Annotated in this window: 44 protein-coding genes, 1 tRNA gene and 2 pseudogenes; 36 read left to right on the top strand and 11 right to left on the bottom strand. The window is 58.3% G+C overall.

The annotated features are described in order from the left end of the window. Positions 1-866 precede the first annotated feature (866 nt). Positions 867-941 (bottom strand) — tRNA-Gln (locus NKJ84_RS25960). A gap of 1,317 nt (positions 942-2,258) precedes the next feature. On the opposite strand from NKJ84_RS25960, the gene ppdK reads away from it, so the two are divergent. The 3 genes from ppdK (at position 2,259) to NKJ84_RS25945 (ending at position 7,054) form a co-directional block, all read left to right on the top strand. Then, a complete protein-coding gene (gene ppdK / locus NKJ84_RS25955; RefSeq protein ID WP_352508809.1) occupies positions 2,259-4,937 on the top strand; it encodes a pyruvate, phosphate dikinase in 2,679 nt (892 codons plus the stop codon). A gap of 135 nt (positions 4,938-5,072) precedes the next feature. Continuing rightward, the gene (locus tag NKJ84_RS25950; RefSeq protein WP_352508808.1) at positions 5,073-6,176 is read left to right on the top strand and encodes a glycosyltransferase family 9 protein; all 1,104 of its coding nucleotides are present in this window, start codon (positions 5,073-5,075) and stop codon (positions 6,174-6,176) included. A gap of 140 nt (positions 6,177-6,316) precedes the next feature. After that, on the top strand, positions 6,317-7,054 hold the full coding sequence (locus NKJ84_RS25945; protein WP_352508807.1) for a polysaccharide deacetylase family protein: 738 nt from the start codon (positions 6,317-6,319) through the stop codon (positions 7,052-7,054). Here the strand turns inward: NKJ84_RS25945 and NKJ84_RS25940 are convergent, their stop codons facing one another. Both NKJ84_RS25940 and NKJ84_RS25935 read right to left on the bottom strand, forming a co-directional pair. Further along, a complete protein-coding gene (locus NKJ84_RS25940; RefSeq protein WP_352508806.1) occupies positions 7,055-7,444 on the bottom strand; it encodes a DUF427 domain-containing protein in 390 nt (129 codons plus the stop codon). Between the two features lie 121 nt (positions 7,445-7,565). Beyond that, positions 7,566-7,952, bottom strand: a complete 387-nt coding sequence (locus NKJ84_RS25935) for a hypothetical protein (protein ID WP_352508805.1) — start codon at positions 7,950-7,952, stop codon at positions 7,566-7,568. 178 nt (positions 7,953-8,130) lie between these two features. Between NKJ84_RS25935 and NKJ84_RS25930 the strand changes: the two genes are divergently transcribed. Then, a complete protein-coding gene (locus NKJ84_RS25930) occupies positions 8,131-9,759 on the top strand; it encodes a fatty-acid--CoA ligase (protein ID WP_352508804.1) in 1,629 nt (542 codons plus the stop codon). 83 nt (positions 9,760-9,842) lie between these two features. After that, positions 9,843-10,628: a DUF1499 domain-containing protein gene (locus tag NKJ84_RS25925; RefSeq protein WP_352508803.1), complete on the top strand. Its 786-nt coding sequence runs from the start codon at positions 9,843-9,845 to the stop codon at positions 10,626-10,628. Positions 10,629-10,639: 11 nt separating this feature from the next. Here NKJ84_RS25925 and NKJ84_RS25920 read toward each other — a convergent pair. Continuing rightward, a pseudogene (locus NKJ84_RS25920) lies at positions 10,640-11,547 on the bottom strand (MBL fold metallo-hydrolase). A 114-nt stretch (positions 11,548-11,661) separates the two neighbouring features. Between NKJ84_RS25920 and NKJ84_RS25915 the strand changes: the two are divergent. From NKJ84_RS25915 to NKJ84_RS25800, 24 genes are all read left to right on the top strand, one after another. Further along, positions 11,662-12,252 (top strand): biotin transporter BioY, encoded by a 591-nt coding sequence (locus tag NKJ84_RS25915; RefSeq protein ID WP_352508802.1) that lies wholly within the window; start codon positions 11,662-11,664, stop codon positions 12,250-12,252. Between the two features lie 452 nt (positions 12,253-12,704). Next, on the top strand, positions 12,705-13,295 hold the full coding sequence (gene nusG, locus NKJ84_RS25910) for a transcription termination/antitermination protein NusG (RefSeq protein WP_352508801.1): 591 nt from the start codon (positions 12,705-12,707) through the stop codon (positions 13,293-13,295). Positions 13,296-13,442: 147 nt separating this feature from the next. Next, complete coding sequence (locus NKJ84_RS25905) at positions 13,443-14,762, top strand: UDP-glucose dehydrogenase family protein (protein ID WP_352508800.1); 1,320 nt, start codon at positions 13,443-13,445, stop codon at positions 14,760-14,762. A gap of 40 nt (positions 14,763-14,802) precedes the next feature. After that, positions 14,803-16,080, top strand: a complete 1,278-nt coding sequence (locus NKJ84_RS25900; protein ID WP_352508799.1) for a sugar transferase — start codon at positions 14,803-14,805, stop codon at positions 16,078-16,080. Positions 16,081-16,226: 146 nt separating this feature from the next. Further along, positions 16,227-17,321 carry a GDP-mannose 4,6-dehydratase gene (gene gmd / locus NKJ84_RS25895; protein ID WP_352508798.1) on the top strand — a complete coding sequence of 365 codons (1,095 nt, stop codon included), beginning with the start codon at positions 16,227-16,229 and terminating at the stop codon, positions 17,319-17,321. 21 nt (positions 17,322-17,342) lie between these two features. After that, entirely contained in the window at positions 17,343-18,110 is a 768-nt protein-coding gene (locus tag NKJ84_RS25890; protein ID WP_352508797.1) for a glycosyltransferase family 2 protein, read from the top strand. Positions 18,111-18,207: 97 nt separating this feature from the next. After that, positions 18,208-18,825 carry a class I SAM-dependent methyltransferase gene (locus NKJ84_RS25885; protein ID WP_352508796.1) on the top strand — a complete coding sequence of 206 codons (618 nt, stop codon included), beginning with the start codon at positions 18,208-18,210 and terminating at the stop codon, positions 18,823-18,825. A gap of 169 nt (positions 18,826-18,994) precedes the next feature. After that, on the top strand, positions 18,995-20,263 hold the full coding sequence (locus NKJ84_RS25880) for a lipopolysaccharide biosynthesis protein (RefSeq protein WP_352508795.1): 1,269 nt from the start codon (positions 18,995-18,997) through the stop codon (positions 20,261-20,263). A gap of 156 nt (positions 20,264-20,419) precedes the next feature. Next, a complete protein-coding gene (locus NKJ84_RS25875) occupies positions 20,420-21,328 on the top strand; it encodes a hypothetical protein (RefSeq protein WP_352508794.1) in 909 nt (302 codons plus the stop codon). A 93-nt stretch (positions 21,329-21,421) separates the two neighbouring features. Next, positions 21,422-22,174, top strand: a complete 753-nt coding sequence (locus tag NKJ84_RS25870) for a methyltransferase domain-containing protein (RefSeq protein ID WP_352508793.1) — start codon at positions 21,422-21,424, stop codon at positions 22,172-22,174. A 78-nt stretch (positions 22,175-22,252) separates the two neighbouring features. Beyond that, the gene (locus NKJ84_RS25865) at positions 22,253-23,188 is read left to right on the top strand and encodes a glycosyltransferase family protein (RefSeq protein WP_352508792.1); all 936 of its coding nucleotides are present in this window, start codon (positions 22,253-22,255) and stop codon (positions 23,186-23,188) included. Continuing rightward, positions 23,185-23,751: an acyltransferase gene (locus NKJ84_RS25860; RefSeq protein WP_352508791.1), complete on the top strand. Its 567-nt coding sequence runs from the start codon at positions 23,185-23,187 to the stop codon at positions 23,749-23,751. Before NKJ84_RS25865 ends, NKJ84_RS25860 begins: the two co-directional genes overlap by 4 nt. 436 nt (positions 23,752-24,187) lie before the next feature. Beyond that, complete coding sequence (locus NKJ84_RS25855) at positions 24,188-24,670, top strand: hypothetical protein (RefSeq protein WP_352508790.1); 483 nt, start codon at positions 24,188-24,190, stop codon at positions 24,668-24,670. 280 nt (positions 24,671-24,950) lie between these two features. Then, complete coding sequence (locus NKJ84_RS25850) at positions 24,951-25,076, top strand: hypothetical protein (protein ID WP_352508789.1); 126 nt, start codon at positions 24,951-24,953, stop codon at positions 25,074-25,076. A gap of 126 nt (positions 25,077-25,202) precedes the next feature. Further along, positions 25,203-26,012 carry a tyrosine-protein phosphatase gene (locus NKJ84_RS25845; protein WP_352508788.1) on the top strand — a complete coding sequence of 270 codons (810 nt, stop codon included), beginning with the start codon at positions 25,203-25,205 and terminating at the stop codon, positions 26,010-26,012. Continuing rightward, positions 26,009-26,800, top strand: coding sequence for a polysaccharide biosynthesis/export family protein (locus tag NKJ84_RS25840; protein WP_352508787.1), 792 nt, complete (start codon positions 26,009-26,011; stop codon positions 26,798-26,800). The genes NKJ84_RS25845 and NKJ84_RS25840 overlap by 4 nt, the downstream gene beginning before the upstream one ends. 57 nt (positions 26,801-26,857) lie before the next feature. Then, a complete protein-coding gene (locus NKJ84_RS25835; protein ID WP_352508786.1) occupies positions 26,858-29,236 on the top strand; it encodes a GumC family protein in 2,379 nt (792 codons plus the stop codon). After that, the gene (locus NKJ84_RS25830) at positions 29,124-30,377 is read left to right on the top strand and encodes a tetratricopeptide repeat protein (protein ID WP_352508785.1); all 1,254 of its coding nucleotides are present in this window, start codon (positions 29,124-29,126) and stop codon (positions 30,375-30,377) included. The genes NKJ84_RS25835 and NKJ84_RS25830 overlap by 113 nt, the downstream gene beginning before the upstream one ends. After that, positions 30,374-31,690 (top strand): O-antigen ligase family protein, encoded by a 1,317-nt coding sequence (locus tag NKJ84_RS25825; RefSeq protein ID WP_352508784.1) that lies wholly within the window; start codon positions 30,374-30,376, stop codon positions 31,688-31,690. The genes NKJ84_RS25830 and NKJ84_RS25825 overlap by 4 nt, the downstream gene beginning before the upstream one ends. 336 nt (positions 31,691-32,026) lie before the next feature. Then, positions 32,027-32,932, top strand: coding sequence for a sulfate adenylyltransferase subunit CysD (gene cysD, locus NKJ84_RS25820; RefSeq protein WP_352478514.1), 906 nt, complete (start codon positions 32,027-32,029; stop codon positions 32,930-32,932). Between the two features lie 2 nt (positions 32,933-32,934). Continuing rightward, entirely contained in the window at positions 32,935-34,872 is a 1,938-nt protein-coding gene (cysN, locus tag NKJ84_RS25815) for a sulfate adenylyltransferase subunit CysN (RefSeq protein ID WP_352508783.1), read from the top strand. A gap of 10 nt (positions 34,873-34,882) precedes the next feature. Then, entirely contained in the window at positions 34,883-35,677 is a 795-nt protein-coding gene (gene cysQ, locus NKJ84_RS25810; protein WP_352508810.1) for a 3'(2'),5'-bisphosphate nucleotidase CysQ, read from the top strand. A gap of 218 nt (positions 35,678-35,895) precedes the next feature. After that, positions 35,896-36,141: a type II toxin-antitoxin system VapB family antitoxin gene (locus NKJ84_RS25805; protein WP_352508782.1), complete on the top strand. Its 246-nt coding sequence runs from the start codon at positions 35,896-35,898 to the stop codon at positions 36,139-36,141. After that, positions 36,141-36,536 (top strand): type II toxin-antitoxin system VapC family toxin, encoded by a 396-nt coding sequence (locus tag NKJ84_RS25800; RefSeq protein ID WP_352508781.1) that lies wholly within the window; start codon positions 36,141-36,143, stop codon positions 36,534-36,536. The genes NKJ84_RS25805 and NKJ84_RS25800 overlap by 1 nt, the downstream gene beginning before the upstream one ends. A 142-nt stretch (positions 36,537-36,678) precedes the next feature. Here NKJ84_RS25800 and NKJ84_RS25795 read toward each other — a convergent pair whose 3' ends face one another. Continuing rightward, positions 36,679-38,265: an adenylate/guanylate cyclase domain-containing protein gene (locus NKJ84_RS25795; protein WP_352508780.1), complete on the bottom strand. Its 1,587-nt coding sequence runs from the start codon at positions 38,263-38,265 to the stop codon at positions 36,679-36,681. Between the two features lie 323 nt (positions 38,266-38,588). Between NKJ84_RS25795 and NKJ84_RS25790 the strand changes: the two are divergent. The 3 genes and pseudogenes from NKJ84_RS25790 to NKJ84_RS25780 form a co-directional block, all read left to right on the top strand. Then, positions 38,589-38,773, top strand: a pseudogene (locus tag NKJ84_RS25790) (inositol monophosphatase family protein); the annotation flags it as partial. Positions 38,774-38,937: 164 nt separating this feature from the next. After that, the gene (locus tag NKJ84_RS25785; protein WP_352508779.1) at positions 38,938-39,171 is read left to right on the top strand and encodes a DUF6429 family protein; all 234 of its coding nucleotides are present in this window, start codon (positions 38,938-38,940) and stop codon (positions 39,169-39,171) included. A 40-nt stretch (positions 39,172-39,211) separates the two neighbouring features. Further along, positions 39,212-39,370, top strand: coding sequence for a hypothetical protein (locus NKJ84_RS25780; RefSeq protein ID WP_352508778.1), 159 nt, complete (start codon positions 39,212-39,214; stop codon positions 39,368-39,370). A 135-nt stretch (positions 39,371-39,505) separates the two neighbouring features. Here NKJ84_RS25780 and NKJ84_RS25775 read toward each other — a convergent pair whose 3' ends face one another. From NKJ84_RS25775 to NKJ84_RS25765, 3 genes are all read right to left on the bottom strand, one after another. Next, entirely contained in the window at positions 39,506-40,054 is a 549-nt protein-coding gene (locus NKJ84_RS25775) for a class I SAM-dependent methyltransferase (RefSeq protein WP_156948240.1), read from the bottom strand. Between the two features lie 124 nt (positions 40,055-40,178). Beyond that, complete coding sequence (locus NKJ84_RS25770; RefSeq protein WP_352508777.1) at positions 40,179-40,985, bottom strand: PA3715 family protein; 807 nt, start codon at positions 40,983-40,985, stop codon at positions 40,179-40,181. Between the two features lie 568 nt (positions 40,986-41,553). After that, a complete protein-coding gene (locus NKJ84_RS25765) occupies positions 41,554-41,757 on the bottom strand; it encodes a CsbD family protein (RefSeq protein WP_352478587.1) in 204 nt (67 codons plus the stop codon). Positions 41,758-42,517: 760 nt separating this feature from the next. Between NKJ84_RS25765 and xth the strand changes: the two genes are divergently transcribed. The 3 genes from xth to nadE are packed head-to-tail and all read left to right on the top strand — an operon-like array spanning position 42,518 to position 45,006. Then, positions 42,518-43,294, top strand: coding sequence for an exodeoxyribonuclease III (xth, locus tag NKJ84_RS25760; RefSeq protein ID WP_352508776.1), 777 nt, complete (start codon positions 42,518-42,520; stop codon positions 43,292-43,294). 15 nt (positions 43,295-43,309) lie between these two features. Further along, the gene (locus NKJ84_RS25755) at positions 43,310-44,137 is read left to right on the top strand and encodes a cysteine hydrolase family protein (protein ID WP_352508775.1); all 828 of its coding nucleotides are present in this window, start codon (positions 43,310-43,312) and stop codon (positions 44,135-44,137) included. A gap of 20 nt (positions 44,138-44,157) precedes the next feature. Beyond that, entirely contained in the window at positions 44,158-45,006 is an 849-nt protein-coding gene (gene nadE, locus NKJ84_RS25750; RefSeq protein WP_352508774.1) for an NAD(+) synthase, read from the top strand. 123 nt (positions 45,007-45,129) lie between these two features. On the opposite strand, the gene NKJ84_RS25745 is transcribed toward nadE, so the two are convergent. From NKJ84_RS25745 to eglC, 3 genes are all read right to left on the bottom strand, one after another. Then, positions 45,130-46,440 carry an HlyD family type I secretion periplasmic adaptor subunit gene (locus NKJ84_RS25745; RefSeq protein ID WP_352508773.1) on the bottom strand — a complete coding sequence of 437 codons (1,311 nt, stop codon included), beginning with the start codon at positions 46,438-46,440 and terminating at the stop codon, positions 45,130-45,132. Next, positions 46,440-48,185 (bottom strand): type I secretion system permease/ATPase, encoded by a 1,746-nt coding sequence (locus NKJ84_RS25740; protein ID WP_352508772.1) that lies wholly within the window; start codon positions 48,183-48,185, stop codon positions 46,440-46,442. The genes NKJ84_RS25745 and NKJ84_RS25740 overlap by 1 nt, the downstream gene beginning before the upstream one ends. A 100-nt stretch (positions 48,186-48,285) precedes the next feature. Then, positions 48,286-49,677: an endo-1,3-1,4-beta-glycanase EglC gene (eglC, locus tag NKJ84_RS25735; protein ID WP_352508771.1), complete on the bottom strand. Its 1,392-nt coding sequence runs from the start codon at positions 49,675-49,677 to the stop codon at positions 48,286-48,288. Positions 49,678-50,010: 333 nt separating this feature from the next. On the opposite strand from eglC, the gene NKJ84_RS25730 reads away from it, so the two are divergent. Further along, positions 50,011-50,212 (top strand): PAS domain-containing protein (locus NKJ84_RS25730; RefSeq protein WP_352508770.1); only part of this gene is annotated, 202 nt, incomplete at its 3' end.

The raw sequence follows: 50,212 nt of genomic DNA, 5'->3' as shown, positions 1-50,212 counted from the left end.
AGGATGAGGTTACGCCCTCGTGCTCATTCAGATACACCAGGCCCTTCATGCCATCCGGCAATGCGTTGACCTGGCTAACATATTGAACGTCGGCCAGATTGAAGCCGGCGGTTGCGATTTCGGTGGCAGAGCCACCCGAGGCGTAGTGCAGAGTTGCCATCCATAATCCCTCATTTTGATTCGATAGCGCCCCGCGGACGTGTGCCTACTAGAAGGTGTATATTAGCGCCAAATCACATACCTGCAGCCTCTGATAGAATGATTGATCGGTGGCGGAATTTTCACATTACGGCGAAAAACATACTTATAGGGCAATCGGAGTTGCAGGTAAAAATAAAGTTTAAGTTTTAAGTATCTTCATAGATATTCTGGTAGATATTATAGATTTTTTCAAAAATTCTCGTTCTCAAAAAAATACAAAGTGATACGCGGTATATTCTATATCGCCACCGTTATTAAAGTATTTTCATTGTAAAGTTCCACCATGCGGCAGAGGCTAACAGCTGAAAAGCGTTGTGGTAGTGATACATTAAGAATAAGTGAGAAAAATAAGATACCCTGGTAACCGCAAAAAACCTAAACCAATAAGATCGAAAGCCAGATCACGGAAAAGGAAACGGCCTTATGCACTGGCTAGTCATCCAATCTACCTAATGTAAGCTAAGAATGCCGGCCGGACCGCGTTCTCTCCCAGTGGCACTAATTTGTTGTGGACAGATATCGCAGGTGCCAGTTCGCTACTAACTTTTCGGCAACTGAGACTGCCAGCACCGAAGGGAGATTGGGAGATTGTCGGGTTCGGATTCTGTTTCTTGGCCGGAATGGCAGGTTCTGCGCCGCTCGAGAGTAAGTGTGAACGAAGTGCGTGGCTGGGGCGCCAGGATTCGAACCTGGGAATGTCGGTACCAAAAACCGATGCCTTACCACTTGGCGACGCCCCAACAGCCAAGACTTACCTGCTGCGCGCGGCCTTATAGGACGAGCCGAGAGAAAGCTCAATGGCGAAGACAGGCATGTCGTAAGCAGACGACTTCTCCGGTTACGACCCCATGGTGACGGAAGCGCGAAGAGGGCAGCGTGGCTACAGGACCGCCGGATGCAGAAGTTCTGGTCGTATTGAACCACGGCAATAGTGGAACTGTCGACGCTAGACGCCGCGAGCGCTTGGGATCTGTAGTACTAGGCTCGTTACCAGGAAGGGTGCGGGCGGCCGTAATGACCGTCGGCTCGGCAAGCCACCGTCTTGACGCACGCTGGGCGAGGCCGCCACGAGATGCAGTTCTTTGCCAGGCACGGCAGGTTCCCTGAATGTGAGCACTTCCACGAGCACTGGTTCATAACGGCAGTTTCGCATGGGGACGAGACAAGACGAAGGCACAGCTTGACGCGGGATAGATCCGGCAAGCTGGCGCAAAGGCATTCAAAACGGCTGCGAAGACCACACCTCAAACAATCCAGCGAGAATGCCCAAAACTACCCAGATGAGGATCAATCCGATCCCGCCCAAAAGATAAGGAACTGCTCGACGAAACAAAATAGGACCTTGTTTTTAGATGGTGTGCACAGCGGTCCGTGAATCTAGCATGGGCCAAAGCGAAATCTTACCTCGAATTCCGTGAAAGGAAACTGACCCTCGGGCAAAAAAGGCGAAGTTGGGTTTGCGACGCTTTGCGATTCCAAGGGAATTATGTCGTTCGGGCCCTCGCATGACCGATTGGTGGGCTCGTTTTGACGTTTTTGATCTTGCCGCGGTGCCTTCAGGCGTGGCTTCTTGCGGGCCGCGGCGGATTGAGCATCTACTGCCTCTTGCTGGCACGATTTGCGATTTGCGACGATCGCCCGTGAGGTGTACCTCGATCCCCGCGCCTTCTCTGCCATACCACCACGCTGTGCTGAGCGGACCGACGATATTCACGTCTGACCTAAAGCCTCCGTCCAGTCCTTCGGCAACCCTGAAAAGGTTGGCCAGTATTGGGCGAACGACCAGGACAAGGCTGCGCTTTGGAAAGCCTTCACCTGTCGAGCGTTCCGTCCGTCGCGGGATTCCATACAACCGAACCTGCGGTCAGTCCCATCGTCTCCTTTTTTCCCTGTTTGGTTCCACGAAAAGGGAGGTTGATCAAAAGTTATGTCGACCCCGCTTTTCCTTAATCGATTGTAGAGGCCGGCCACCCTTGTCGATGCCTTGCCTTTCGCACTGCAGCATCATATCGCTCGATTTGTCAGTATTTCCAATCTCCTGCAACCGGGGAGCAAGCATGACCAAGTGGGTCTACACCTTTGGCGACGGCGCCGCGGAAGGCCGTGCCGGCGATCGCAATCTGCTCGGCGGCAAGGGCGCCAACCTGGCCGAAATGTGCAGCCTGGGCCTGCCGGTGCCGCCGGGCTTCACCATCACTACCGAGGTCTGCAACGCCTATTACGCCAACGGCCACACGTACCCGACTTCGCTGGAAGCGGACGTTGCGGTCGCCCTCGACCATATCGGCCGGCTGACCGGGCGCCGTTTCGGCGATCCGTCGAAACTGCTTTTGGTGTCGGTTCGCTCCGGTGCCCGCGCCTCCATGCCCGGCATGATGGACACCGTGCTCAATCTCGGCCTCAACGATGAGACGGTCGAGGCACTTGCCGCCGATTCAGGCGATGCGCGGTTCGCCTATGACAGTTACCGCCGTTTCATCCAGATGTATTCCGACGTCGTCATGGGCCTCGACCATGAGGTGTTCGAGGAAATCCTCGAAGACCAGAAGGGTGGGCTCGGCCATGAGCTCGACACCGAGCTGACAGCCATCGAATGGCAAGGCGTGATCGCGCTCTACAAGGCCAAGGTCGAGGAGGAGCTCGGCAAACCGTTTCCGCAGGATCCGAACGAGCAGCTCTGGGGCGCCATCGGCGCGGTGTTTTCCAGCTGGATGAACAACCGCGCCATCACCTACCGGCGCCTGCACGACATTCCCGAAAGCTGGGGCACGGCGGTCAACGTCCAGGCCATGGTCTTCGGAAATATGGGCGACACCTCGGCCACCGGCGTCGCCTTCACCCGCAATCCGTCGACCGGCGAAAAGCAGCTCTATGGCGAGTTCCTGGTCAATGCCCAGGGCGAGGATGTCGTTGCCGGCATCCGCACGCCGCAGAACATCACCGAGGCTGCGCGCATTGCCGCCGGCTCCGACAAGCCGTCGCTGCAAAAGCTGATGCCGGACGCCTTCCAGGCTTTCGTCAGCATCTCGGACCGCCTGGAACAGCATTACCGCGACATGCAGGATCTCGAATTCACCATCGAGCGCGGCAAATTGTGGATGCTGCAGACCAGGTCCGGCAAGCGCACCGCCAAGGCGGCGCTGAAGATTGCCGTCGATATGGCCAGGGACGGATTGATCTCGAAGGAGGAGGCCGTCGCCCGCATCGATCCGGCCTCGCTCGACCAGTTGCTGCATCCGACCATCGATCCGAAGGCTGCGCGGGATGTGATCGGCGTCGGCCTGCCGGCCTCCCCGGGTGCTGCGACCGGCGAGATCGTGTTTTCCTCGAACGATGCCGAGGAGGCCAAGACGCAGGGCCGCAAGGCGATCCTGGTGCGCATCGAGACCAGCCCCGAAGACATCCACGGCATGCATGCGGCCGAAGGCATCCTGACGACGCGCGGCGGCATGACCAGCCACGCCGCCGTTGTGGCGCGCGGCATGGGCAAGCCTTGCGTATCAGGAGCCGGCTCGCTGCGCGTCGACTATAAGGCCGGCACGCTGATGGCGATGGGCGCGACCTTTCGCAAGGGCGACATCATCACCATCGACGGCGGCAACGGCCAGGTGCTGAAGGGCGCCGTGCCGATGCTGCAGCCGGAACTCTCGGGCGATTTCGCCGCCATCATGGAATGGGCCGACGGCGCGCGCCGCATGAAGGTGCGCACCAATGCCGAGACGCCGCTCGATGCGCGCATGGCGCGCTCCTTCGGCGCCGAAGGCATCGGGCTTTGCCGCACCGAGCACATGTTCTTCGACGGCGACCGCATCGTTGCCATGCGCGAGATGATCCTGGCCGATACGGAAAAGGACCGCCGAACGGCGCTGGCCAAGCTGTTGCCGATGCAGCGCTCCGATTTCCTCGAGCTGTTCGAGATCATGGCCGGCCTGCCGGTGACGATCCGCCTGCTCGATCCGCCGCTGCACGAATTCCTGCCGAAGACCGAGGAGGAGGTGGCCGAGGTCGCCGCTGCCATGAACGTATCGCCGGACAAGCTCAGGCGGCGCACCGAAGCGCTGCACGAGTTTAATCCGATGCTCGGCCACCGCGGCTGCCGGCTTGCGGTTTCCTATCCCGAAATCGCCGAGATGCAGGCACGCGCCATTTTTGAGGCGGCCGTGGAGGCCGGCAGGAAGGCCGGCGCACTGGTGGTGCCCGAGATCATGGTGCCGCTGGTCGGGCTGGCGAAGGAGCTCGAATTCGTCAAGGCGCGCATCGATGCCGTCGCCAAGAGCGTGATGGAGGAAACCGGCGTCAAGATCACCTATCTTACCGGCACGATGATCGAACTGCCGCGCGCCGCGATCCGCGCTCATGTCATTGCCGAGGCGGCCGAATTCTTCTCTTTCGGCACCAACGATCTGACCCAGACCACCTTCGGCATCTCGCGCGACGATGCCGCCTCGTTTCTGGAGACCTATCGCCAGAAGGGCATCATCGAGCAGGATCCGTTCGTGTCGCTCGATATCGAGGGCGTCGGCGAACTGGTGCGGATGGCGGCCGAAAAAGGCAGGGCAACGCGGCCGGAGATCAAGCTCGGCATTTGCGGCGAACATGGCGGCGATCCAGCGTCGATCCATTTCTGCGAGGAGGTCGGCCTCGACTATGTGTCGTGCTCGCCCTACCGCGTGCCGATCGCCAGGCTAGCTGCCGCGCAGGCGGCGGTGAAGGTTGCAAAGAACGGCCGCGGATAGGAGTTGGAGTCCACCAGCATCTGACCTTACCGATTTGTAACCAAATTCACGCGAACGTGCGCGTGACGGCTCCAAATCCCGACATCGTTTCTGCCCAGTTTCTGGCCCCCGAACCCGCCCCGGTGCCAGAAACAGATGTTGCAGAACCCGCCCACGCACGTCCGCTCGATTCTCATCCTCCAGACGAAATTCATCGGCGATCTTGTCCTCGCCTCGGCGCTCGCCAGAAACCTGCGCCTCGAATATCCAAAGGCCAGGATCGTGTTCCTTTGCGAGGCGAGCTTTGCCAATTTCCTGACGGCTCATGGCATCGCCTCGGACGTGGTGGCGTTCCGGCGCGCCCGGATGCGTGGCACCCCACTGGAGCGTGGTCGCGAGCTTTACGCGATGGTGCGCGCTCTGCGCCGGTTCCGGTTTGACCTGACCATCGACCTGGCCGATTCCAAAACCTCACGCATCATCGTCAGGCTCGTCAACGCCAAGACCCGCGTCGGATATGATCCTCCCGAAAAACCGTTGCGCTGGATGGAACGCCAGCCCGCCAACGTCCTGGCCAAGCCGTTTGGCTTTGGTGGTCAGCATTATCTCTACCGCTATCTTTCGCCGCTTGAGGCACTCGGCCTGGAGTTGCGCGCGCCGGTCCCAAAGATTGAGCCGCTGCCGCTGGAGACCGCCAAGGCATTGGCGCTTCTCGACCGGCATCATCTTCGGCGTAACGCCTTCATAGCCGTTCATGCGGGAGCGAGCTTTCGGGGCCGGCAATGGCAACCGGAACGTTTTGCGCTGGCGATCGACGAGCTCTCGCGACAGACCGGGTTGGACTTCCTGCTTGTCGGCGGCCCCGGTGAACAGGCATCTGCCGAGCGCATCGTCGCCAAGGCCGCTTCGCCGGTCGTCAACGTGGTCGGGGCGCTGTCGCTGGCAACGCTGCTGGCGATCCTCGGCCAGGCACGCCTGTTTCTGGGGAACGAGAGTGGCCCGATGCACATGGCCGCCGCCGCGGGAACGCCGGCTGTCGGCCTGTTCGGCCTGACCGACCCCGCCGTCTGGGGTCCTGTCGGCGTGGCCAGTGTTACGCCGCGGCCCTCCATGCCTTGCAAGTGCATAGCCAGGGACCTGTGCCGCCGTCCCGATCCGAGCAAGGCTTGCTGCGTCTGGCGACTAGAGGTCAAAGCGGTTGTCGACGCGGTGCGCGCGATCCTTTCACGTACGGTTAAGGACGTCGAGCACGCATTGTGACCTCGTGCTTGCCAAAGGTCAGGCCGGCGGTCAAATTGCCGCTGCCGACGCTTTTGCAGGGGCATCGTCCCGATTTCCGCCTTGATGCCGGTCTTGAGGTCGCCGCTTCAACTTTGATCCGGCCGACCTGGAAATAATCAATGCGCCTGTTCCAAAAGCATTTTTGCGCCATTGCGATATCGCTGTGGGCTGCCTCTCCCAGCAACGCCCAGTTGCTCGTCGAACCGACGCTGCACATCAAGGCCGAGGCGGGCAGCGGCCGCGTCGCGCTGACGCTCGATGCCTGCGGCGGGCGGACCGATACAAGGATTCTCTCGGCGCTGGTGGAAAACAAGATTCCCGCCACCATTTTCGTCACCGGCATCTGGCTGAAACACAACGCCGCCGCCGTCGAGATCATGCGGGCGCATCCTGAACTGTTTGAATTGGAAAACCATGGCGGCCGCCACGTCCCGGCCGTCGACACGCCGCAAAAGATCTACGGCATTCGCAGTGCCGGCAGCCCGGAGGCCGTGCTGGCCGAAGTCGAATCGGGTGCTGCCGCTCTCGCCGTGACCGGCGAACCGGCGCCGAAATGGTTTCGCGGCGCAACCGCCGAATACAGCCCGTCGGCAATCGCGATGATCCGCAAGCTTGGTTTCAAGATCGCCGGATTCTCGATCAACGGCGACGGCGGCTCATTGCTCGGTGCAAAAGAGACCGCCCGGCGCATTGCCGCGGCAAAGGACGGCGACGTCATCATCGCTCATATCAACCAGCCGACCCATGCGGCCGGCGAAGGCGTGGTGCAGGGACTTCTGGCGCTGAAGGCGAAGGGCCTCACCTTCGTGCGGCTCGACGATGCCGATGGCATCGGCGATGAAGGCACCACCGACTGATCAGTCGGGCGTGGCCTCGATGGTCACCTTGTTCGGATAGAACGCGCCGTGATCGCGGATATCGGCCATCTCGTCGAACGGCCGCTCATAGGCCCACATCGCATCCTTGCCTGCATCGCCGGCGGGCAGCACGCTCCAATAGCTGGCATCGCCCTTGTAGGGGCAATGGGTCGAGCGTTCGGTCTTGCCAAGCTGTTTGAAGTCGATGTCGCCGAACGGAATGTAGAAAACCGGAGGGTAGGGCGATTCGGTCAGCACTTTGACCTTGCTGGACGAGGCGATGACGACATCGCCGGCGCGCACCGTCACGGTGCCCTTGTAAGGCTCGACGGTGATGACCTTGCCCGGATTGCGCTGAAAGCCTGGTGCCGGGTTTGCGATCTGGTCCATGTCGGATCTCCTTGCCTCAACCCAAGATGTGTCTGGCAAGAGCCTTGCGCAAGAGCTGCCTGCCACCAGGCGGGTGTCGCCCGCGGGGGAAGTCTCCGCTCTTTCTTCGCTTCGCCGAAACTCAGGCGGCGGCCTGGAAGGCGTCCAGCAGCCCGGCATAGGCGGCGGCAATGCCGGCCACCGGATTGGTGCTTTTCGAGGTGGTCTCGACCTTCAGCGCACCACCGCTAGTCGGCAAGGTGAGCAGCAGGAACTGGCGATTGCCGCCATCGCCGACGCAGGCGGCGGCGACGTGCTGGCCTTCGCCCTCGTTCTCGACGCACATCTTGAACAAGAGCGTGCCGCCGACCGCTTCGAGGGCGCCACCGACGACCTCGACGAATTCATCTTCGGAAACGGTTTTGGCGTCGGGCACCAGATCGGCCTGCGCGACATCTGCTGCCACCAGATCGGCCAGACTTTCGGCAAGCGTATTTTCGAGGGCTTCGTCGTCGAGCTGCGCGTCCATGCGACACCTCTTTCATTAGCCAATCGCGCCCCGCCCGTTAATCAACGTTAACGCCGAGGATGGCCGGATTGTGGCGAATTTGGCCTCATTTCGCCCTATGCACCGCTCCAGCCCGGTCACCGCTGGACAATCCGCCGGTTCGTCCCACAATGGCGCAAAAAATAACGGGAGGAACAAAATGCTCGGATTGATGCAGGAATGGCCGCTACTTTGCCATAAGCTGATCGACAACGCCGAGAGGCAGCACGGCAGACGCGAGATCGTGTCGCGCTCGATCGAGGGGCCGATCGTGCGCAGCACATATGCCGAAATCCATCATCGCGCCCTGAAGGTCGCCGAGCGGCTCGAGCGTGACGGCTTCGGAATTGGCGACCGCATCGCAACACTGGCCTGGAACACCGCGCGCCACGTCGAGGCATGGTACGGCATCATGGGTGTCGGCGCGATCTATCACACGCTCAACCCGCGGCTCTTTCCCGAGCAGATCACCTGGATCATGAACAATGCCGAGGATAAGGCGATCTTCGTCGATCTGACCTTCCTGCCGCTGCTCGAAAAGATCGCCGGCGCGGTCAAGTCGCTGAAGCAGGTTATTGTGCTGACCGACACGGCGCATATGCCGGAGACTGCGCTGCCCAATGTGGTTGCCTATGAAGAATGGCTTGCTCAAGCCGACGGCAACTTCGCCTGGAAGACTTTCGATGAAAACACCGCCGCCGGTATGTGCTACACCTCGGGCACGACGGGCGACCCGAAGGGTGTCCTCTACAGCCATCGTTCGAACGTGCTGCACGCCATGATCGCCGCGATGCCCGATGCCATGGGCCTGTCGTCGCGCGATACCATACTGCCGGTCGTGCCGATGTTTCACGCCAACGCCTGGGGCCTTGCCCAGAGCGCGCCGATGATTGGCGCCAAGCTGGTCATGCCCGGTTGCAAGATGGATGGCGCTTCGCTCCACGAGCTGCTCGACACCGAACAGGTGACCTTCAGCGCCGCCGTGCCGACGGTGTGGATGATGCTCCTCCAGCATTTGGAAGACACCGGCAAGAAACTTCCCTATCTCCAGAAAGTCGTCATCGGCGGCGCGTCCTGTCCACGCGCGATCACGACGAAGTTCCAGGACAATTACGATGTCCAGGTCGTCCATGCCTGGGGCATGACCGAGATGTCGCCGCTCGGCACGCTGTGCACCCTGAAGCCGGATTACGCCGGGCTGAAGGGCGGGGCCCGCCTCGGCGTCCAGCAGAAACAAGGCTTTACACCGTTCGGCATCGAAATGAAGGTGACGGACGACGCCGGCAACGACCTGCCATGGGACGGCAAGACCTTCGGCCGGCTCAAGGTCCGCGGGCCGGCCGTCGCGCGCGCCTATTATGGCGGCATCGGATCCGAACAGTTCGATCAAGACGGCTGGTTCGATACCGGTGACGTCGCGCACATCGATCCCGGCGGCTATATGCAGATCACCGACCGCGCCAAGGACGTGATCAAGTCGGGCGGCGAATGGATCTCGACCATCGAGCTCGAGAACCTCGCGGTCGGCCATCCGGACGTGGCGGAGGCCGCCGCCATCGGCATTCCGCATTCCAAATGGGGCGAGCGGCCTTTGCTCGTGGTCGTCCGCAAGCCGGGCAGGGAGCCGACCAAGACGGATATCCTCGCTTTCATGGACGGCAAGGTAGCGAAGTGGTGGATGCCGGACGACGTCGCCTTTGTCGGCGAAATCCCGCACACCGCTGCCGGCAAGATCCAGAAGATTACCTTGCGCCAGCAGTTCCGGGATTATCACCTGCCGACGGATTGACCGCAGATGCGGCGTCTTTGCGCCTTCAAGCCGCCGCTGAAAGGCACTATGCCTTTGTTCGGGTTGGGGCAGCGTGGAAAACAATGACGGGAATTCCCGAGCGACAAACGTCGAGGGCTGCCGGTTGGTCGCGGCGCGCCGGCGCGTTTTCGGCGATCCTGCTGCTGACCGCTCTCATCGGTCACCGCTATGACCTCGTCGAGACGCCCGCATTCCTGTGGGTGCTTTGCATTGTCGCGTTGCTGGCCGCATTTGCGCTTTTGTTCGCCGGGTTTGCCTTTGCTCGATTGTGGAATTTCGGCGATCGCGGCGGCCAAGACCTGACCGTCGGCGCCTTGCTGGCGCTTCTGGTGCTCGTCCCGTACGGCGTCGCGGCCTATTGGGCGGCGACCTATCCGCCGCTGCGCGACATCTCGACGGATCTGGACGACCCGCCGGTGCTGGATATTTCTACCCGGACAAAGGATATGAACGAGCTTTTGCCCCCGACACCCGGCGAGCAGCGCTTGCAAATCGAAGCTTATCCGCTTGTTACCGGACGCAGCTACACCTTGCCTTTCGATCGCGTTCTGGAGGCGGTCAAAACCGTGCTCGATCGGCGCGGCTGGCAGCTCACGGCGCCATTTCCCGACGCAGCAGGGCAAAGCGACGTGACGGTCGATGCGCTGGCCAAGAGCTGGCTGCTTGGCCTTCCCGCCGATGTCGCCATCCGCGTGACCGATGACGGCGATGCGGTCATCGTCGATATGCGCTCGGCCTCGCGTTACGGCCGCCACGATCTTGGCGATAATGCAGCGCGCATCACCGATTTCCTTGCCGAACTCGACCAGGAAGTCGCCGGCCAGGTGGGCGTCGCGCCGGCGGAATGATATCGGGAGAACTACTTTGCTGGCGAATAGATGCCGTCGATAGCCGCGCGCCATGGGTGTGGACCAGGCCGCGCGCCACCAGGTCTTCCAGATGGGCAAGCACCGACAGGCCGGCTGCGCCATGCAGGCGCGGGTCGGTGTCTCGATAGATCACCTCCACCATGTCCTTGATTGCCCGATCGCCGCTGTTGATCCGCTCCAGAATTGCCCGTTCGCGCATTTTGCGATGCGTTTTCAATCCGCGCATGAAGTTGCGCGGCTCGGTCACCGGCCCGCCATGGCCGGGCAGCAGCAGCCGGTCGTCGCGTTCGATCAGCCGGTCGAGCGATGTCATGTAGTCCGCCATCGCGCCGTCCGGCGGCGCGACGATCGTGGTTGCCCACGCCATGACGTGGTCGGCCGAGAAAAGGACGCCGGTTCCCTCCAGCGCGAAGGCTGCATGATTGGCGGTATGGCCGGGCGTCAGCACCGTCCGGATCGCCCAGCCGTCGCCGTCGATCACCATATCGTCCGGCAGCGCGATGTCAGGAGCAAAGTCGTTGTCCGCGCTGGCATCGAGCGGACTTATCTCGCCGGTACGCAACGGCCGCGCCGGACGATGCCGGCCTTCCCCCAGAACCGCCGCACCAGTGTGCTGCTTCAGCCGCGCCGCCAGCGGCGAATGGTCGCGATGCGTGTGGCTGACGAAGATATGGCTGACCGGCCTGGTCCCGATCGCTTCCAGCAGTGTTCCAAGATGTGCCTCGTCATCCGGTCCGGGATCGATCACCGCCAGCGTCTCGCGTCCGACGATATAGCTGTTGGTTCCGTGAAAGGTGAACGGGCTTGGGTTCCTAGCGGTGATCCGAAGTACGTCAGGCGCAACGGCTACGCCCTGGCCGTAGGCCGGATCGAAGCGTGTTTCGAATTTCAGCGCCATGCGAACGTCACGACCTTTTTTGGGGCGAGGGCAAAACCGATTGCCGCATAGCACGGAAGCCAATATAGGAAAACGCAAGGCCGCGTTCGGCGGCAATCCGGAACGGGGAAGACCATGGCAATTGCAACGACGATGCGTCCGCTCATTTCTCTCGCTTTGCCCGAAAAGGGCGCGGCCCGCCTGGCGGGAAAGCTTCTGCTGGCGATCGCCGGAACGCTGCTGCTGGTCTTGTCGGCCAAGACCAAGGTCATACTCGGTCCGGTCGATATCTCGATGCAGACGCTCGCCGTCTTGCTGATCGCTGCCTCCTTCGGCATGCGCCTCGGCGTCGCAACGCTGCTTCTCTACATGGCTGAGGGCGCGATGGGCTTTCCGGTCTTCCAGAGCACGCCGGAAAAAGGCATCGGCATTGCTTACATGATGGGTTCGACCGGCGGTTATCTAGCCGGCTTCGTCGTCATGGCCGCGATCGTCGGCTGGGCTGCCGACCGTGGCTGGGATCGCCATCCTATCAAGCTCTTCAATGCGATGCTTGTGGCCGAGATCGTCATGATGGCAATGGGCTTTGCCTGGCTGGCGCTGTTGATCGGCCCGGAAAAATCCTGGCAGTTCGGAGTGGTGCCCTTTATCGTCGGTGATCTGATCAAGGTTGCGCTGGCCGCGAGCCTGGTGCCGGCTGTCTGGTCGCTGCTGAAGCGTTCGTGAAGCCGGTCGAGCGGAACTTAAGTCAAAAACGGACCTGCACGTTGCATCGCTGTCGCCATGTTATTGCCTGAACCCCCATGACTCGATGGTGACCCGTTCTGCGCGAAAATCTGCCGAATGGTTTTCGCCGTACTTGGTGTGGCCGTGCAGGATCTTTGTCGCTGGCGGCAGGCTTGTGCGCGACGCCTTCCGTCACATTAGCTTCAAGTCGACAGACTAAGTACCACCAATGGGCGATTCGTCACGACCAGCGTAACCACGCACTTACGTATGGAAATAAATTGCTCGACATAGCATCTCAGCCAGCTGAAAAAGAAAGCGGCTCGATGATTATTTAGGCAGAGCTAAATTTATGGACAATGTGTAGGAAATCCTTAACCCAACCGCCTTGACTCTAGTGGCTTGGTTGCTTGCTGGTATCCACACACTGTCGTAACCGTTGACCTGAGATCATGCCGCCGACCGCCGAAGGGAGACACGTGAGTAGCGCGGAAAAAAGAACGAGCAAGGCAACAATCCCGTCGCCTGAGCCGACCGCCGCGCCGGCAACTCGCTGGTATGCGGCCAGCGTCTTTCCCGGAAAGGAGCACGTTGCCGAGCGGCATCTCCGGATCCAGGGATTCCAGCCGTTTGTGCCTCGCTGCGAGAAAACCGTGCGTCATGCCAGACGGCTCGAAACACGAGTTGCGGCTTATTTCCCCGGTTACATGTTCATCGCCCTTGACGTCGCGTTGCAACGTTGGCGCTCGATTAATGGAACGTTCGGTGTGCGCTCCCTCGTCATGCAGGGCGACCGGCCTTTGCCTGTCCCCTCCGGTCTGGTAGAGCGCTTCATTGCATTGACCCGCAGGCATGGCCTGCTCGATTTCAGCGGCGGCCTCTCCGCCGGCGCTTCGGTTCGGATCCTTTCCGGCCCTTTCGTGGAAATGATCGGTCGCCTTGACCGGCTCGATCCAGCCGGAAGGGCTCGGGTTCTGGTTGCCATCATGAATGGCGAGATACCTGTCGATCTTGATACCAGGGATCTCGTCGCAATCGCATAAATCGCAGCATCAAGGTGCGGCGAGGTGAAGTAAATTGTTGTCGGATCGGCTCTCGGGTTTCACCCGGGAGTGCGGTAGCCGTTCTTCGGTGGGACCAGGCGCTGTCTGGCGAGATCGTCTCGTCGGCGCTGATTGAGGATACGCGGTATGCGAATAACAATGATTGGTGCCGGCTATGTAGGGCTCGTCTCGGGCGCCTGCTTCGCCGACTTTGGCCATCAGGTCTGCTGCGTCGATCGTGATGCGGAAAAGCTTGCCCTGCTCAAACTCGGCAAGATACCGATCTATGAGCCAGGGCTCGACGATCTCGTCACCACGAACACCGCGCAAGGCCGCTTGCGTTTCGACGACAATCTGGCGGATGCTGTTTCTCAATCGGATGTCGTCTTCATTGCCGTAGGCACGCCATCACGGCGTGGCGATGGCCATGCCGACCTGTCCTTCGTCTATGACGCGGCCGCCGAAGTTGGTCGCGCGCTCAAGGGGTTTACGGTCGTGGTGACGAAATCGACCGTTCCCGTCGGGACCGGCGATGAGGTGGAACGGATCATCCGCGAGCAAAATCCCACCGCCGATTTTGCGGTGGTCTCCAATCCGGAATTTCTTCGCGAAGGATCGGCGATCGAGGACTTCAAGCGGCCCGACCGCATCATTGTCGGCACCGATGCCGAACGGGCCAAAGCCGTCATGGGCGATATCTACCGCCCGCTCTCGCTGAATGTCGCGCCGATCTTCTACACGAGCCGGCGTACGGCTGAGCTTACCAAATATGCCGGTAATGCGTTTCTGGCCATGAAGATCACGTTCATCAACGAAATTGCCGATCTCTGCGAACGGTTGGGAGCCGATGTGCAGGATGTCGCGCGCGGCATCGGCATGGACAACCGCATCGGCGCAAAGTTCCTTCATGCCGGGCCGGGCTATGGCGGTTCCTGTTTCCCGAAAGATACGCTGGCACTGGTCAAGACCGCGCAGGACGCGGCAAGCCCCGTGCGGCTGATTGAAACGACGGTCTCGATAAACGACCAGCGCAAACGGGCGATGGCGCGCAAGGTGGTCGAGGCCTGCGGCGGCTCTGTGCGCGGCAAGGCCATCGGCATCCTTGGCCTGACGTTCAAGCCGAACACCGACGACATGCGCGACGCCCCCTCATTGGCCATCATTCAAGCGCTCAAGGACGCGGGCGCTTCGATCAAGGCCTATGATCCGGTCGGCATGGAGCAGGCTCGCAAGATGATCGAGGGAATTGAATTTGGGGAAAGCGCCTACGCAGTCGCCGATGGCTCGCATGCGATCGTCATCGTCACCGAGTGGAATGCGTTTCGATCGCTGGATCTGAAGCGGCTCCGTGCACTCATGGTGACGCCGATAATGGTCGACCTTCGAAATGTCTATCGCGGCGAGGACGTCGTCAGGGAAGGGATAGCTTATTCCAGCATCGGCCGAGAGCGGCATGTTGTCAGGTGAACGTCCAACTTTCAAGAGAGCCCGATTCGCGGGATTCAAATTGATCGCCACCACCATCCATTTACCCAACAAACGGCATCTGCTGCTCCGGATGCGCTTTCAGCTGCTCGGTGGATTGACCTTTGCGATTCTGCTGCCAGCGCTGATCCGCCTGTCGTTCGATCAGGACGTAATCCGGTCACCAAACCTGCAGGTTACGATCTTTGCGGCGCTTATCGCGCACACGACAGGTTATTTCTTTTATAAGCGCATCGGCAATTTCCCGGGCGTTGCGGCGGCTGGGTACATCCTGCCAACCTTCGCCCTGACCTACGGTCTGGTGTTCGCGACGATCTTCTTCTTCAGATTCGATTACAGTCGGTTCCAGGCCGCGGCGAGCTTCATTCAATCGACATTGTGGTATTTTGGTTTGAGCTTGGCCACGCGGCGGCTCGATGCACACCGGCTGGCGATAATTCCTGGCGGAGGCGTCAACAGGCTGGAGAGCATACCAGGTGTTCACTGGCACAGGATTCATTCGCCCGACACGGTCGTCGAGTACGCGACCGGCGTGGTGGCGGATCTTCGAGCCGACCTTTCAGATGAGTGGGAGCGGTATATTGCCGACCGCGCGCTCTCGGGAACGCCGGTCTATCATGTCAAGCAAATCAGCGAATCGCTCACAGGCCGGGTAGAGATCGAGCATCTTTCTGAAAACACTCTCGGCTCTTTGAATCCAAACCACGCTTACCTAAAAATAAAGCAGGCGATAGACTGGGCCTCTGCATTATTCGTGCTTGTTGTTTTCTCGCCATTGCTGTTGTTCGTGGCGATCGCTGTAAAGATCGATTCGCCTGGACCGGCGCTATTTAGACAGAAGCGAATGGGCTATAGAGGCCATCCCTATGAGGTCTACAAGTTTCGAACGATGAAGCTCAGGGACATAGCTGTCGACGAGAAGGAAGCGGCCATTACGAAGGCCGGCGACGCACGCATCACCCGTTTGGGGCAGTTCTTGAGAAAATCCAGGATCGACGAGTTGCCGCAGGCCTTCAACATCCTGCGCGGCGAGATGAGCTGGATCGGTCCGCGGCCGGAAGCGCTCGTGCTCTCGAAATGGTACGAGGCGGAGTTGCCATTCTATCGATACCGGCACATCGTGCGGCCTGGCATTACCGGATGGGCGCAAGTCAACCAAGGCCACGTCGCGGCTGTTGACGATGTCTTGGAAAAGCTTCACTACGACTTCTACTATATCAAGAATTTCTCCCCTTGGCTCGACGTGCTGATCGTGTTTCGTACCATCCGAACCATGCTGACGGGCTTTGGCGCACGTTGACAGTGCGACAAAGATCGGTAGTCGAAGTAACCAAGCCGCCGCTCGCAAGCCTCACATCTTCAGTTTTTGAAGTGGGTATTTTGTAATGTGCAAAGCTACGCTGATCAGCGTTGAGAATATCGTCTTACCGACCCCGGAGAAGCACAATGACTAGAAAAACCGCACTCATTACCGGCATTACCGGCCAGGATGGCGCCTATCTGGCGGAACTTCTTTTGGCAAAGGGCTACAATGTCCATGGTATCAAGCGGCGGTCGTCGTCGTTCAACACCGGTCGCATCGACAATCTCTACCAGGATCCCCACGAAAAGGACGTAAGGCTGTCGCTGCACTATGGCGATATGACCGACGCCACCAACCTCATCCGCATCGTCCAGGAAGTGCAGCCAGACGAGATTTATAATCTCGCCGCACAATCGCATGTCCAGGTGAGCTTCGAGACCGCGGAATACACGGCGAATGCCGACGCGATCGGCACGTTGCGCCTGCTCGAGGCGATCCGGCTGCTTGGCCTGACAAAAAAGACGCGTTTCTATCAAGCATCGACGTCCGAGCTCTACGGCAAAGTGCAGGAGATCCCGCAACGGGAGACGACGCCTTTCTATCCCCGGTCACCCTATGCGGCGGCAAAGATTTATGCCTACTGGATCACAGTGAATTACCGCGAAGCCTACGACATCCATGCATCCAACGGCATCCTGTTCAATCACGAGAGTCCGATGCGCGGCGAGACGTTCGTCACCCGCAAGATCACGCGCGCGGCCGCCGCGATAAGCCTCGGCCTTCAGGACAAACTCTATCTCGGCAATCTGTCGGCTGAACGCGACTGGGGCCATGCCCGCGACTATGTCGAAGGCATGTGGAGAATTCTTCAGCATGAGGTGCCCGACGATTATGTCCTTGCAACTGGGGTCAAGAACTCGGTCCGCCGCTTTGTCGAGCTTGCGTTCAACGAAGTCGGCACCGAAATCCAATGGGTCGGTTCCGGCATTGAAGAAAAAGGCATCGACGCAAAATCGGGCGCTGTTCTGGTCGAGGTGGATCCGCGCTATTTCAGACCGACCGAAGTTGAGCTTCTGATCGGCGACGCTACGAAAGCGGAGCGCGCTCTCGGGTGGAAGGCAACAACGTCGCTGGCGACAATGATCCAGGAAATGGTCCAGTCCGACCTCGAAACGGTAAGGCGGGAATCCGAACATCGGCGCCTCGACGAGGATCGCGTTCCCGTGGCGGCACAGTAAGCGGCGCTGGGCCGGGTCGACATGAAAATCTCGGTCTTGACCGTCTGTTGGAACTCCGCAGCGACAATCAGGCATACGATTGACAGCTTCTTTGCCCAAGACCATGACGACAAGGAACTGGTGATCATCGACGGCAATTCGTCGGACGAGACGCTGGCGATCGTCCGGTCTTACCCACAGGACCAGGTCCGGCTGGTCAGCGAGCCAGACGGCGGGATGTATGATGCGCTCAACAAGGGGCTGCGCCTATATACCGGAGATGGGGTTGGCGTGCTGAATTCCGACGATTGTTTCCATGACCGCACTGTGCTGGGGCGAATTTCCGTGGGGTTGGATAAGGCCGACATTTTGCATGGCAATCTGAACTTTGTTGAAAATCACTTCAACAAGAGGATCGTACGATGCTGGCGTGCTGCTCCAAGACCGGCCAAAGGTTTTCGGATTGGTTGGATGCCGGCCCATCCGACGTTCTACGTCAGGCGGAAAGTGGCGGATGCGGTCGGCACGTTCGACGTCACCTTCAAGGTGGCATCAGATTACGATTGGATGCTGAGAGCGGTCGAACTCCATGGATTCGAATCCATCACCACCGACCACGTCTTGGTGGACATGATGGTAGGCGGAGCGAGCACGCGAAGCCTCGCCTCGCATATTGGACACAACCTGGAAGCGCTGCGTTCACGCCGCCAGTGGCTCGGATCAGGTCCTCTCGACTACGCGCTCGTCGCCAAACCGTTGCGCAAACTCGGACAATTTTGGAATGCCCAAGCCTTAGAGCGCGACGCCTAGCGCATTGTCTCCCAGACGTATACGGGCGAGTCTCGCAGTCCATGAACGCTCGTGCATACAAAGATCCAACAACCCTCGAACCGGCAGAACGCTGACAATGAATGACCCAAAGAGCATTTTGGAGCCGATCGGAGGCTACGCCCTCGACTTCCTTGCGAAGCTGCGCAACCGCCAATTTGTCCCGCATTCATTGACGAAGTTGCACAATATGAAAACATGCAGGGATATGACTGGAGCCACAACCGCGGTGGAAATCGGCTCCTATAAAGGCGTCACCACAAAACGAATATCTTATCTCTTCGAGAAAGTGATCTCAGTCGAAATTGACGAGGCACTATACCATCATGCCAAGAAGCGCTGCGAAGGACGGAGAAATGTGGAATTGCTGTTCGGTGACGGAGCCAAACTCCTGCCCGAAATAGCTGCGCGCGTGAACAATGCCCTTATCTTTCTAGATGGTCATTTCAGCGGAGGCATGACCGGTCAGGGTGACGAGCCAGAGCCGGTGCTGAAAGAGCTTGATCTTATCCAGGTAAATTTGGACCACTTCTGCGCGGTTGTCGTAGATGACTTTCGGCTGTTTGGCGTAGAGCCGGGATGGCCGCGGAAGTCCGAGGTAATGCAGAAATTGGAAGACGTTTTGCCTGCGCCCGAGTGGATCCATGGCGTCCTGAACGATCAGTTCATCGGCGTTCGCAAAAGAATGGCGAAATGAGCGCTCGACGCATAAGTCGTGCTGCTCCCAGTACATTGGACCTAGGATTTGTTCGGTCGCCTAGTCGGGTCCTGACGAGTTTGCTTCGCCCTGCTGTTTTGCGTCTGAGGGGCCGTGGGCGCCAACAACAGGCGGAAACTGTTGTCAATTCGCTATCTGGCAATTTACAATGTTAGGAAGCATCCTGACTGTCTTGTCGGGATCGGTGATAGCACAGATCATAGCGGTTGCCGTTCTTCCAATCTTAACCCGTCTCTATGATGCTGAAGCGTTCGGTCGGTATCAGATCTATGCCTCGATGCTGAATGTGGCAGTGATGTTTGTTGCATTTCGCTACGAAGTCGCACTTCTCGGCGCGCGGCCGGGAAGGGTTTTTGAAAACCTGTTAAAATTAACATTTCGGCTCTGCGTCTTGACGAGCGTAGGCGCCTTTCTTGTCGCTGGTGCGGCCGATTTGTTGATGCCGAATCCCATACCGTCACTGCACAATATTCTGTTTTTTCTACCCCTCGCCATGGCAGTTGCGGGCATTTATCAAATGCTCACCTTCTTGCCGATTCGCGATCGCAACTATGGTCTAAGCGCACGCTCCAAAATCTTGCAATCGGTGGGCTTTTCATTTGGCGCGCTCGGGTTTGCCTTTCTTCCTTTCATCGGTGTCGGTCTAGTTGTGGCGGATGTGTTCGGCAGGTTTTTCGGGGCCGTTAGTATCTTGCTAGAGAGTGGCAACCTCTGGCGAATTCTCGTCTCTCGGCTCTCTTTTTCAGAGATGAGATTCACGGCCATTCGTTTCCAGAAATATGGTCTCCTCACCTTTCCCGGGACCCTTTTGTCTTCACTTAGCGGCGCGGTCCCATCATTCGCCTTCCTTGCACTGTTCAACTTGGAAGTCGCAGGGCAGTACGCCCTCCTTGAGCGGTTTCTTCTGATGCCAGTTGGTGTTATCGCGGCTGCGGTTTCGCAGGTCTTTACAGGCGAATTCTCGACGCTTTATCGGACGGATAAGAGAGGGTTGAATGGGGCGTTTCGCCGTTCGCTCCTGCAACTTGTTGCGATCGGGCTTTTGCCTACAGTGCTTGGGATGATCCTTTCGCCTAGCCTCGTTCCGCTGCTCTTTGGTTCCGATTGGGCGATGGCTGGTAGGCTCTGCGCTATTGGATTGCCGATAGCGTACGTACGTTTTGTCGCGACCGCATTAACCATGGCTCTTGTCGTAGTGGATCGCCAATCCCTCCAGTTCGCCTGGGAGGTGGGAAGGTTCCTTTTCACATTGTGCGTCTTCGGCGGGCTTGGTTGGGTAGGGGCGCAGAATCCATCTACCGTGATGGTGTGGTATGCGCTGGCGACGGCTCTCACCTATGCTATTCATCTGGTGCTGGCTGATCGTGCGACAAAAATGATCAGCTTGCAGGCAGCAGAGAACGGGGAAAAGATATGAGCCTCGTATTCCTCGCGCATTCTAAGCAATCCAACTCGACTCGCATGGTGGCTACCGCTATCGGGACCATAGTCATGGTAGGCGGCTGGCCTGCGCTGATGCGAACCACCTGCCGAACATCGACCCAGTTTTCCGCATTACAGTAGGCATACATTCATGGCAAATCTCTACGGATTTCCCGATATTGGCCGCTTTGGACTTGGCCACAGCATGCTCGCTTGGGCCCGCTGTGAGGTATGGTGTCGGAACAATAATGCGCGGATGCTCGGGCCGCGCTGGCTCCGCCCGCGGCTTGGCCCCTATTTGCGCCGAGAGCGGGACAGGCGCGAATATTTCAAGCTTTTTACCAATGAAGGCTATGTAGGCGAGCCATGGCGCACCGTACTCCTAGCCAGCGCACGCAAAATTTCGGCAGATATAGCTGCGTCCACGGAGCTTGGCGGCAGGGACACAGTCGTTATTTTCAAGAATACCGTAACGTCAAACTTCGAGAAGCATTTCCATGAGGTTAGCGGCTACGGTCCAGTTTTATACGACGCGTTCCGCAGAATCACACGCAAAAAGTACCTACCGGAAGCCGCTGCCGCCCCTTTTGTGGCTATCCATGTACGCCTTGGCGACTTTTCTCGTTTCGACGTCAATCGGGTGGCCGCAAAGACTCACAATCAGCGGCTCCCGATCGAATGGTATTGCGACAGCCTTGCCGCCCTTCGAGAGGCCGTGGGCACGAACATGCCAGCCCGTGTGTTTTCTGACGGAGATGATACGGAGCTTGCTCCGCTGCTTCGCGTCCCGGACGTGCGCCGGGCGAATGACGCGGAATCGGTCACTCACATGCTGGAGATGGCTGAGGCTAGTGCGATCATCGGAGCTGGCTCTAATTTCAATCTGTGGGCTGCCTTTTTTGGACAGGTTCCGCGGATCGTCTATCCAAACCAGGCCATCGTTGTGGTAAACGACGATCCGAGCCGAGAAGCGAGTTTTCGTGACGGCGCCTCGCTTCCTGATGTGTTCGTGAAGCACGTTAGGAAGCAGTTGATACGAGAAGGCCAGCGAGCCAACTGACTCATCGCGGGCTTGCACAGGCTGCAATTATCGTATGATGGAGATCATTTTTCGATCCTTCGGTCTAAAACTTGATGGCAGCAAGAGGGGGCAGTGATTCTCAAAACGTTTATTGCTTGGAACAGGAACGCGGCAGCATGGCTCGAACGCCGCTTTCCTGCGATTTTCGGCGCGCCGTCCTATAAGGCGGAGCTTGAGAGGCGCATCATCGACGATATTGAGCGCCTAAAACCGTCGGCCGTCCTCGAGGTCGGCGGGATAGACAGACCACTTCTAAAGCGAAGCACCAGTTTTGCCTATATTGGTCTCGACATCGAGGAAAAACCCGACTGTTATAGGATCTACGACCAATTTATCGTCCAGTCGATCGAGCAATCTGTCGACGTCGAAGTGGATATGCTTATTTCGATCACTTTGATGGAGCATGTACCAGACAACAAGGCGGCTGCTCGGTCGATGTTTTTGGCCCTGCGACCAGGGGGCGTGATGCACCACTACATTCCGTCGAAGTGGCACCCCTATTCGGTAGCGTTGCGCATCGTAGGACCCGTGATACAAAAATGGCTTATCCCGCACCTTCGGCCCGCGGCAGTCAGCGTAACAGGTTATCCGGCCTTTTTCAATCACTGCTCTCCGTCAGACATGACAAAGTTGTTTCGCCACCAAGGTTTCGAGAAGGTTGACGTACGCTCTTTTTACAGAGCCAGCGACTATTTCGCTTTCTTTTTGCCTGCTTATCTTACCGTCGCTTTGTTCGAGAATCTTTGCGCGATGCTGGATTGGCGCATCTTCTGTTCGGGTTTCGTCATCAGTGCTAGAAGGCCCGCAACTAATGTGCCGATTTGAGATACGTAATTTGAAGTTTATGCGTTGTGGCTATGCAGAAGCGTTAACAGTCCTCATTAGACCGACTGGGCCCAATTAATGCAAGAATTATCTATTGTGAAGTTTGCTGCGATTGCGATTTTCGCTTACAATCGACCGGATCGGTTGCGCGGCTTGATTGCGTCACTTGAGAAGTGCAGACATTTTCTGGCTTCTCCTGTGCGGATATACGTGGATGGTCCAAGAACTACTGCGGATGGTCAAAAGGTGAGGGATGTAATACGGTTCCTATCAGAGGTGAATCATCCAAATCTGACTGTGGTAAAGAGGGAGACGAACCATGGTCTTCGCAAATCGATCTATTCTGGTGTAAGAGAGATGTTGGCCGAGCATGACGCCGTCATTGTTTTAGAGGACGACCTGATTGCATCGGAGGACATGCTTGTCTACTTTAACGCTGCCTTGGAGAAGTATGCATCGTCGCCACGCGTGTACAGTGTCTGTGGATACATCCCGCTTTCGAAGCGCATTGCGGCTCACGACCGTGCGCTAATGCTGCCAAGCGCACACCCGTGGGGGTGGGCAACCTGGCGACGCGCATGGCAGGATTTCGATATTGACCTATCTATTCGCCCTGAAGATATTTCGTCGATCTCCTTCCGAGAGACATTTAATCTGTCTGGATACAGGGACTATACTGCGTTGCTACGTTTTACAGCGCAAGGACGTTTAGATAGCTGGTTTCTAGTGTGGAATTACTATGTATTTATGAAGGGTGGAGTCTCAGTTTTCCCGCCGCGAGCGTTGGTCGCGAATTCAGGATTTTCAGAGGGCACTCACTCTACTCGATCGAACGTGCTGAGATATCTTTATAAAAAGAACCCACCAGCACGATTTGATTTCGACCTTCCATCGGATATTTGTGTGGACTATTGGGCGATTGATTGCTTAGCGCGCTCACGCGAAGCTTGGCTTAGCACGATAACCACGAAAGCCGGAATTCTGAAACGAATTGTTCGGGATCGGAGGCTGTGAGAATATTGATTCGTGTTGTGCGTGCGGCCGTTCGGCAATTGTACCGCGTGCTGGCAGTGAGGCGCAACGTTGAGGTCGGACCAGGTTTTAAGGTTGCAAGAGGTTGTTACATAGCTTCTCCAAAACGACTTGTAATCGGACGGAACGTCAGCATTGGTTCATACTGCTGGATTGCGTGTGACGGTCAGATCGGAGATGGGGTCCTGATCTCAAGCTTCGTGGGGATCGTAGGTCGTAAAGATCATGATATGCGATTTCTTGGCAGCCATATAGTAGACGCGCCGTGGGTGTATGAGGACGACGGTAAACTAGCGTCGGCCAAGGACGCGATTCAAATTGAGGATGACGTTTGGGTTGGTTTTGGCGCAACTCTGCTGTCGGGCATTCGAATAGGGAGGGGCGCGGTAGTAGGTGCCGCTGCAGTTGTTACAAAGGACGTGCCTTCATATGCAATTGTCGTTGGAAACCCGGCTGCCGTCGTAGGGTTCAGGTTTACGGAAGAGGAAGTCGTCAAACATGAAGCGCTACTAGCCGAGAAGAAACGCAAAATGCCAGGCCGTTAAATCGAAAGCCGTCGCGGCGCTTCGTTTGATTGGCAGCTGCTCTGGGCAGGCTGCGACTGCGATCCTGGCGATCGTGTGAGGAGAGCCGCAGCAGGCGGGCGCGATACTACGTGCTAGGCTCGTAGCTCCTGCCTCGGACGAAAGGCCAGGCGGACGACATCTTCCAAGGCGTCGGGGCGATGGTGGCATGGTCACAAGGAATGGGAGGTCGGCCCGACCGGTACCCTGCTCTTAGCCGACCGTAAAGACGACTCTTACGACATACTAGACTCTTACGACATACTAACGGTGTGTTCTATCAACCACACCGAAACCAAAAATTATATCGCATGTGCGAAATGGGTTGGAATTGGCGCCGAAAGCTGGTACGCGCTGATGAGTAGCTTGGCGGTTGGGGGGTGGCCTCAGGTAACGTGGGACAGAAGGATTGATGCGGATGAACTTAGTTGTGAAAAGTGCGTTGGCCGGAGTTGTTGTGTTGGCCGGCTTCGCCCCGGTGTCGTCTTTCGCGCAGGACGGGTCGTGCACCTGTGCAACCGCCTATGACGGCGTAAATCCGATTGGATCGCTCGGTCGCGTCAATGGCGATGTAATGATCTCGCAGGTGGCTGGCTATGGTCCGGCGCAAGCGGGCGGCGCGCTTGATTTCGGCAGCCGTGTCGTGGTTGGTGCCAAGGGCTCGGCTTCGGTTCAGGTCGGTGGCTGCAATGTGAGTGTCCCGGCGAATTCGACGCTCGATATTTCGCGTGTCGAGAACAAGATTTGCCTCAATGTCCTGGGTTCTGAGAAGACCGCCCAGACGGGCAATTCTAACACAAACAACAACACGCCGCTCTTTATTTTTGGCGGCATGGCTCTTGGGGCTGGTGTTCTGGCTGCAACGGCGGACAAAGATCACGGCCACGCCGTTAGCGACTAAGTTGACCGCGTAGTAAATAAGGCAACGGCAGCAGAGGCGTGTGGCGCTTCTGCTGTGTCTGTTGTTGGCGACAAAAGCGAGCTTGGCGTGTATGCTGGTATCGCGACTGCCGCATCGGTCGGATCGCCTAAGCCAAGGCGACATGCGGATGTCTGAGGCTGGCGAACATGGCGGATGAGGGCTGGAATGCCGGTCGATCTAGGTTGCATGGCTGAATTGCAATTTCTTCGCTTGCTGCTGTGGGTTGGTGCAAGTTTCGGATACGTCGCCGACTAACGCGATGATCAAAGTCAATCCTCTGGAGGGCGGCATGTATGTAGCGCGGGATACATCAGGCGCAGCTAGCGCCGCCGATGCGGCGCTGATCGTCGGCCTGCACGATGACTATCATTCTGGCCGCCATTAGCCGCGACTTGGCATCCATCGTATCGCATGAACTTGACAAGCGCGTTATTCGCTGTTTTGCGGGTGACGCATTTATATTTTTTGGGGATGACGTCGCCGCGTTGCTTCGTTGCAGTCACAAACGCCCATGATCGATCTGCATTCCCATATTTTGCCCGGCCTTGATGACGGCTCGCCCAGTTTTGCCGAATCGCTGGAAATGGCTCGACTGGCGGTGGCCGACGGAACTACTCACATGGCGTGCACGCCGCACGTGACGCCGGGCGTTTACGAGAACGGAACATCAAACATTGTCCGGGCGGTTCAAGAACTGCAGCAGGCGCTGCGTAGCGCCGCCATCCCGCTTGCTCTTTACGTCGGTGCCGACGTTCACATAGCACCGGATCTTCCAGAACAGCTGACGGCCGGCAGTGTGCCGACCTTAAACCGGTCCCGATATTTTCTGTTCGAACCGCCGCATCATGTTCTGCCTCCACGAATGGAGGATTTTGCCTTGCGCCTGATAAATGCTGGCTTCATTCCGATTCTTACTCATCCTGAGCGTTTGACTTGGATCAAAACGAATTACGACGTTATCGAGAGGTTGAATGCAGTCGGCTGCCTTATCCAGCTTACCGCAGACTCGATTGTTGGTGCTTTTGGACGCACAGCGCTTTATTATTCGGAAAAGCTGATTGATGAGGGCAGGGTGGATATCATCGCGTCGGACACTCATAGCGCTACACGCCGGCGTCCTGGGCTTTCACAGGCGGTTGCTGCTGCTGCCAAGCGATGTGGGGAAGACGAGGCCCGCAACATGGTGTTGACACGTCCAGGCGAGATTTTGGCGAACCGGCCCATCGAGCCGATCGGAAAAGAACGTCCGAAAAACCAAACCGCTGGTAGCGCTGGCCGTTTTGGAGGATTGGGCCGCCTCTTCAAGGGTGGGACAGCATGATGGGCATTTTTCATTTGGCAAAAAGCTCCATAAGCACGATACTCGCCTTGCTAGCTTCGCTTGCAATGTCGGCATGCACGAGCACCTCGTCGACGACACCTACTTCTTCGAGTTCGGTCGATGCGCTGCAATTGACGTCGTCATCGGCGCCACTTTCGGGTGGCGGCGCTCTGAAGGTAGTGAAGGATCTGCCTGCACCGCAAAACACCCAGAACGGCAGCGAGCAGCCCCTGTCTCCAAACGATGTCCTTGAGGTGAACGTGTTTCAGGTCGACAACTTGAACCGGACGGTTCAAGTCGACTCTGCTGGCCAGATTTCCCTTCCGCTCATTGGTACGATTACCGCGGCAGGGAAGACCGTTCGTCAATTGGAGCAGGAGATCGAGACCACCTACGGCGCCAAATACCTGCAGTCTCCTGACGTCACGATTTTCGTAAAGGAGTCCATCGGACAACGCATAACTGTCGATGGCGAAGTCAATAAGGCCGGCATCTATCCGGTCTCGAGCAATTCTTCTCTCATTGATGCGATCGCCCTTGCCGGAGGGTTCAATACCGTTGGGGATGCAAAAAAGGTCTTTGTATATCGCAATATCGGCGCAAACACTTTGGTTGCTAATTACAACGTCGAGGAGATTCGTGGTGGCAAGAGCCGCAATCCACGCATCTATGGTGGCGACAAGATCGTGGTCTTCGCCTCGAAATCGAAAATTGCGATGAACAATCTCAAGGATGCCCTCGGTGTCGCCTCAAGCGCGGCCCGAATTGCGGTGATCCCGGGACTATGAATCGCAGCCGCCGGAATTTGTCGGAATGCATGCAAAAACCTAGGATTACGACGCACCATGCTCGATCGTAACAGACAGCATCAAATCGCAGGCCCGGGACATGGCCAGGCCTTGTCCGCCGACCTGTATTATGACGGTGGGCAAAACTATAGCCCTTATGGCCGCGACTATTCGGAGCAGGAACAGGGCTTTAATCCGCTTAAGCTGTTCTTCTACGTCGTCCAGTATCGGTGGCTGTTCGTAATGATGGTGGCAGCCGCGCTTGTCGCCGGGGTCATTGTCACGATGATGCAGACACCTAAATACCGGGCGACAACACAATTGGAAGTGCTGGTCCCTTCGGCCAAGGTCTTCCAGGACATCGAGGTGGTCTCTGAAAATGCGGACGTGCGGGCCTTTCTCACCGCCCGTGAAAAGCTCAAAAGTCGCGCTTTGGCTCAGCGCGTCGTGTTTCAGTTGGGCCTGAGCGAAAGACCGGACTTCCTTTTCCCGACGCCTAGCTTCTCGCTCTCTAATATCTTCTATCGCGCCTTCGGGATCTCCAAGTCCCCTTCTATTGAACAGAAGACGCCGGAAGAACGTGAGGAGATCGCGATTGAGCGCATTCTGGATGACCTCACGGTCAACCTAGTCACCAACACAAGCTTGCTATCGATCACTTTTATCGATCAGAATCCGAAATACGCAAGCGACGTTGCTAACCAGGTCGCACAAAGCTTCATCGATCAGCGTCTTGATCAGACCAGCGAAACTTCCGACCTAGCGCGGCAATTCATCCAGGAACAGGTTTTGCAAGTAAAGCAGAAGCTTCAGAAATCGGAAGAAGAACTGGTCGCCTACGCTAAGGATGCTGGCATTACGATAACCGGCGACGACAAGTCGCTGATAGGCTCGAATATTGAGGCGATGAATACGGCGCTTGCGACAGCCATTCAGGACCGCCTTGATGCAGGGCGCGTGGTAGATCAGATAGATAAAGGCCGCGGATCGAGCTTGGCGCCCGTCCTGGAAAGCGAAGGTTTACAGAAACTGAGCGAAAAGCTGGCGGATTTGACCAGCCAGTATCAACAGAAGCTCGGGATCTTGAAGCCAGGCTTTCCCGAAATGCAGCAGCTCCAGTCGCAGATAAAAGAGTTGCAGCGGCTTTACAATAACGGCGTCCTAGCCATTACAGATTCGTTGCGCTTGAAGTATCAGGAGGCCCAGAACAAGGAAGCTGACCTCAGGAGCAAACTTGCTGAAATGGAAAAGCAGCAGGTTGTATTCAACGATAAGAACATCAAATACACAATCCTCAAGCGCGAGGTTGATTCAAACCGGTCGCAATATGACAATCTTATTGCAAAGCTAAACGAGGTTGGTGTCAGCTCAGAATTGAAGACTCAGAGCGCAGCTATTGTTGATTTCGCAGCGCTTCCGGATCACCCTTACTCTCCACGCCTTAGCGTCAATCTTGCTGTCGCACTGTTTATTTTCCTTGCGTTGGCTACGTCGATTGTTTACATAATAGAGTTGTTGAATAACACCTTTACGAACCCTGAACAGATTGAAAAGGAACTTGGGCTGTCGATGCTCGGCATCTTGCCGCTTGTTGACGACCGTGAACTCGTAGCCAGCATCGCCGATCAGAAATCTGGGCTTTCGGAAGCCTACCGCTCGCTTCGGACGTCGCTGCAATTCTCCGGGGCCGAAGGAGCACCGCGGTCGCTGCTCGTTACAAGTTCCGAGCCCTCTGAGGGTAAGTCGACCACTTCGTTCAAGCTTGGGCAGGATTTTGCAGCACTTGGTGCAAGAGTTCTCATTGTCGACGGCGACCTTCGAAAACCGAATCTTCACCGCCTCTTTGGTCTCGACAACGCAATCGGCCTGAGTAATCTGCTGACGAACACGGTACGCAAAGAGGATCTGCCGAGCATTTTCAGGGCGACTAAGTATCCCAACGTCACCGTTTTGACCTCTGGAACAATACCGCCAAATCCGGCGGATCTGCTCTCTTCGCCGAAAATGGCTCTGATCGTAACCAATCTCGGCAAGCGCTTCGATCTTGTCATAATCGACGCGCCGCCGATTGTGGGCCTCTCGGATGCGCCCATCCTCAGCCGGCTGGCCGAAGGTACATTGATGGTTGTTTCGACAAACCAAGTCACACGCAAATCGGCGAAGGCGGCGTTAAAGCGCATGCGAGCCGCTGGCGCCAATGTGGTTGGAGCCGCAATGTCAAAATTTGCGGTGAACAAGTTCGACTACAACTACGCTTATAAATACATGAATAGTCAATACTACAGCTATGGCGAGAATATAACGAAGATTGAGGGCAAAGTGGATGATGGCGCAGACCAGCCCCCTTATGCAGCATCTCCGGCGTTCAAGCGTTTGGTTCGTCGCATCCGTTCTGGTGTTGGCGGCTTCGTCGATCGGGCTAAGTCGGTTTCTTGAAACGGAGACGCCAGCCGTTTCTCTTGTGCTGGATCCGCTGAACGTCGATGCACTGATAAGCGAAATTACAGATGATCTGAACAATACCAGCAAATCCCCGGATTACGAGGCTTTGCTTGCCCGGGCCAGGGACGCGCTTCGTTTCAATCTAGTCGACGCACGTCTCTACAGCCTGATCGGTGAGATCAAATACCGACAAGGTGCAAAAGAGGATGCTTATGAGCTGTTCAATCAGGCTCGCAAGCTGTCCAAAACAGAGATCCATGCGCTCCAGAGGTCGATTGGCCACTCTACAGAGACAGGTGATTTGTCAAAGGCCGTCGGCGAGATCGATATATTGCTGCGGCGGTGGCCAGACCAATTTCCCGCGATCGCAGAAGGGCTCACGGCGGTTCTGTCGAACCCCGATGGATATCAGGCCATGCTGGCAGCTATCACTGCGGAGACGCCTTGGAGATCCAGCCTCTTCGTCGCTCTGGCCAATGATCCTACCGGGTTGGAATACGCGAATCAGCTGCTGCTCGATCTTCACAAATCAAGCGCACCGCCGAAACTGGGCGAGTTATCCATAGTTATTAACGGCTATTTTCGTCAGAGCGAGTATCAACAGGCGTATCGGCTGTTCCTTTTCACGTTGTCGGACGACGAGCGGAAGTTGGGCGGTTACATCTTCAACAGCACGTTCGAACCGATATCCGGCGGCAGGCTCTTCGATTGGCAGGTCCGTGACCAGTCTGGCCTGGAAGTAACGTTTGAGAGATCCCAAGGGGCGGTGGAAGGCGAGGGCGGGGCGACAATCCGCTTCTTGAACACGCCGGTGAAGAACTCTGCCCTTCAGCAGTATATCGAGCTGCCTCCTGGATCCTACAAGATTTCTCTGAGCGCGTCTGCTAGAAACCTCAAGCTTCCGAAGGAACTGTTCTGGTCGCTTCGATGTCCAGATGGTGAAATCGCTCGCTTCAATATTCCCGAAGGTACATTCAATCGGCAGACTATGAGTCGGTATTTTACGATTGGTCCGGACACATGTCGGATGCAACTGTTGAGACTTGAGACTGCAGCCATTGCCGAGAGCTGGCGATTTCGCTATGTCGGTACATTGGTAATGCACAAATTGAGCATTGAGAGACTTCCATCTTGAACACCCGGCCGTCGGAATGGGATAAATATCTCCTCGGCACGGTCTTGTTTGTATCGCTGTTGATTGGCGGTGGTACTGCGAGCGGCCTCTACACGGACACTCTGATCGAGATTGCGGCAATTGTATCGGCTGCGGCCGTTTTTTCGCAAACTCCCGGCCAGAGTACCCCCCGGCCTATTCTGTGGCTGCTGCTCTCCGCCGTGGCGTTTGCAGTTTTGCAAATCATCCCACTACCGACGGCCATATTCAACGGATTACGGCCGGAGCTGCTCCTCGGAGACCCTTGGGTCGGCGATAGCCGATTTCGCTTCATCAGCGTTGGGGTCGGCCGTACAGTGGAATGTCTGCTTTTTCTTCTGGCCGCTGCAGCGTTTTTTTTGGCCGTATTGCGTTTGCGTGCTGAACAGGTAAGTGCGCTCCTGCCGTTTTTCTTCATCGGTGTGATCTGCAATGGTTTGGCGGGGACCATTCAATATTCTCTCTCGGACGACATCGCAATCGAGGGCCTGTTGCCTTTTACGATCAATGCCGGGCTTTTCGCCAATCGAAATCATTTCGCGGCTTTGCTGTTTGTGTCGATCCCTTTCGTCGTTTACTACGGGCTCTTCCGCGGGCGCCTTTTGTCCGGGTCCCTTGGATTGATTACTCTTTTGCTGCTGCTTTTGGCAGCCGGTTCGCGTGCCGGTGTTCTGATAGGGTTGGCGATCACAGTATTGTCCGTCATCTTTCTCTCAGCTCGTTCAAAGGTGAGCGGGTTCAGCGTTCTCCTGATTTTTGTCGGGCTTTCGATCTACACGATCGGCGTTTGGACCAAAATCGACGCCGACGCAATCGATCCGGCTTTCGGGCGAGGAGAATTCGCTCGAACAACAATCGAAGGGATAAAGGACAATTGGGCGACAGGTGTCGGATTTGGGAGTTTTCAGAAAGCGTACCAGATATACGAACGGGAGAGCATGATTTTCCAGAAATTCGTCAATCATGCCCACAATGACTACCTCGAAATAGCTTTCGAAGGAGGAGTTCCGGCCATGCTGCTGATGGCAGGTTATTTCGTATTGCTTCTGGCTGCACTGGCCAGGGTTCGCCGTGACCCCCTTCAGAAGGCGGCATTCCTCTCGGTATCTTTTCTTCTCATTCATTCGCTGGTCGACTATCCGCTGCGAACCGAGGCGCTGGCGATGACCTTTGCCTATATGAACGCCATCATCTTTCACAAAGGATTTGCGGAGCGCTTCAGCCGCAAGAGCGAAATGATCGAGATCGACCACAACGGTGACAAGCTACTTGTCCCCATCGGAAATTCATCCTAAGGGCCTCCTCGCTACGCTGGCGTCGTCTTAACGAGGCGGCGGCTTTCAGGCGAGCCGGCTCTCGGCTTCCGAGGCTCAGGCAATATTTTCCTGCCTCTCCCACGTCCAATTGGTCGCTGAGCAGAAATTTCCCGAATGGGCCTGCTGTATGGAAAATTCATTCCCGAACCATTCGGCTGCAAGCCTGTCTTGCATTGTTCTGGACCGGAACGATCTGCTAGAACGCCGGCACGAGAATAGATTGTCCAGAAGTGCAGTTTGAATCGGGCGGCTGAAAAATGCGCCTGTTGATGATGCAAGCTCTTGCGCGGACGGCATGTGAGAAGTTTATAGTCCATGAACATCGCGCTTACGCACCTTCAGCGGCTTGAGGCCGAATCCATCCATATTTTTCGCGAGGTGGCCGCGGCCTTTGCCAAGCCGGTCATGCTCTATTCGGTCGGCAAGGATTCGTCCGTGCTCATGCACCTGGCTATGAAGGCGTTTTATCCGGCCAAGCCACCCTTTCCCTTTCTCCATGTCGACACGACCTGGAAATTCCGCGAAATGATCGCCTTTCGCGACCAGATGCAGCAAAAGCTCGGCTTCGACCTCCTGGTCCATGTCAATGAAGATGGCGTGCGCGACAACATCAACCCGTTCGACCATGGCTCCAATACCCACACGCATGTGATGAAGACGGTGGCGCTGCGGCAGGCGCTCGACAAATACGGTTTTGACGCTGCCTTCGGCGGCGCGCGACGCGATGAGGAGAAGTCGCGCGCCAAGGAGCGCATCTTCTCTTTCCGCAACGCCCAGCATGTCTGGGATCCGAAGAACCAGCGGCCGGAGATGTGGAAGATTTTCAACACCCGCATCGCTGCCGGTGAATCGATCCGGGTGTTCCCGTTGTCGAACTGGACCGAGCTCGACATCTGGCAGTACATTCTCCAGGAAGACATCCCGATCGTGCCGCTGTATTTGGCCAAGGAGCGGCCGGTCGTCGAACGTGATGGCATGCTTATCCTTAGGGATGATGAGCGCATGCAGCTGCGGCCCGGCGAAACAGTGGAGAACCGGATGGTGCGGTTCCGCACGCTCGGCTGCTATCCGCTGACCGGCGCGATCGACTCGGACGCCGACACTCTGGAGGCGATAGTCGGCGAAATGCTCACCGCACGCACGTCCGAGCGGCAAGGTCGCCTGATCGACCGCGACGAAGCCGGCTCGATGGAAAAGAAGAAGCGCGAGGGGTATTTCTGAGCATGCGCCACATCATGGCCAAGAGCCTCGCCCCAACCGACGGCGTCCGCGACTATCTGGCGGCGCAGGAACGAAAGTCGCTGCTGCGCTTCCTGACCTGCGGCTCAGTCGACGACGGCAAGTCGACGCTGATCGGGCGCCTGCTTTCCGACACCAAGCAGATTTTCGAGGACCAGCTGGCGACCCTCGAGCGCGATTCGCGCAAGCACGGCACCACCGGCGACGACGTCGACTTCGCGCTGCTGGTCGACGGCCTCGAGGCCGAGCGCGAGCAAGGCATCACCATCGACGTCGCCTATCGCTTCTTCGCCACGCCAAAGCGGAAGTTCATCGTCGCCGACACGCCCGGGCACGAACAATACACGCGTAACATGGCGACGGGTGCATCGACCGCCGATCTCGCCATCGTGCTGATCGATGCCCGCCAGGGCGTATTGCGTCAGACCAGGCGGCATTCGATCATTGCCTCGCTGCTGGGCATCCGCCACATCGTGCTCGCAGTCAACAAGATCGATCTTGTCGGCTTCGACGAGGCGGTTTTTAAACAGATCGTCGCGGATTACGCGCAATTCTCACGTGAGCTTGGCTTCCAGACAATCGTGCCCATTCCTATGTCGGCCCGCTACGGCGACAACGTTACCGGCCGTTCCGATAGGACGGATTGGTATTCCGGCCCGACGCTGATCGAACATCTCGAAACCGTGTCGGTCGATGAGGCCGCGGTCGAATTGCCATTCCGGTTTCCCGTCCAATATGTGAACCGTCCCAACCTCGATTTTCGCGGTTTCGCCGGTACCATCGCCTCCGGATCGGTAGCGCCGGGCGACGAGGTGGTCGTCGCCAAATCCGGCAAGTCCTCCCGTGTCAGGCGCATCGTCTCGCATGGCGGCGACCTTCAGCAGGCTATCGCCGGCCAGGCCATCACCCTTGTCCTCGACGACGAGGTCGAGGTCTCTCGCGGCAATATGCTGGTATCACCGGCAGCGCGGCCGCAGGTCGCCGACCAGTTCGCCGCCAACATCGTCTGGTTCGACGAACACGCGCTGCTGCCCGGCCGCTCCTACATCCTGCGCACCGAAACTGACCAGACCAGCGCCACCATCACCGACCTGAAGTACCGGGTCAACGTCAACGACTTTGCCCATGAGGCGGCCAAGTCGCTTGAAATGAACGAAGTCGGCATCTGCAACATCTCGACGCGGTCGCCGATCGCCTTCGACCCGTTTGCCGAGAACCGCACCACTGGCGCCTTCATCCTGATCGACCGCATCACCAATGCCACGGTCGGTGCCGGCATGATCCTGCATTCGCTGCGTCGCGCCGAAAACATCCATTGGCAGTCGCTCGATGTCGGCAAGCGCGCCCGTGCCGATATGAAGAACCAGCGGCCGGCGGTGTTCTGGTTTACCGGGCTTTCGGGCTCGGGCAAGTCGACCATCGCCAATCTGTTCGAGAAGAAGCTGTTCGCCACTGGCCGCCATACATACATTCTGGATGGCGACAACGTTCGTCACGGCCTCAACCGCGATCTCGGCTTCACGGACGCCGATCGGGTCGAGAACATTCGCCGCGTCGCCGAAGTGGCGCGCCTGATGGCCGACGCCGGGTTGATCGTCATCGTGTCGTTCATTTCGCCGTTCAGCGCAGAGCGGCGCATGGCGCGCGAACTGATGGCCGACGGCGAATTCGTCGAGGTGTTTGTCGACACACCCTTCGAGGAATGCGCCAGGCGCGATCCGAAGGGCCTCTATGCGCGGGCGTTGAACGGCGAGATCAAGAATTTCACGGGTGTCGATTCACCGTATGAGGTGCCGGAAAGACCCGAAATTCATCTCAAAACACTCGGCAGATCGGCCGAGGAGATGGTGGACGCCCTGGAACACTGGCTGAACGAGCGGGACATTGCCGAAGACCAATATGACAGCGGCGGCGGTATCTAACGACGAAGCGATGCTCGCCGTCTTCGAGCACCTTGCCTTGGCGGCAGGGCGCGAGGTGATGCGCGTCTTTCGTGCCGGCTGTGCGGTCGACAGCAAATCGGACAGTTCGCCAGTGACGGAGGCGGATCGCGAGAGCGAGAAAATCATCCTTGCCGGGCTGCGTGCCGCATTTCCCAAGATTCCGTGCGTGGCAGAGGAGGAAGCCTCTGCCGGCATCATGGCGCTGGATCTCGGCGACGCCTTTTTCCTGATCGATCCGCTCGACGGCACCAAGGAGTTCGTCAACAGGCGGACCGATTTCACCGTCAATATCGCGCTGGTTCGCAATGGCGTGCCGGAGATCGGCGTTGTCTTCGCGCCTTGCACCGGCCGCTTCTTTTCCGGCCGGCCGGGCAAAGCGGAAGCGATCGAGATCAATGACGATTATGAGATCGTCGATCGCCAGCCGATTTCGGCGAGGGCCGGTATGGTGCCGCTGACCGTCGTTGCCAGCCGGTCCCACAACACGCCGGAAACCGATGCCTATATCCGCGCGCTTGGCGCGGCCGAGATCGTCTCGATCGGGTCGTCGCTGAAATTCTGCCTCCTCGCCAGCGCCGAGGCGGACATCTATCCGCGCTTCGGCCGCACCATGGAGTGGGATACAGCCGCGGGTGATGCGGTGCTACGCGCCGCCGGCGGCATGACGCGCACGCTGGATGGTGAGCCGCTCGCCTACGGCAAGCGCAACCAGAGCGACGACGAGGATTTCGCCAACCCGCATTTTATCGCCAGCGGCAAGCTGCTGGGCCTGCCTAGACGATGACTGCGCAGTTTCCAGACCCGTACGAAAGTGCGAGTGCTACAACTGATTTATGGAAGTTACCTCAGATATTGCTCGAGATCTGTAAGCACAATGGGACGATCCCTATCCAGCCTGGCGTGGCCGATTCGCTTCGCGTCCGGTCGCTGCTGGCGGAGCCTTCACACGGTGTATCCAAATTGCTATATACCGGTACACTTGAACGGCTATACGAGCGAGTGATGGCGTTCCACATCAAGAATCCCGAGACCGACGCGCTGGCCCGCCGGGTCGCCGCGCTTAAGAGGACTGGTCTGACAGAGGCCGTCCATGCCGCGCTCACGCATGAGCTTGAGCGCGAACAGGCTAGACCGTCCCTGGTGGAGATCGGCGTCAGGTTCTGTCGTGATCTGCGAGCCCGGGGCAAGCCCGATCAGGGCAAGCCCGCCGACAAGGCGTTTCGCGACAGCCTGTACGAGAATGACTGATGTTCATCGACGCCTCGGCTCTGACGGCGCTGATGACCAACGAGGATGATGCGCGCGAACTCCTTGCACGCATGCAGCAGACCAGAAAGCGGCTGACCTCGCCACTTGCGGTATGGGAGGCTGCAATCGCGGTCGCGAGAGTCTTGGACTTGGCAATCAGCGAGGCGGCTGAGGCCGTCGAAAGCTATCTCTCATTGATGGAGATTGACATGGTCGCGGTGCCGCCGAATACGGCTCGCCTCGCGCTCGAGGCTTTCGATCGCTTCGGCAAGGGCCGGCACCCGGCGCGGTTAAACTTTGGTGACTGTTTCGCCTATGCTTGTGCCCGGCATTTTGACCAGCCATTAATGTTCAAAGGCGCCGACTTTCCGCAGACCGACATCGAGGCGGCGTGAGTGCCACAGTCTCGCGACGCAGAGCACAAGCGTCGCTTACTGGTTTGTCGCGCTCCCCATTAGTCCTACGGGTTAGCCGACTGTCACCGAACAGAAAGTAGGTTGCCCGTTCCACGGTCCAGATTGCATCACGTTCAAGAACCTAAAATGCGGCGGGCTTGGTTCGGATGGATAAGGCCAGGAGCGCCTCCGAAAGTCGTTTCTTCGCCCGCTCGACCCCGTTCTCGTCGATTGCCTCAACATCGAGGAACAAGTCGAGGCCAGTCGCGTGCTCGCTGATGACCTGAGGACGCTGGGCGAGCTCACCTAGGAGGCCCTCGACTTCGTAGGGGACAACCTCCCGGCTGATCCCCTTCATCGCAATCGGTGCTAATGGACGCGCCCGGACAAGGTCGCGCACGAGCGCGTAAGTCTCATAGCTGAGGCAGATGCCGCCGGGCTCGGCAATCGACTGCAGACGGGCCGCCAAGTTCGCCTCGGCTCCAATGATCGTGTAGTCCATCCGATCATCGGAACCGAAGTTCCCGACATTGCAATAGCCTGTGTTGATGCCCATGCGAGCTCGGAAGGGCCGTTCAACTCCGCGGTCATGCCACACCCTGTTCAACTGCTCCAGCCGACGCTGCATGTCGACAGCCATGCGCAAGCAGGCCCTTGCGTCTTCCTCGATGCCTTGCGTCTCGGGGTCTCCGAAGAACACAAGAAGTGCGTCGCCGATGAACTTGTCGACGGTGCCGCCGTGTTTGAGCGCGATCGTCGACATCTCGGTGAAGTACTCGTTGAGGAGAAGCGTCAAGTCCTCGGGCTGGAGCCGTTCCACGATCGCGGTGAAATCCTTGACGTCGGAGAAAAAGATCGTGAGCTTCTTGCGCTCGGTCGCGATGGTGACGTCCTTCTGGCCACTGAAGATGCTTTTGTAAATTTGAGGCGAAAGGTATTTGGCGATCTTCAATGAGATCGCGGCCAGGAAGTCGTTTGCCTCCGAAAGCTCCTTGTTGATGCCCTGAATCAACGCCGACTGCCGACGCTGCAGGAGAATGAACGTCAGGCCCGCCGCCGCCGCGAAACCGAAATATAGGAGCAGATACTTGAAGGTCAGCACATTCGCAGCAATAGGCTGATTGACTGATATCTCCTGGATCCCTCGGACATCCCCTACCTTCCAGTCCGTCTTGGGGCTATCCGGGTGTGAGTTATGGCATGTCACGCACACTTGTCCCATTATGACAGGGGCCGCGGCGCGGACCTGCCGGTCAAACAGTGAGCCCGAGACTTCGATGATCGGCTCCTTCGGGTTGGCGCGCAAAGCCAAGATTGCATTCCGCTCGAACGCATCGAGCTGGTGGGGCGCGCGACCTTTGAAAGGCAGATCCGAGACGAACCGATATTTGACCGACCCGTCGTGAGCGCTAATGCGCTTGCCGAGTTCGATCGAGAGGGTTGCTGGAATAGGGATCGCACCGGGCACGTCCCGGTAGTTGTGCGTCGCAGTCACGGCGCCGTCTGCCTGCAGCACGCGTCCCACGACGTCGCTGCCGTAGAATCCGCGCATTTCGTCGATGATCCGGCTGATTTCGCTGGCTTGCCTGCGCAGCATCCGTTCCGACAGGTCTCGGAGGTCGAGCCAGGCTGCGACGGGCAGACCGATAAGGCCGATGACCACTGCCGCCACCAGGAGCGGTCCCATGGTGCGCTGCTGACGCGCAATCTGTTCACCCAGTCCAGCCATTGTCCAAGCGCCCGGCCGTCTTAGTATGTGAACTATAGCTCATTCCCGGCACGGTACCAGAGTCAGTCTTGGCTCGATGAAAACACGTCAGCCCTGCAGCGTCGGACCGACCTTGAGCAGTTGGTGCTAAGCCCCGGCTCTCACAGAGGATTTCGCTTTCTGGCGCGAGACGGCAGTGAATCGGTGAAGGGGATGTCGCAAAGTCGGCTGTGGCCCGAATGCGCTCCGCGATAACCGCTCAGGGGTCAAAAATTCACGTCTGGCAAGATTGAGACTTCTGCGGCTGGAGAGAGCACGTCGGAAAAGAAAGCGTCCCGCAAACGTATCCGCGCTTCGGCCGCACTATGGAATGGGACCCTGCGGCGGGTGACGCGGTACTGCGCGCTGCCGGCGGCATGACCCGTACGCTGGACGGTCAGCCGCTCGCCTGCAGCGCAACCGGAGCGACGACGAGGATTTCGCCAATCCGCATTTCATTGCCAGCGGCAAGGGCTGCCACGGCCGTTAGCCACCATGATGAACTCGGATCCCATCCTGGCTCGTCCCCCCAAATGACGCCGTCGCGCATGCGACGCCTAGGTGAAACATTTATTTTCGGTCGAACCGTTGCGCGAGAAATAACCCTAAGGTGTGGATCGTGGCAGCGGCGCTTTCGCGTGTTAAACTGCTTGCATGGAGATCGACACCGACAAGATCGACGATGCCGTTATGGGCCTGCTTTGGCTGACGCTGCATGAAGAGAGGCGCGCCTGGAAGGGGTTGGATTGGAATGCCCTGGATCGCTTGCACGAGAAGGGGCTGATCGCGAATCCGGCAAACAAGGCGAAGTCAGTGGTTCTGACGGATGAAGGACTGCGGCGTGCTGAGGAGCTATTCCGAACCCTGTTCACTCGCCCGGCGCCCTGAGCCAGAGCGCTGGACGGGCGCCTGCGAGCTGATAGCGCACATGGCTGAATTTTTCGACACCGGCGGCGCGCTGACCCCAGGCGGGACGGCGATGTTCTCGCCATGGCGGCCAGTCACCTACGCCAACGGGGGCATTCTGTCTGTCAAGGCAGTGGCAGATAACACCGCAGCCGCGACCCTCAAACGTCAACGGCATTGACGCGAAGTCCAGCCGCGAGCTGCTCTCCCGGCGAATCGGCGCCCAACGCGCTGAGTTGCAGCCAGCAGCGGGTCTATGCCGCTGCTGACACATGGGATGTTAGTGGGGCAGATTGCCACTGGCGATGCGAAATCTCTATGGCTGCGGATTTCCGAAGGCAGGTTTCTCAAGCACGAGCACATGACTACCAAGGGGCGATGTGTGAGTGCTCTTGACCTGGAACCCCTCGTCAGAAAGCGTTTCGATGAATTCGCCATCCGTTCCAGGTGGAACGCGGGCAACGACGTTTGAGGTGCGCCTCACAATATTGGAAAGCACCCTTCGCGCCTTGCCTGGGCCGATGTTGCGCTGCATGTGCTGATAGACGGCCAGCAGCAGGACGATATCGTATTTCGGTAGAAGGATATTGCCGAGGCGCCGGCTGCCAAGATTCAGGCGATCGAACCGGGCATGTACCGGGGAGCCGCTCAACAACATCTTTGCAGTCTCGATATGCGGCTTGGCAATGTCGATCCCATGGATCGAACTGGGTTTCAGCTTGGATATCTCATAGGCGACAACACCCATATTGCAGCCAACATCGAGAATGGATTTTCCGGCGTAGTCGACCTTTGCGGAGAATAGCCCGTCAAGTCTGTCGTCCCACGTTCCTGCAAAACCCCTTTTGAATCTTGACCACCACAAATCATCAGCTCCTTTGGGAAGAGCCCCCTTGAGCGCCTCCTACCACGAGAGAATTAACGGTCGATACCCTTTCAACTGGAATTGATCACCTTGACGAACCAAGGCAAGGACGTGTGCGGCGGCGTCACAACCCCATCACCTTGAGTGCCGCGAGAACCGCGTAGCGGCTGCCGTCATAGCGCAGCCGGTAGGTCCGCTTCACAGGCTTGCCGGGATGGGACTGGCATTCGCCATTCTGGTCGGGGGAGGGATTGTCGGTATTCGACCGCTCGACCGCAATGATGTCACGATAGCCGTGGTGGCGCGCCGGACTCATCGCCAGGCTGACCTGGCTGGAATGAAAGGATCCGGCGCAACTGGCATCGCTATCGCCGCCAGAGCCGGCCACCACGAGGCCGTCGAGCACCAAGCGCAGCGCATCGCTGGCGACGGCATAGAGCCGCAGGTCGGTTTCAGTGAAGGGAGTAGCCTGCGAATGGTTTGCCATTTCGATGCGCAGGCCGAATGCGGTGACACTGGGGGCCAGTGCATAACGGCCGGTGTCGAATTCCACCTCCTCGATGACAATCGCGTTATCGGTCATCAGACCGGGCTGGAGCAGGCGCTGGCGCACCCGCAGGCTCTTCCTGTCGACGACCAGAAGCTCGATATCGCCGACATGTAGGTGGTCGGCGTTTGCGGTGTCGATCAGCGGCACCGCGACCAACAGCAGGTCGTCATGGGCTGGCCATATCTTGCAGACCAGGCCAAATGGCGCTTCGCTCTCCTGGAGCGTTGAGGTGATGCTAGTATGAGGTTCAAGCGTGAACGAGGTGCCGTCGGCGCTCTTTCGGGCCTTGGGATAGGCCTGCTGCACCAGGGCGGCGGCATCGCCGCAATCGCCCGCCGCGGCTCGGGCGGGCGACAGGCCGGCGGAGGCGAGGCCGAGCAAAAAGAAGAGGGCACGAGACCGTATTCGCATGAGGATCTCACGTCGCGGCGGATGCGGGCAGGCATGTCTACGCGACATTGCTGGCGGCGCACAGGGGTGCGCGGAAGCCGCGGCTAACGCCACGTCAATGAAATGCTGAGTCGAGAGAGTTCGTTTGAGACTCCAAGATCCGGCACTGACTGCCGAATCCTTCGAGGCGAGGCCAGCCACTTCGACGAGAACGCCCAAAAGATGTTGGTGAAGGCTGCTGGGCTACTTGCTGTCGATTCTGGATTTGGCTGCATGTTGTCGGTGCAAGTGGTAATTGCTGCGGCCGAGATTAGCCGGCGCCCCTTTGGGGCTGGGGAGCGTGGAGGCGCCGGCTGAGCGGACATCAGGTCCGCCGCCCGGAGAACTTAATATCGGCCACGCTCGCGCCTATGACATTATCACGGGAGGCCCGACGGCAGCCGGTCAGACCTCAGGCCGTCTCAACACGAGCTGGCTCTGGCTTTGCAACCGCCAGCGCAACAATGAGCGCCGTTAAGTAAACAGCGCCTCTTCTTGTAAATGGCTGCCTAATGTGATCCTACCAGACTTGCCGGTCATACCAGTCGTCAATATCCTGCCGAACACGGTCCTTTTCGATACCATATCGTTCCTGGATCTTGCCTTCGAGCTGATCGCGATTGCCAGCGATGCGATCAAGATCATCATCGGTAAGTTTACCCCACTGTTCCTTGATCTTACCCTTGACCTGCTTCCAATTTCCTTCGACGCGATTCCAGTCCATGACATATCCTCCATTGTATCACACAAAGCGAAACGGTCGTCTGGCCTGGGAGTTCCGGGACGAAGATCTCTGATGTTCAAGTCTCCAGTTGGGAAGGTGACGGCGCCAATTAGGAGATGGTGGGCCTTTTGGGTACGCGTCGACCTCCCAGACGAAGGCCCTTTCCTACACGTCGCCAGGTGATGCAGCGCCGTGGGCGAACGCAAACAACGAGCGGAGCGTGACGTGTTGAGCGAGAGGAGCACGGCTGTCCTGCGCAAGATCATCCAGGTCGAAATAGTCCTCCCAGGCCTTCGGGCCGCTAGGCCGCCCCGCGGTAGTGACATGCCGGATCCGAATACATGGGCTCATTCGATACCCTTGCCGGGGAGCTGGCACCACGCGCGTCGCCGGATTGAACCGGAAGAGTCCGGCCGCGTTGTCTGGTAACTGGAATGGCAATTGTTGAAGATGGAAATGGCGAACACTGGCACAACGCGTGGACGCAACCAGGACCGGGTAAAGGGTCGCTGGTGGGCACGACCACGACATGAACTACGACGCAAAGCAAAACCGGCGCTAGCAAAGCCGACCTCAAATCGGCGGTGAAGTCGCTCGGCAACAATCGCAAGAAGGCCGAAGATAAGCTGGGCAAGGAGTGAGCCTGGGCCGCACAGGACGCCGGCGAAATTGGCGACAAAAGCTCGAGGTTCAGCGAAGGGGCATAGGCCACGTTGCCCTGTGCGCCGACTGCCGCCAGTAGTCATGAGAGGGCATTCACATGACCCGCATCGCCACCTTTAATGTGAACGGTATCAACGGCCGACTACCTGTGCTCCTGAGGTGGTTGGGCGAAACTGACTACAACATTGTGTGCCTGCAGGAATTGAAGACGTCAGACGACAAGTTTCCTGCCGACGCGATCAGGGAGGCGGGCTACGGCGCGATCTGGCACGGTCAGAAATCCTACAACGGTGTTGCAATCCTCGCTCGCGGAATCGAGCCGATGGAACGTCGACGCGGCCTGCCCGGGGATCCCGACGATACCCACAGCCGCTATATCGAGGCCGAGGTGGATGGGATCGTCGTGGGCTGTCTTTACCTGCCCAATGGCAATCCAGCGCCTGGCCCAAAGTTCGACTACAAGCTGCGCTGGTTCGATCGTCTCATCAGCTACGGCCAGCACTTGCTCCAGGACCGGGTGCCAAGTGTTCTCTGCGGCGACTTTAACGTCGTTCCAACCCCGATCGACGCCGTGGTGCCGAGCCGATGGCTGGGCGATGCGGTCTATTTCCCGCAGAGCAGGCGGGCCTACGCCAAAATGCTCCAAGCTGGCTGGATGGATGCCGTGCGGCGCATCCATCCGGAGAAGGGCATCTACACCTATTGGAACTTCTCTTACCGTGGCGGCTACGATCGGAGTTCCGGCCTGCGAATGGACCATCTCCTGGTGAGCCCCTCCCTTTCCGACCGGCTGCGCAATGCTGGCGTGGACGTCGAGCTTCGCAGGTGGGAGAAGCCAAGCGACCATGCGCCGGCCTGGATCGAGCTCAATTGACTGCGAGGAATACAAATGGTCGAATTGGATGACCACGTCGATCAACAAAATCTCTTTGTGTGTGGGCGGCGAAAGGAGTCGAGCGGGGGAACCGCCAAACAGGATAACCTAGGGGCAGCTCCGCTCCTGCTGCCAAGCCACGGATGGCAAGGAAGCAAAGATCGTGGCTGGTCTGGAACAGTCCGAGGCGCAGAGCACTGCCAGGAAAGCGGTCCGGCATTGACGAAATTGGACGAAGGCCTGCGGTTTGGACCGCTTCGTGAGCGCTGGGTTCACCTCTGTGTCGACATGCAACGGATGTTTGCCGAACCGACGCAATGGCACACGCCGTGGATGGAGCGCGTATTGCCCAATGTCGTCGCCCTCGTCGAATTGGACCCGGCGCGGACGATATTCACCCGGTTTATTCCCCCTCGATCTCCTAACGACGTAGGCGGCGCCTGGAGACGCTACTATCAAAAATGGGAGACGATGACCCGTAATAGGCTTGATCCTCAGCTGATTGATCTTGTTCCGGAACTGGCGCGCTTCGTGCCGCCCGCTTTGTTGGAGGACAAACCTGTCATGTCCGTTTGGCACGGTTCACTGCATGCTCGCCTGCGGTCTGCGGGAATTGATTCACTGATCGTGTCGGGCGCGGAGACGGAGGTCTGCGTGCTCGCCTCTGTGATGGGAGCCATCGATTTCGGCTACCGGGTGATCATCGTCGCTGACGCGGTATGTTCCGGAGCTGACTCGACCCACGATGCCATGCTGGCGATCTATGAGAGCCGCTACGGTATGCAGGTCGAGACAGTGACCACCGCCGACCTCCTGGCCGCTCGACTGGACAGAATGTTGTGACATCGGGAGCACCTCGGCGAATGACAGAACAGGAAATGATTATCGAAGCGTTGGGCGTCACTGCGAGCTTCGACGTCGCGCTGGAAGCGCGCCGGCGCATGGACTTTCTCAGCACCTATCTGCGTGCATCGGGCCTAAGCACCTATGTGCTGGGGATCAGCGGCGGAGTGGATTCACTCACCGCCGCTCTTCTGGCTCAACGCGCCGTCGAGGAACTGCGAATGACAGGATACGACGCTACATTCCTGGCCGTTCGTCTCCCGTACGGCACCCAGGCGGACGAGCATGATGCCCAGCGGGCCTTGGACACCATAGCGGCGGATGAATTGCACCGGGTCGACATCAAGCCGGCTGCCGACGCGATGCTGGATTCGATCAAGCTGGCTGGGGTCGAGCTTGGCGATGCCGGCCGCGAGGATTTCTTGCTTGGCAACATCAAGGCGCGTCAACGCATGATCGCCCAGTTCACGCTCGCCGGCGCCACGCGCGGGCTGGTCATCGGCACCGACCATGCGGCTGAGGCCTTGATGGGTTTCTTCACCAAGTTCGGTGACGGTGCCGCCGACATTCTTCCTCTTTCCGGGTTGAACAAACGCAGGGTTCGCGCCTTGGCAGCGCATCTGGGCGCTCCGCCTGAACTTGTTGAGAAGATCCCGACCGCCGACCTGGAGAACCTCGTCCCGCTTCGGCCTGACGAAGATGCATATGGTCTCACATACGATCAGATTGACGACTTCCTAGAAGGCCGGGAAATCAACGAAGCGGCGCGCCGGCGGATACTTCACGCGCACTCCAGCACAGCCCATAAGCGAGCGCCTCCGGTCACAACGAGTGCCATGACGAGTTCGGCATTGGCGCATTGGCAATAGCCGTCTCAACATACGGGACCGATGGGCTTAACTTCCGCTGGAGCGATGCGTTGCTCTTTCCGCTCCGCATGCGGTCATGCGGTCGAGAGTGTCGGCACGTATGGCCGAGGCCGGCGCGCGAACTCACTCCTCCCTGAATGCCCGCTGGATTTGATCTTCCAAAGGTTTCACGAGGTAAGACAGCATTGTCCGGCTGCCGGTCGAGAAGAACACCTCGACAGGCATGCCGGGCGCCAAGGTTAGGCCTTTCAGCCGTGTAAGCTCTGTGCGCGGCAGTGTGACCCGCACGGTATAGAAGCTCGTGCCGCTTCGCTCATCGATGCTGAGATCGGGGGAGATCTCACTGACTACACCATTTAGCTCAGGCGTTATCCGCTGGTTGAAAGCCGAAAGCCGCAAGGTTGCGCTCTGCCTTGGTGTCAGCTGATCGATGTCTTGCGGTGCCACACGCGCTTCCACGGTCAGGTCGTCTGTCACAGGGACAATCTGCATGATGAGCTCTCCGGCAGATATAACGCCGCCGACCGTATGCACGCCAAGCTGATGGACGACGCCAGTTTGCGGGCTGCGTATATCGATACGCCTGAGTTGATCTTCGGCGGAGACCTTTTGCTCAACCAACTCGGCGAGCTTTGCCTGGACGTCGCGGAGTTCGGTTGCCACCTCGCTGCGCAAATCCTGGTCGATCTGAATGATCTGCAAACGGATTTCGGACGTATGACCCTTCGATTGCGCGATTGCCGCAGTCAGCTTGCCATGCTCGCCTTCAAGCCGGACTGCATCACGCTCAAGTGTCGTTATGCGATCGATTGAAACCAGCTTGCGGTGCCAGAGCTTGCGCAGCCCGTCGAGCTCAAGCCCGATCAGCTTGATTTCCTGGCTTTTAGCATCCCTTTGCTCGGTCAGACCGGAAACCTCCTCGCTGAGCTGAGCAATGCGCTCTTCCAACTGAGCCTTCTGGCCAGCGCGTGCCTGGCGACGAAACTCGAACAGGGATTGCTCGCCTCCCATCGCACGCCGGATCTCAGGATCGCCCTGCCGCGAGCTCAGCGAAGCTGGGAAGGCGATGGCGTCATTGCCATCGCGCTCGGCTTCGAGGCGGGCCAGCCGGGCCTCGAATTCGTCCAGGCTCTTGATGACGATGGCTAAATTCGCCCGGGTGACGGTTTCATCGAGACGGATCAAGACCTGGCCCGCCTTCACGGCATCGCCTTCTCGAACGAGGATTTGACCGACGACGCCACCCGTTGGATGCTGCACCTTTTTAACGCTGGAATCGACGACCAGCCTTCCCGAAGCAATGACGGCTCCGGAAAGCTCCGTGACCGCGGCCAGGCTTCCCGCCCCACCAACCAGAAGCACGCACACCGCGACACCACCGAACAGATAGCGGCGAATGGTCCGATCGATCGCGGGCGCCGCGTATTGCGTCATCACTGTGTCGCCTCCTCAGGGCCGGAGACGACCTTCAGAGGAACGCCTCCCGGGCGGGTTACCTTCCCCAGGACCTCATTCTTGGGCCCAAACGCCTGGACACGGCCGTTTGCCATGACAAGGACCTGATCCAGGCTTGCAAGCGCGCTCGGCCGATGCGCAACCACCACAGCAATACCGCCTCGCGCCCGCACTTCTTCAATTGCCGCCGCCAGCGCGGCCTCCCCTTCTGCATCGAGGTTGGAATTGGGCTCGTCCAGAATCACGAGGAACGGGTCGCCGTAGAGGGCTCGTGCGAGTGCAACTCGCTGTCTCTGGCCCGCTGAAAGCGCCGCCCCAGCCTCGCCGATGCGAGTTTCGTAACCTTCAGGCAGATGGACGACGAGATCGTGAACGCCGGCGGCTTGCGCAGCCGCCAGTATCTTGTCCGACGGGGGGCGAGATTCGAAGCGCGCGATGTTCTCGGCTATGGTGCCATCAAACAGCTGCACATCCTGCGGCAGATAGCCGATGTGGTTGCCGAGCTCTTCCGGCGACCATTGGTCGAGGGTCGCGCCATCGAGCCTGACCGTTCCCCGGATGGGGAGCCATATTCCGGCGATTGCCCGGACAAGTGAAGATTTTCCAGACGCGCTCGGTCCGACGACGCCGAGGCCGGCACCCTTTTCCAGCGCGAACCCGACATCCTGCACAACCACACGCCGCTCGCCGGGTGGCGTGACGCTGATGCTTTCGACGGCAAGAGCAGATACCGGCGCGGGCAGCGAGACACTCGTGGCGGTCTGGGGAAGCATGGCCAAAAGCTGGCTCAGCCGGGTCCATGCCTGGCGAGCACTGACAAAGCCCTTCCAATGGGCGATAGCCAGTTCGACCGGTGCGAGCGCCCGGCTCATCATAATCGAACTGGCGATCATAATACCGGCTGTCGCTTCCTGATGAATGACCAGATAGGCGCCGATCGCCAGTATACCCGACTGCAGCATCATGCGCAGGACCTTCGAGATCGTCCCGAGCGTCCCAGCCAGGTCGCTGGCTGTTGCGTTCGTGTTGAGATAATCGGCGTTGACGCCTGCCCAGCGCTCGGCAATGCGCGCGCCAAAGCCCATCGCCTGCAGAGCCTCTGCATTGCGGCGCGTCGCCTCCGCAAGCGTATTGCGCGCCGCCGCCTGGCTGTTTGCCCTCTTCGCCGGCTCCCTCGTGCGAACTTCGGCAAGCAGAGTCAGGCTGGCGAGAACGATGGCGCCGGCCAGCGCCGTCATGCCGATCCAAAAATGGAACAGGAAGCAAATTATCAAATACAGCGGCATCCAGGGCAGGTCGAAAAGCGCTGTCGGACCAGTGCTCGACAGAAACGAACGAACCTGATCAAGATCCCGCAAAGACTGAAGGCCGTCGCCTGGGAGCTTGGTGCGCAACGGCAAACGCATAAGGGCGGTATACACTTGCCCGCTCAACCGCGCGTCCAGCGCCATGCCGATGTGTACAAGCAGCCGCGACCGGATTAGTTCAAGAACACCCTGAAAGACGAAAAGCGTGCCGGCAAACACAGCAAGTCCGATGAGTGTCGGCACACTGCGGCCGGGTATGACCCGATCATAGACCTGCAGCATGAAGAACGAGCCGGTCAGCGCCAGAACATTGACGACACCGCTAATCAGGGCGATTCCAGCGATCGCGCGGCGGAAAGAGGCCAAAACCGCAGCGAGCGTTGTTCGCGGCGGCTCGGACGAATGGGAATACGACATCGCCTTCACATCGGTTTCAGTTCGGTCCCACGCGCAAGGATCGTGCCCGAAATCAGGCTCGATGACAACGTCTACATACCGCCGCAGTCAGGCGCCGCGCCTAGATAAGCCAATCGTTCAGCGCGTAGGCGTGGATGTAGTCGATCTGCATCTCCGCAGGTGTCGCAAGCCCGTCGGCAGGCGCCCCCGCGAGACCACCGACTGCCAGATCGACCAGCATATACATGGGATCGTGCATGTCGGAAGGGGTTGCGGCACGGGCAACTTCCACATCATCGAAATACCAGACGAGTTCGTCTTCCGTCCACAGCACCCCGTACGTGTGGAACCCTCCCGTATCGGCGGCAAAGGCCGTCGAGGACACTGTCGTATGAGTTCCCGTCTCGTTCGAGTGGCTTGTCATAATGAGCTTGCCTGGATCCTGGCCGAGCATCTCCACGACGTCCAGTTCCGGTGGCCAGGAGCCGTCTGCCGGCAGCAGCCAGAAGGCCGGCCACACACCTTGCTTTTCGGGCATGTCGGCCCGAATTTCGAAATAGCCGTAGGTCTGCGCGAACGATTCATAGGTCGTCAGCAAACCTGACGTGTATTTGTAATTGTCTATGTCGGGCTGGATAGCCGCGGGAGCCCGGGCGGCGGTAATCGTAAGAACACCATCCTCGATGCTGAAGGGGTTAACGGAACGCGTCGGAGCGTAGTTGGTGTCGATATACCATTGAAGCTCCTTGTTGCTCGTGAGCGAGCTGCCATTCGGGGCACCCCACCAGAAGTTCGAATCCCAGGTGCCACTCGAGCCATTCCACAGGTCCAGCGTGTTGAACTCGTCCGAAAAGGTGAGTTCCAGATGCGACCTGTCCAGGGCAAGATCGAACTGGCCTGGGGTGAACTGGTCGATGGTCTTGTTGGCGAACACGAGAAACTCGTTTTCGGACAGGTTGAGTCGGACGTTCGCTCCAGTTTGCACCATGTTGGCGTGCACTTCTTCGAAGGAGGTGAAGCCGTAGCTTCCGACGCGCGCTGTATCGTCGGCGCCAAAGTCGAGGATCAGGTCACTGCCATTCCCGGGGGTCACAACAAAAATGTCGGCCCCGGACCCGCCCTTGAGAACGTCGTCTCCCCGGAGGCTGTCGAGCGTCTGTTGGCCGGAGCCGCCGGTAATGATGTTGCTTAGCTCGTTTCCGAAAGCAAAGTGTTTGTCCCCGGTGACCGTCAGGTTCTCGAAATTGGCCGGGAGCTTGTAGCTCATCCAGGTCGAGATGGTATCGATACCCTCGTTGGGCAGCTCGACCGCCTTGTTTTTGGATGAATACAGATAATAGATGTCATCGCCCTTGCCGCCATACATTGTGACGGCAACGCCGCCGTCGGCGTACATCGAGTCGTTGTAGATGCTGCCATAAAGTAGCGGGCCCGAATTCGTCGCCGAATACCACTTTACCGAGGACCCGCTGTAGGGGAGTGGCACACCCTTGGCGTTCAATACGGTGGCCATTTAGTTCTTCTCCTTTGTCTCGCCTGTCTCGCCTCGACATCAGGCTACCTTTGGAGGACAAGACGAGCCAGTAACATTTGGCTCCCGACTTGAGAGAGTTACCAGAACTTTAATGGGCAACGCAGCGAGGGCCCGCCTGAACGTTCAGGGCACCAGGATTGCAGCCGGGCCTTGCCGCTCTGCTTCGGCCGGCCGCAATGTCAGACGTGCGGCCGTTATGCGACGCAGGGCTTGTTGTCAGATGCATGATGCGAAACGTGAGATGCAGCTCCAGTTTTGGCGATGGCAGGCGCGCCGCATTGTTGATATCATCCGCACAGAACAGGCGCGCAAATGACATCGGATTCAGAGAAGGCTCAGGCGGTCGAGCAGCTGCTTGATACACCTGACCTTGCAACAGCACTCGAAAGCGAACAGTTCAAGAAATTCCTTGACCAGGTGCCGATCGCCATAGCCGTTTCGGACCTTGCCGGTGAAGAGCGCGTGGTCTACGCCAATCCGGAATTCGAGAAACTGTCAGGCCTGACAGCCGCCA

This window comes from Mesorhizobium sp. M0048 (genome assembly GCF_040323405.1).
Taxonomy (GTDB): domain Bacteria; phylum Pseudomonadota; class Alphaproteobacteria; order Rhizobiales; family Rhizobiaceae; genus Mesorhizobium.
The sequence above is the reverse complement of the archived record's forward strand: the minus strand, read 5'-3'. Positions and strand labels throughout refer to the sequence as shown.

Bases quoted from the DNA above. Each gene is read 5' to 3' on its own strand.
- ppdK (WP_352508809.1), top strand. From the start codon at position 2,259: ATGACCAAGTGGGTCTACACCTTTGGCGACGGCGCCGCGGAAGGCCGT.
- NKJ84_RS25950 (WP_352508808.1), top strand. From the start codon at position 5,073: ATGTTGCAGAACCCGCCCACGCACGTCCGCTCGATTCTCATCCTCCAG.
- NKJ84_RS25945 (WP_352508807.1), top strand. From the start codon at position 6,317: ATGCGCCTGTTCCAAAAGCATTTTTGCGCCATTGCGATATCGCTGTGG.
- NKJ84_RS25940 (WP_352508806.1), bottom strand. From the start codon at position 7,444: ATGGACCAGATCGCAAACCCGGCACCAGGCTTTCAGCGCAATCCGGGC.
- NKJ84_RS25935 (WP_352508805.1), bottom strand. From the start codon at position 7,952: ATGGACGCGCAGCTCGACGACGAAGCCCTCGAAAATACGCTTGCCGAA.
- NKJ84_RS25930 (WP_352508804.1), top strand. From the start codon at position 8,131: ATGCTCGGATTGATGCAGGAATGGCCGCTACTTTGCCATAAGCTGATC.
- NKJ84_RS25925 (WP_352508803.1), top strand. From the start codon at position 9,843: ATGACGGGAATTCCCGAGCGACAAACGTCGAGGGCTGCCGGTTGGTCG.
- NKJ84_RS25915 (WP_352508802.1), top strand. From the start codon at position 11,662: ATGGCAATTGCAACGACGATGCGTCCGCTCATTTCTCTCGCTTTGCCC.
- nusG (WP_352508801.1), top strand. From the start codon at position 12,705: ATGCCGCCGACCGCCGAAGGGAGACACGTGAGTAGCGCGGAAAAAAGA.
- NKJ84_RS25905 (WP_352508800.1), top strand. From the start codon at position 13,443: ATGCGAATAACAATGATTGGTGCCGGCTATGTAGGGCTCGTCTCGGGC.
- gmd (WP_352508798.1), top strand. From the start codon at position 16,227: ATGACTAGAAAAACCGCACTCATTACCGGCATTACCGGCCAGGATGGC.
- NKJ84_RS25890 (WP_352508797.1), top strand. From the start codon at position 17,343: ATGAAAATCTCGGTCTTGACCGTCTGTTGGAACTCCGCAGCGACAATC.
- NKJ84_RS25885 (WP_352508796.1), top strand. From the start codon at position 18,208: ATGAATGACCCAAAGAGCATTTTGGAGCCGATCGGAGGCTACGCCCTC.
- NKJ84_RS25880 (WP_352508795.1), top strand. From the start codon at position 18,995: ATGTTAGGAAGCATCCTGACTGTCTTGTCGGGATCGGTGATAGCACAG.
- NKJ84_RS25875 (WP_352508794.1), top strand. From the start codon at position 20,420: ATGGCAAATCTCTACGGATTTCCCGATATTGGCCGCTTTGGACTTGGC.
- NKJ84_RS25865 (WP_352508792.1), top strand. From the start codon at position 22,253: ATGCAAGAATTATCTATTGTGAAGTTTGCTGCGATTGCGATTTTCGCT.
- NKJ84_RS25855 (WP_352508790.1), top strand. From the start codon at position 24,188: ATGAACTTAGTTGTGAAAAGTGCGTTGGCCGGAGTTGTTGTGTTGGCC.
- NKJ84_RS25850 (WP_352508789.1), top strand. From the start codon at position 24,951: ATGATCAAAGTCAATCCTCTGGAGGGCGGCATGTATGTAGCGCGGGAT.
- NKJ84_RS25845 (WP_352508788.1), top strand. From the start codon at position 25,203: ATGATCGATCTGCATTCCCATATTTTGCCCGGCCTTGATGACGGCTCG.
- NKJ84_RS25840 (WP_352508787.1), top strand. From the start codon at position 26,009: ATGATGGGCATTTTTCATTTGGCAAAAAGCTCCATAAGCACGATACTC.
- NKJ84_RS25835 (WP_352508786.1), top strand. From the start codon at position 26,858: ATGCTCGATCGTAACAGACAGCATCAAATCGCAGGCCCGGGACATGGC.
- NKJ84_RS25830 (WP_352508785.1), top strand. From the start codon at position 29,124: ATGATGGCGCAGACCAGCCCCCTTATGCAGCATCTCCGGCGTTCAAGC.
- cysD (WP_352478514.1), top strand. From the start codon at position 32,027: ATGAACATCGCGCTTACGCACCTTCAGCGGCTTGAGGCCGAATCCATC.
- cysN (WP_352508783.1), top strand. From the start codon at position 32,935: ATGCGCCACATCATGGCCAAGAGCCTCGCCCCAACCGACGGCGTCCGC.
- cysQ (WP_352508810.1), top strand. From the start codon at position 34,883: ATGCTCGCCGTCTTCGAGCACCTTGCCTTGGCGGCAGGGCGCGAGGTG.
- NKJ84_RS25805 (WP_352508782.1), top strand. From the start codon at position 35,896: ATGGCGTTCCACATCAAGAATCCCGAGACCGACGCGCTGGCCCGCCGG.
- NKJ84_RS25800 (WP_352508781.1), top strand. From the start codon at position 36,141: ATGTTCATCGACGCCTCGGCTCTGACGGCGCTGATGACCAACGAGGAT.
- NKJ84_RS25795 (WP_352508780.1), bottom strand. From the start codon at position 38,265: ATGGCTGGACTGGGTGAACAGATTGCGCGTCAGCAGCGCACCATGGGA.
- NKJ84_RS25785 (WP_352508779.1), top strand. From the start codon at position 38,938: ATGGAGATCGACACCGACAAGATCGACGATGCCGTTATGGGCCTGCTT.
- NKJ84_RS25780 (WP_352508778.1), top strand. From the start codon at position 39,212: ATGGCTGAATTTTTCGACACCGGCGGCGCGCTGACCCCAGGCGGGACG.
- NKJ84_RS25765 (WP_352478587.1), bottom strand. From the start codon at position 41,757: ATGGACTGGAATCGCGTCGAAGGAAATTGGAAGCAGGTCAAGGGTAAG.
- xth (WP_352508776.1), top strand. From the start codon at position 42,518: ATGACCCGCATCGCCACCTTTAATGTGAACGGTATCAACGGCCGACTA.
- NKJ84_RS25755 (WP_352508775.1), top strand. From the start codon at position 43,310: ATGGTCGAATTGGATGACCACGTCGATCAACAAAATCTCTTTGTGTGT.
- nadE (WP_352508774.1), top strand. From the start codon at position 44,158: ATGACAGAACAGGAAATGATTATCGAAGCGTTGGGCGTCACTGCGAGC.
- NKJ84_RS25745 (WP_352508773.1), bottom strand. From the start codon at position 46,440: ATGACGCAATACGCGGCGCCCGCGATCGATCGGACCATTCGCCGCTAT.
- NKJ84_RS25740 (WP_352508772.1), bottom strand. From the start codon at position 48,185: ATGTCGTATTCCCATTCGTCCGAGCCGCCGCGAACAACGCTCGCTGCG.
- eglC (WP_352508771.1), bottom strand. From the start codon at position 49,677: ATGGCCACCGTATTGAACGCCAAGGGTGTGCCACTCCCCTACAGCGGG.